Source organism: Pseudogracilibacillus sp. SO30301A, from assembly GCF_037072025.1.
Classification (GTDB): domain Bacteria; phylum Bacillota; class Bacilli; order Bacillales; family Amphibacillaceae; genus Pseudogracilibacillus.
The window spans coordinates 1-57671 of sequence record NZ_JAXHDD010000016.1 but is presented as its reverse complement, the minus strand read 5'-3'; the positions used below and the strand labels follow the sequence as shown (position 1 = coordinate 57671).

The following is a 57671-nucleotide window of genomic DNA, read 5'->3' as shown; positions in this document are numbered from 1 at the left end:
ACGAGGTCAAAATAAAAATCTTGAATGAACTTTTTGCTTATACCCCACAATTCAAATTGGTTAGAAATAAACACTAGATACTCATCATGTGGACGTACTTTTGTAATCAAATAATATCTCCCCATTTCGCAAAAAATAATGCCTTCAAATCTTCAAATCGATTGTTGGGGTGATATTTAAAAGTCAAGTAATATACCTACCTGATTTGCAATTTTGGGGAGAAGTAATACAAAAGACCTAGTCAAAAGACTAGAGCTGATGCGGAAATTTAAAATCCGAGAGACTATATAGTTCAAGAGGGGGTAATGGAAATAACTATGACAGATTGCGTATATTATACTAGCTTTCTATATAACGATTGGAATATTTTTATAGCGGCGACAAAAAAAGGGCTATGTTATATTAGTACCTGTCCTAATAAAGAAAGTGAAAACTATTTAAGAAAAACATATGGAAATATTAGATTAGAAGAAAATAAAAATAGTATGAAAGTTTATGAAGACCAGTTAATTGAATATATAAACGGAGAACGAAAGGCTTTTGATTTTTCGCTTTCGCCAAAAGGGACAGCATTTCAAAAATCTGTATGGGATGCATTAATTCAAATTCCATATGGAAAAACTTTCACCTATTCAAAAGTAGCTGAAATAATCGGCAAGCCAAGTGCAGTACGTGCAGTGGCAAATGCGATCGGAAAAAATCCAATTCTTATTGTCATTCCTTGTCACCGTGTCATTCGAAAAAACGGAGAATTATCTGGGTTTAGAGAAGGTGTTCAAGTAAAAGAAAAGTTATTAAAAATGGAAGGCGGTTTATCAATTAGTTAGTTTGCTTCTGTGAGGGGTGATGCTCAATTTTCTAATTGGAATTGTATGGAATGGGGAATTTCTAATTTATGATCATCGTTATTTCATTAAATCTCCAAGAAATTGAAAGACCGTATATTATGTCTTTTCGGGAATAGTGAGCAGTATTTGAGTGAATAAGAGATGTAATTCAAGATCGGATTATTACATTTTAAAAATAACCTTCTCTCAAAAAGGAGAAAAATGTAATTATGGTGTCTAATCCCAATTTGTAACTGTTTAATTTGACTTTTTGGGGGATAGGAATAGACAACAGGAAAGCAAAACCGCCGCTAAACTTAGAATACAGCACTACGAGGGGTGGTGTGAGAAAAACAAAAGTATAGCATTAGGGTATTAAACAAGTCTTTTAAGTTTTTCAGCTTCCTTCATATCCATATGGGTGACCTCTACCAAAAAGTGTATACTTGAGCCTTTTTTTAGCATTTCAAGGGCCACCGCCTTTATCCTTTCTTTTCTCCCTTTTTTCCTTCCTCTCGCAAAATATTTGCTAAAATCATTATGAGTTAGCTCCCTTCCGGATAAGTGTTTTCTATTTTCTTGACGATTTTATTCATATCTTCCCTCGTTAAATTTTTTGCCGCACTGAATATACAACGTATGACTGTTTTAAGGTACTCCATACCTGTCTGTCTTCCAATTCTCGCAAATAATGTACGGTCTTGGCAATTGTATCTAGCAATTCTTCAACGTTTTCCGCATTTTGGACATCTTGATACGTCTTTTATTTGTTCGTCTGTATAGTTTGATAAGTCGTAAATCAAATATTCATAATTGGGAATATACTTTTTCACATCATTAGGGAGTTCTTTATAGCCGCTGATCATGTCAGACAACGTTGTTTCAATGTTCTACTCGCTAGCTCCGTGATAGATGACTAGCGGTATGATAACCGGCAACAGTTCTGTTCTTTCCTTGAGCAATTTCGTATTCTAAATTTCTGTCATATATTTCAACAACTGAAAAATGACACTATTATAAGGATAGCTTTTGTGTTCAAACAGAAAATAAATATATCCTTCCCTTCCGTATATATTTGCACTAAATCGGAAAATCTTTTTTTAAGCTCTTTGTCGATGAAGCTGTCTTTTTCAGGGGATAATGTGTCTTCATCAACTATTTTCATGATTCCTGACGGTAAATAGTGAAGCAAAAAACTTTTAGCGACTTCTACACTCCCGAGTGTTTCTTTGAAAAATGTATCGTGAGGATTTTCAATTTTATTAGCTGACGACTGGGAATAGCTTGAAGTATCTTCTTTGACTGTATGTGTAATAGCCAATTTATCCCTTCCTTTGGGGGATAATTGGTGGAGTTTTATGTTGATGGCTAATTATAATATACTAGTACTTTATCCATCAGCCAAATTAATTGAATGTAAAAATACTTTATCATAAATGTGTGCAAGATAGTACATTTTAGTACCTTCTTAGGGAATGTATTTTAATGAGAATTCACTAACACCACCTGTTTTATCCTTTCAGTCCTATAAATAAAGAACAAACGATGCTTGATACATTGATAACAAATGCAAATGCATGCTGCAGATCCAGAAACAAGTACTTCGAGTACATTCGGAGACTTGGATGAATGTATATTAACGCTATCTGATTGTAACTATAAAAATCATAATTATCACAATCTAAGTAATTTTTCTCCAAAACACCCTTACACACCTTTTATTGTGAGATAATATAGATGAAAGGGGATGATTACTATGTTTCATCAATATGGTCCTCATCATATGATGGGAAACTCTGGGTATGGCATGGTTTGGATGATCCTTTTTATCCTATTATTATTAGTCCTTTTCTTTTTAGGGTATAAACTTCTTCAAGCTAGTAGAAAAGACGAGGACAAGGCATTAGCTATCTTACGCGAGCGTTATGCAAAAGGTGAATTGACTGATGAAGAATTTGAGCAAAAAAAGAAAACATTACAGAATTAATTTAAACTAAGAATACCGATGACGGTACCTTTTTTAGTTTTTTTTATGCTAAATGAACGCCAAGTTTTAATGGTTAGTTATACCTGCATAATCCTTTATATGGGAAAATACTATAAATAAAGTTGGGAAATGAATAACCTAATCATAGTATTTATGATTCATTTTGTACTTTTGCTATGTGAAGACAACAAATCTTAACGTATAATACGTTTAGTTATGTCAACACAAGCAAAGGGGACTTGAAAATTGAATAAAAATATTTTGTGTATCTTCATTATTTCTATATTTTTGTTAGGAGGATGTGCCGCTGCATTAGATAGTATCTTAACTGAATCTTCACCATCAGAAGTACTTAGAAAAGCAGAGGAAGCACATAGCGAATTAACAGGTGTAGAAGTGTCGTTTGTAGAGGATTATACAGATTTTACTGACACTGGATCAATGGTTATTGATATAGCAGGAAATGAAAGTTATGTTACTTTAGACGAAGATAATCTTTCTATTTATATAAATGATGATGATACACTTGTAGAAAATAGTAGTGGCGAAGTAGAATCTTGGGGAGATTCAGGAGTATTTGCTGAAGTAGAAAATATGGTAGCACTCGATAAAAACCCATTAACTTATTACAAAGATATTGATAACGATATCTATGATAAATTTGATTTGGAAAAAGAAAAAAATCAATATATTTTGACGTATACAGGTAGTAAAGATGATGCAAAGCATTTAGGGAAAGCCATTACTTTTTATCAATTAACCGGTTTTGATGATTTTGATGAAACAATTGATTTATTAGATATGGAAGTAAAGGAATTTGACTTAAAACTGGTCATCAATAGTGCTTCTTTTTTAGTAGAAAAAATTGAACAACAATTAACTTATAAATTCGAAGATGATCCTGAAGATACAGAAATTAACATTGTACATCAGTTCGATGAATATGATGATATTGGAGAAATAGTCAGATTAGAAGCAACGGTAGCGGATGGAGAAGGGTTAAATAAGAACGATAGTGGAGAGAAAAAAGATTTAAAAGAGGAAGATAAAGAACTTTATGAAAAAGAAGCAGCCGAATATGTAGAGGCATTAATTCAAGCGACCGTTTTCCAAGATGCTGATGAGTTTATTAAAAAAGCACCTAAATCAATGTCTGAAGAAGATAAAAAAGCAGAGGCTGAAGTCCAAAGAGATTTCTTTAAAGATATTTATGTCCAAAATACAAAAGATAATATGGAAGGTACAGGAGTTACAGACAAAGAAATTTCAGATCTGGCGGACGCCTTCTTAAAAGCTCTTTCTACTACAAAATATGAAATAGTTGATTCCGAAGCAATGTCCGATGAAGATTTCGTTGTAACAGTATCTATTCAAGGGATTGATGATTCAAAAGTATACCAAGATACAGAGGATCAATTGTATGATGCTGTTAAGAAAGAAAATTTTTCCGAAGATGAAATCTTTTCGAAAAATATGGAACTTTTAATTAAAAATTATAAAGAGGTAGACTCTCTCCTTGATCCAGTTGAAGTGAAAGTAGATGTAACGAAAGAAGGAGAAGGATCTTATCTTGTAATGATGCAAGATCAATTTTTAGTCGGGGGATTTGTTCAATAATCGAAAATAATCGGAGTTTTATAAAAGAGTAGCAGATGCTACTCTTTTATAAATAATTAGGTTGAAAGCAGTTCGTTTATGCTAAAAAGATTCTCTATAGTTAAGAAGGTATAACTCCTTTCTTGACTCGCATAAGTGCAACTACCCAAAAGCCTTGCACTCCAGAGCATAAGTGCAACATCACTCCGTCTTCGCCAGTACGGCTCTTTAGGATGTCCGACTAAGAACAGGCTTTGCGCCTGACGTCGGCATACCCTAGTGATGAGGGTATGTTTTCTTTAACGAATGCCAAGTTTTTCAAAAAGTACTTTTCTCATTATAACATATTTATATTTTATTCCCTAAACAGTTCCTTTTTGGGACGAAAGATGATACACTAGTTTTTGTTAAAATTTTTTGGACGGAAAAATTAGTATACTAGAATAGAAGGAGTACGGTAATGTGGTAGAGAGATTAAAAAGAGAATGGTTTTCAAATATAAAAGGAGATGTGCTTGCCGGGATTGTCGTTGCACTCGCATTAATTCCAGAGGCCATAGCCTTTTCTATTATAGCAGGAGTTGACCCGATGGTTGGGTTATATGCTTCGTTTTGTATTGCGGTTATCATCGCGTTTGTAGGCGGTAGACCGGGCATGATTTCAGCAGCAACAGGGGCGATGGCCTTACTCATGTTGCCATTAGTCCGCGATCATGGCCTAGAGTATTTGCTTGCGGCAACGATTTTAACAGGAGTTATTCAATTAGTCTTCGGTATTTTTAAAGTAGCTAAAGTAATGAAATTTATTCCAAGGGCAGTAATGATCGGTTTCGTAAATGCGCTTGCGATCTTAATATTTATGGCTCAAGTACCTCACTTTTTAGGAATATCGAATATGACGTATGTATTTGTTGCGATTACGCTATTAATTGTATATGTGGTGCCACGATTTTTTAAAGCAATCCCGGCACCATTAATTGCTATTATTATTCTAACTACTATTGCGATCTACGGAAATGTTGATTTAAGAACAGTTGGTGATTTGGGGGAAATTACTAAAGTTCTGCCTGTATTTTTAATCCCAGATATTCCGTTTTCGCTTGAGACGTTAATGATAATTCTGCCTTATTCCTTTGCCTTAGCAATCGTCGGTTTACTGGAGTCATTACTGACCGCTTCGATTGTTGATGATATGACAGATACCGAGAGTGATAAAAACAAAGAGTCGAGAGGGCAGGGGATCGCAAATATTATTAATGGATTTTTTGGTGGTATGGCTGGTTGTGCAATGATCGGGCAATCCGTCATCAATGTAAAATCAGGGGGAAGAGGAAGACTTTCTACATTTGTTGCTGGAGCTTTCTTAATGTTTTTAATCATTGTTTTAGGTGATTTGGTTGTTCAAATTCCGATGCCAGTACTAGTAGGAATTATGATCATGGTTTCAATCGGTACGTTTGATTGGTCATCCTTTTCTTATTTAGTAAAAGCACCAAGAACGGATGCAGCCGTAATGTTAGTAACTGTTGGTATTGTTGTTGCAACAAACGACCTTTCAAAAGGTGTCATTGCAGGCGTGATTTTAAGTGCCATTTTCTTTGTGGCAAAAATCTCTAAAATTAAAGTAACGGAAATTCGGCAGAAAGATAACCTCACTTTCCAGGTAAAGGGTCAGTTATTCTTTGCATCTGTGGAGGATTTCGTGGATGCTTTTGACTATACAGTCAAGGACAGTAATATAACAATCGACTTTACTGAAGCACATGTATGGGATGATTCTGCAGTTGGAGCGATTGATAAAGTGATCCTCAAATATAAAGAAAATAATAATTATATCGTTATTCGTGGCTTAAATGAGTCAAGTAAAAGAATGGTTGATAGATTGGCGGTAAATGATTTATGATAGCAAAAAAAGGTACGAATAAGGGGCGAGAAAATGTATAAAAAACTATTACTGGCAGTTGATGGTTCCGACCATTCACTGAGAGCAACCGATGAAGCAATTAAAATTGCCAGCCTTTCAAAAGATTGCTCGGTAAATGTTGTATTAGTTGCTGAATTTTCTAAAGCAAAACGAGACGTCATTCACGCTACTGGAAAAGAGGAGTTGGAAATCGTCAGACGAAAAAAGATTTCCTCTGCCACTGATAAGTTGGAGAAAAATAATCTAGACTATACGGTTGAAATATTACATGGAGAGCCAGGACCGACGATTGTCGAATACGCAAATAAGGATAATTATGATTTACTTATCATTGGCAGCCGAGGTCTAAATGTTTTTCAAGAAATGGTGCTCGGAAGTGTTAGTCATAAAGTCGTGAAAAGAGCTAATTGCCCAGTAATGGTGGTTAAATAAACGCACTTTTTAGCAGAAAATATAAAACTTTTCTTGACTCGCATAAGTGTAACTTTGGCATTGGCCATAAAGGCTTTGGGATAAACCAAGTTTTCTAATAAGTTGGATATGTTATGACAATTTTGTGAAAGTAAACGTAAGACTAACAAGACCAGATGATGGTTTTTGAGGACGAATCAGCAGTAACAAAAGTTGTCCATGAGTATAACAGGGCTGGCGGGCATTTTTAAAGCATTGTCGACGACAAAATATGAAATAGTAAACACTGAAGCAATCTCGAATGAAGATATTATTGTACCTGTGTCCATTCAAGGAATAGATGATGAGAAAGCGTGTGCAGATACGGAGGATCAACAGTATAATTCTTTTATGGAAGAAGACATAGTGGAAGATGAAATAATCTCAAAAAATATGGAAATTTTAATTCAGAACTATCATGATGTTGACTCTTTTCTAGATGCAGTAGAGGTGAACGTAGACGTAATTAGGGACAGGGATGGGTCTTATCTTGTGATGCTGCAAGAGGTGGGTTTGTCCAATAATAGTAAAAATATATGAAACAGTAATACTTGAAGCCAAGGATTTCTATTTATTTTGTATGAAAAACAAACCTTTTTCATGATAGATGGTGGCTTCCGCAAATACGGAGTCATGCTGGTTTCTTACTAAATCCTTATTTATGAAAGAATCCGCTTATCTTTCTCAGAAATTGTGCGGATTCTTTGTATTTTTAACAATAAAACACTATTTTATTAAATTACTATTTCATGCTTTCTTGCCAAATTCATACTTATGCTTCCATTACTTTTTTAATTTTATCAATTGCCCAATCCAAATCTTCTTTACTAATAATTAATGGAGGTGCAAAACGAATTACGAAGTCATGTGTTTCCTTACATAATAGGCCTTCTTTCATTAGTTGTTCACAGTAAGGACGAGCGGATTCCGTTAATTCCATACCAATAAATAACCCTTTTCCACGTACTTCTTTTATGATTGGATTATTTATTTTACGTAATTCCTCAACCATATAGTTTCCAAGGTCATTGGAACGTTCAGGAAGTTTTTCATCCACAATAACATCAAGGGCAGCCATAGATACTGCACATGCTAAAGGATTACCACCAAATGTAGATCCGTGAGAACCAGGTTCAAAGACACCAAGAATGTCTTTATTAGCAAGGACACACGAAATAGGGAACACACCGCCACCTAGTGCTTTTCCTAAAATAATGATGTCAGGGTCAACATCTTCCCACTCACATGCTAAAAATTTACCGCTTCTACCTAAACCTGCTTGGATTTCATCCGCAATGAATAGAACATTTTCTTCTTTACAAACTTCATAAGCTTCTTTTAAGAAACCTTCAGGAGGTAAATTGATACCAGCTTCCCCTTGAATTGGTTCAATTAAAAATCCAGCAGTATTTTCATTTATCGCAGCTTGTAAAGCCTCGATATCACCAAAAGGAATGACTTTAAAACCCGGTAACATTGGACCAAAACCACGTTGATTAGCGGGCTCTGATGAAAGGGAAACTGCAGCCATTGTACGGCCGTGGAAGTTATCCACACATGCAATAATTTCGGCTTGGTTTTCAGCAACACCTTTTACATCGTATGCCCAACGTCTAGCTGTTTTAATTGCTGTTTCAACCGCTTCAGCCCCCGTATTCATAGGAAGTGCCATGTCTTTATTTGTTAATTTACAAATTTTTTCATACCACGGACCGAGTTGATCATTATGAAAAGCACGTGAAGTTAACGTCACACGATCTGCTTGTTCTTTAAGAGCAGCAATAATTTTAGGATGTCGATGTCCTTGGTTAACCGCGGAATACGCACTTAATAGATCCATATAGCGGTTTCCTTCAGGATCTTCTACCCATACCCCATCACCTTTTGCAATAACAACAGGCAAAGGTAAATAATTATTTGCTCCATACTCTTCCGTAGTGTTAATGATTTCTGTACTTGATTGAACCATGTAATCCCTCCAATGTTTGATGAATGACACTTAGTATACTATAGTAAAAATAACTATTATTTTGCAAGTGTTTACAAATAGGATAACATAAATTATACTATTTGTATACAGTATACCTAAAACGTGAAAAGGTGATACGATTGAAGAAAATAAAACAAAGTGAGACGTTGGCAGATCAAGCATATCAAATGATAAAACAAGCAATAACAAATGGTAAATTAAAAGAAAATGAACAATTACCGGAAGAAAAATTGGCAACTAATTTAGGGATTAGTCGTACCCCATTACGAGATGCATTAAGTAGATTAGCTGCAGAAGGTTTAATTATTCAACAAAAAGGGCGCCCGGCAATTGTAGCTAGTTTTACAAAAAAAGATTCATTAGATTACATGGAATTAAGAAGTTTACTTGAAACATATAACATCGAAAAAATTATTTCGGATATTGATTCTTCGTTTATTACCTTATTAAAAACGAATGCTACTAAACAGTTAGATGCAATTAAACAAGATAATTATAATGAATTTATAGAATTGGATCGTGAATTTCATTTATTATTGGCTTCTCGCAATAATAATAATGAACTAAAAAACATTATCCATCGTATGAATACTGGAATAAATCGAGCATTTATTATACTTTCTAACACTGTTTCAACAAGTGCTGAAGCAGCTTATCAAGAACATGTAGAAATAATTGAAGCACTTGAAAAGCAAGATGTGGTACTTGCTAGAAATAAAATGATCGTTCATATGAATAATGTTGAAAAACGATTTTTAAGATATTATGCCGAAGAATCAAATAATTAAATTTGGAGGAATACACAATGAAACAATGGGATACACCGGAAAAATTAGAAGATTTAATTTGTGAACTTGTCAGTTGGGACAGCAGAACCAGCACACAGGGCGAAATTGATTTTTCCAATCGAATTAAAAATAAATTATTGGAACTTGATTATTTTAAGGAAAAAAGTTCCTATATCCAATTTCACGATGCTAAGAAAGGTCGAAATGCTGTAACTGCATTGTATAAAAGTGATCGTACAACTAGGACAATTGTGTTGATTAGTCATTTTGATACAGTGCATACGGAAGAGTTTGGTGCACTTGGAGATTTAGCATTCCAACCTCGGGCATTAACGGAAGAATTAAAGCAAATGATTGACGGATTACCTAAAGATGCACAAGTTGATTTAATGTCTGGAGATTATTTGTTTGGTCGTGGAACGATGGATATGAAAATGGGTCTTGCCCTTCATCTTCAGTTATTAGAGAAAGCGAGTATTGAGAATTGGCCAATAAACTTGTTATTACTTACTGTACCGGATGAAGAAGTAAATTCAGCTGGAATGCGTGCAGCAGTTGGAGGCCTAATTGAGATGCGAGAAAAATATGACCTTGAATTTATATTGTTTTTAAATAGTGAACCATCTTTTTCCCAAAGACCTCTAGATGAAAATTACTATATTTACTCAGGTACAATTGGAAAAATAATGCCTTCTGCTTTGTTTTATGGACGTGAAACACATGCGGGTGAGCCTTTAAGTGGTATGACTGGTCATTATATGGCTGCTTATTTAACAAAAGCGATGGAGTTTAATTCAGATTTTGTTGAAGAAGAATATGGTGAGAGAACACCACTTCCAATTTGTTTAAAAAAGAATGATCTAAAAGAAGATTATTCTACTCAAACATCTCATCATACAGCAGCATTGTATAATGTGTTTTTAATGCGTAAAAATGCCTCCGAAGTGATGGAAACGTTTAAAAGTATAGCTGTTAATGCGATGAAAGAGTGTCAGGATGATTATGAGAAAATTTGTAGACGTGAAAATGCAGCACCTATTGGGAAAATAAGAGTATTAGAATACGTAGAATTGCTATCTTATGCTGAAGAAAAACTTGGAATAGAAGCAGTAGATGCGATCAAAGCCGAAATTATGAACACCCCTGATTTAGATGAACGAGAAATGTCTATTCAAATATGTGACCAACTAATGGTAAATTGTCAGGAATTAGCACCAGCAACAATCGTATTTTTTGCACCGCCATATTATCCAGCTGTAAACTCAACGGAAGTTCCGTTGGTAAAAGAGCTAATTGAGTTTACCCAGCAAACACTATTAGAAGAATTTAAAGTGGAAGCAAAGCAAGTACATTATTTTAATGGTATCTCCGACTTAAGCTATGTAAATTATGAAAAACATGACAGAGGTTGGAAGGCATATATGAATAATACACCTATATGGGGAGATGTATACAGTATCCCGTTTGAAGGAATGCAAAAACTTCAAGCACCCGTATTAAATATTGGTCCATTTGGAAAAGATGCACATAAATTAACAGAACGGCTCCATAAAGAAAGTGCATTTGTTAATACGCCGTATGTATTACAAAAGGTGATAGAAAAATTATATTTAAAAACAGAATTAGTAGTATAATTTAAAACGAGCTTCTGTCGATTGGCAGCTGTTCGTTTTGATGACGCTTTTCGAAAAAATTCAGTACGTGCGACATACTTAGTGATTCCTATACTTAGTGGAATTAATGGAAAAATGAACAAAAAAAGTTAGTTATTAATGGTAATCTGCCTTTAGATGTTTTATTGTTATTGTAACGGATAGAAAAGAGGTGCCAGAATAATGATTTATGAATTTAGAATTACGTTAAAAGATGTAGGCGTACCAGTTTGGCGTGATGTGCAAATTTCAGGTGATGCCAGTTTGTATGATTTACACGAACTGATTCAAAACTCTTTTGAGTGGTTGGATATGCATTTATATACTTTTTTTGTAAAAAGGAGAGATGGTAAGCCAGTTAATGGAATTGAGATTGTATCAGATGATTCAGAAGAATTTGAGTCAATTTTTAATGTTGAAAAATACATAGATGATGAAGAAACTATTTCGGACTGGTTTTTAAAAGTAAAAGACAAGATGATTTATGTGTATGATTTTGGTGATAATTGGGAACATGAAATTGTGTTAACGAAAAAAATCGACCGAGAAGACGGAGTGTTTTATCCAAGATGTGTTGATGCTAAAAACCAGGCTCCTGATGAAGATAGCAGGGGTGAAATTATTATGGGTGAAGTGGATCTTGAGTATGATGATAGTGAAGAATTAATTGCTGATATAAATGATGAAATCCGTTATATGGAAATGTCAGATGAAGCACTGTCCGAGGATTATTGGCCAGAAACATTAGCGAAAGCAAAAGAGTTTCAACAACTAAAACCTTGGGAAGTTATGACAGATGAGCAGATATTTGCGATTGAAGATCCGATTACGGGTGAATATTTATTTTGTAGTGTCCTTGGACAAGCAGATGAAATGTATGGTTTAGCAGTATATATAGGGGCAGATGGATTTTATTCTTTACTTGACTCCTTTGCTGGAATAAAAGACTCGAGAGATATAGTTAAATTTCAACGCAGTTTACTCCTTAGTTTTGAAAATAGAAATGACTTAGAAGAAGCGGAGTATGAATTAATCAAAGCCTATGACATGACTTTTCGTGGTAAAAAAGCTTGGCCATCCTTTGTGAGTTTTGAACCTGGCTCTTATCCCTGGATGATGAATCACGATGAAGCAAGGCAAATGTACCTTGCGTTAACTGAATCAATCAAGATGTTTGAAAGAATTAAAGATGGATTCCGTCTCCCTCATATACCAACAGATGAAAAAATATTAGTGAGATATACAAAGAGTGACTATGAGAATTTTAATGAAATGGTATTGGATATGGAAGAGATAATGGAAGAAATGTCGTTTGAGAATTTTTTGGATTTTTATATACCTTCAGAATTTGAAATAAAGCAAGCAATGAAAAAAGCAAAAAAGCCACTAAATATAACAGTAGAGTTTAAAGCAACATATTTAGAAGTTCCAATTCGGGAGAAACCAGAAGAACGACCATTATTCCCGTCTGCAATCCTTGCTGCGGATTATGATAAGGGGATAGTCTATTCACATAAAATATATGCGGAAGAAATTAATCCATTTCATGTACAGAAAGAGTTTTTAAATATGTTTGATCAGCTAGGTGGAACTCCAAAGAAAATATTAACGGATCATCGAACCTATACTTATCTAGCTCCATTAATCGAACATGTAAATGTAAATATTGAATTGGAAGAAAATCTATTAGCAATTCGCCATTTACTTGAAGAAATGCAAGCTTCTATCGCACAACAAATGGAAGACAAATAAACTGGTTAGAAAAGAATAAATGTAAAAAGCGAGCACCTGCATGGAAGTGGTGCTCGTCTTATATTTAAGTTGTATACAAACTTATTATCGTGTAAAACTTATCCTGTAAAACCGCGTTTAATAACAAGTATTTTATCCACTAATTTAAAGATTAATTTTCATATTATTTACTTACCTAGGAAGAATATCAATGGTAAATGGTTATTGTTCATAAACTGTGCCATCTTCATGCTTTAGAATTAAAAAATATTTTTTTGTCCGATCGTAGGGAATTGATTTAAAAATAATTCTTTCTTTCCACGTTCGCTCATATGCTTCATTTGCTTTGGAATCAGCGATAATACGACATTCATTTGAAATTTCATCACCATCATCCATGGTAAAGATTTTTCTTCATTGTATAGCCGTAATACTTCTCAACCAGTTCCCAAAACTTTTCCTCATTACCAAACTTCTTAATCATCTTCCATGCTTCCGAGAAAAGGTCATTTAAAATGTTTTGTACATCGATAATATAAATTTACCATCTTGCTTTTGTTCAATGTGATATGCTAATTTATAAGTTGTTTTTTTATGTCTAAAATTATACTCCAGCTATCACCTTTATTTTCTTTCCTTTCTCGCTTAAGATTTTCCATCATTAATTTAAATGTAAGTAGTAAGGACTGATTCTTTTTTAAAGACTTAAGTTATTTGCGAGCACCAGGAAGTAAACTAATTTGAAGATCACTCATCTTCATCTTCATCCTCATCATCTAAAGAATGTTCATCAACCGATGAATATGTTTTATAATCATAATTCTTAGCATCTTCAACCTTTTTGTGTAGTGCTTCATTTATTTGTGACTCCCGATACTAAATTCTTTAACTAATTCTTCACCTTCATCGCCTACTTTAACTAAATCGTTTAAAATAAATTCACTAAAATCTAAACTCATGTTCAACCCAACTATCGTGAAAGTCCCCGTTGTGGTGGAACTTTCATAAAAAAGTTCTACACTACATCGGGGACTTCCACTTTTCTAATTTTAAATGCTTGAAATATTTTTTTAGTTCTTTGTCTATTGCGGTCGCTGAATATTTACTTTTTCCATCCGGTAATTCAAAAAGTCATTGTTATGGAATGACAAAACACCCACTAAAGCCAAGCAGTACTGCGAGCGGGTGTTATGAGAAAAACATTATTATAGCACTTGGTTATTGAACTTGTCTTTTAAGTTTTTCGACCTCCTTTATATCCATATGGGTGACCTCTGCAACAAAGTGTATACTTGATCCTTTTCTCAACATTTCAAGAGCTACCGCCTTTATTCCTTCTCTTTTACCTTCTTTCATTCCTTCCTTTTTACCTTCTTCTTTTCCTTCCTCCCGCAAAATATCTGCTAAAGTCATCACGAGTTCGCTCCCTTCCGGATAAGTATTTCCTATTATCCTGACAATTTCATTCACATCTTCTCGTGTTAGATTTTTTGCCGCACTGAATATATAACGCATGACTGTTTCAAAGTACTCCATACCCGTCTGTTTATCTTCCAGTTCACGCAAATAATGCACTGCTTTGGCAATTGTATCTAGTAGTTCTTCAACATTTTCCGCCTTCTGGACATCCCGATACAGAGTAATCATTATTTTGACCCGAGCTTCGCCTTTTAATTGTTCATCTGTATAGTTTGATAAATCGTAAATCAAATATTCATAATCGGGAATATACTTTTTCACGTTATCAGAGAATATCTTATAGCCGCTGATCAGGAGCACGATTAGCCCTAAATCGCTATCTTTCTAGCGCCTCTCTCCTGAGAAGGGTCAAGATTATATTTATTTTTTTAAAAATTAGGAATTAGAAATACCGAGTGTCTTATTTATTTTTCGGTATTTTTAATCTGTTAATTTTCCAAGTAACGATATAACGTTGATTTGCTTATCCCTGTTTCTTCTCTAATTTCTTTTAATGTGTATTTTTTACTCTTATACATGAGAATGGCTCGCTGCACCTTTTCATCCGGTTTTCTCGGCCGACCTGTTGAAATCCCTTTTTGTTTCGCTTTATTCATTCCTTTTTTCGTTTTTTCACTTATTACTTCGCTTTGAAAGTTGGCTACATGTTTTACGATATAGCTGAAAGGATAGCCTTCTTTTTTACTCGTATCAATTTTTTCATCGACAGAAATAAAAAAGGCTCTTTTTCTTTCTATTTCCTCCATTAATTCAACCAAATGGTGAGTGGAATCCGCTAATACATACAACTTAGTCACAACAATTGTATCTTGTTCAGTAATCATCCCCATCAGACGTTCTAATTCAGTTCTTATTTTAGCTGAGGCATGTGATTCCTGAATAATTTTCTCGCAGTTATTTTTCAGTAATTGATTTTTTTGTTCTTCGCATTCCAGGTCATCCTGTAATGGCCTTATATACCCGATTAACATGTTAAACTCCTTTTTAAAAATACTTAAATTATTATAGCATATTTATGATTTATTCCCTAAACAGTTCCTTTTTGGGGCAAATGTTGATACACTAGTTTTTGTTGAAAAATTTCTGTACGAAAAAATAAAAAGACGTTTAGTAAAAACGAGCATCTCCATAAGAGGTGCTCGTTTAAAATTTTTATACTATAGGGATTATATCGATCGTAAATGGATAGCGTTCATAAATAGCTCCATTTTCATCCTCTAGAATTAGGTAATAATTTTTAGTCCGATCGTAGGAAATGGATTTAAAGATAAACCTCTCTTTCCACGTTCTTTCATATGCTTCATCCGCTTTTGAATCTGCAATGATCCGACATTCGTTTGAAATATCATCTCCATCTTCATCAACAAAATATGCACGTAAATGTAAAGGCAATGTCTTTTCTTCAATTGCTGACGTTTGGAAAAACTCTACATACATTTCCTCACTAGTAATCTTTCTAGTTGGACTAGTTAGTTTCACATCTACATGGCGTACGACATGCCTGTTCGATTTACTTCGATCATTTTTAAACGTAATTACGGGAATAACGATTTCCTGTAACATCGCTCCTCCATGAACAAAATTAGCTCCAGAACCTTGAACTTGGAATCTATTTGCTCCTTTAGGAACTGTTACGTATTTTATTTGTTCGTCTTGCAGCATCTCATCCATGCGGTAGGAGAGAGTTCCCTCCATTTGGTTATTTTTCTCAGACAAAATAAAACGTCGGTTCGTTATGATACTATCTTCCGTTTGCTTGGAAGTAAGCTGGCTTATATTTAACTTATCCCGTTGATAAACAAATCCGTGATCTGCTGTTATTAATATATTTGAAGCGCTGAGATTATTTACAAGTCGGTTGATTAGTACACTGATATCATTCATTGCATTTTCAGTACTTGAAAAAACATCTCTTTCTGTTGCCGGGTTATCTCCAATAGCATCGATCGCATTATGATAAATATAGACAACTTTTAACCCTGAGCAAGCTTCACGTAACGACGCCCGACCCATTGCACTTAGTTCCTCAAATGTAAAAGCGACTGATTCGGTTTCGTACTTTTGTAATATTGTATTGCGATTTTTTGTACTAGATGCTCTTATTCCATCAACAAAAACTTCTCCATCATTTGAAATTGTTAAGGATTTATGTGGCAGTAAACTAGCCATGCCAAGTGCTGTGTATGAAGGGAGAACACCTTGTACAGCTGTTAACTCAGTCGAAGCTTTTCGCTCACTGTTTAACGTCTCCATTAATTCCTTTGCTACCTCAAAACGGAGTGCATCAGAGATAATGACAAAAACACGTTGATCATTATCAACATAGGATTTTACCCATTCATCATAAAAATCAGATTGCTTTTTAATTTGTGGTAAAAACCAAGAATCGCCTGCACGCTCTAAACCACTCACCCATTTGATCGCCAATTCTTGAACGAACCAATTCGTGTAGGTAGATTCTAGTAATTCTCGTACATTTCTGAGTGGTTCTTTTGCCGTTAAATTATCATAAGCGATATAAAATTTCCGGTAATACGTGTCTAATTTATAGTACGTGTTCACATAGGAATGGAAAATAGTTGTGGCTTGCTCTTCTGGAATAAATTGATCGAGCTTGTCCACTAGTTCAAAAAATATTGCTGCTTGCATTAATGCTTCATATTCATCTTTATATTCTGGATACCAATGTTTTTTTCGCCGTTTCATGATTAACTCTTCATAATCTTCATAATGCCCAACTTTATTCGTTAGTTGATCTGCAATAAATTCGATGATTCGCTCATCAAAAATTCGAAAAGCATCAAAAGCAGATAACTCATGGATGTCCCATTCTTTAATATGCATTTCTATTTTTGAAAGATGAGAAATTTGGTCAGATAAAGCATTAAAAATCAACCGGTCTTTTCGGTGATTCATCCACTGATTCATGAATACAATCGCATTAGTCGGACGAGGACTTACGAATTCTGTCCAAGTTTTTGGGTAATTGATATCGACATTTTGTTCTGTCACATAGGTCATCATAAAAAAGGTTAGTAAGGATTGCAAAGATTTTTCTTCAAGTGTGTACCCATAATATTTCTCAACCAAAGCCCAAAACTTTTCTTCATTACCAAACTTTTTAATCATCTTCCATGCTTCATATTCACCCGATTGTTCAGAAGCAAATAGTGCTTTTAAAATTTCGTCCATTGTATTTATACGACTTCGTGTTAAGACACTTAGTACATTTAGGTCTATTGATTCTTCCGTGTATACGTCTACTGGATATTTTCTAAAACTCTCAAATCTAGCATTGCTATTAAAAAACTGCCCATATTCCATAAATACCGGTCTTAGTCTATCATCTTCCAATCCCAATTTTCGCATAAAAATAGTAATCTTATCTGCGGTAAATTCAGAACCTAATTTATATAAATTAAATAGCCAATCTTCACGGGGAGCTGGCTTTTGACTATTTGTGTACAAAAGAAAATGGGAGGTAAGATCATTTACTTCTAGTTCATATTTCGTTGCAAATAAATTATGGGCTGAAAATTTCAAGATGCGAACACCATCGAGTTCCAACTTATCCACTTCATCTATAAATTCAGCTGCTTCATCGTACCAGAATATAATATGACGATCACGATCATTCGTTAACTCTTCTTCAAATAATTCATTTAAAATACTTTGTACATCAATAACATTCATATACCGTTGCAAAATACGGTTGCAACTTTCACCTCGCTATGACAATGATTTAAGATACCGCTTTAATTCTTTATAAAAGCTTATCTCTTGTACCTGCTAAAATAACAAAGATATATTGTCCGTCTTGCTTTTGAACAATAAAATAAGCTAATTCATAAACTGTTTTATTGTACGTAAAGTCAATAGTAAAAACTCCAGCTAAATCTCCTTTCTTTTCTTCTCCTAGAAAAGGGTTTTTCCGGAGTTCATCTATAACTATTTGAAATTTATTACGTAAGTGCTTATTCTTTTTTAATGATTTTAAATATTTCCGTGCCCCTGGAAGTAAATGAATTTGAAAATCACTCATCTTCGTCCTCATCGTCCAAAACATTAAAAAGCTCTTCAGCGCTAGCATATGATTTATAATCATAATTCTTGGCATCATCAATCATTTTAAGAAGGGCTCCATTTATTTGTGACTTCCGGTATTTAAATTCTTTAATCAACTCATCGCCTTCATATCCTTCCATAACTAAATCCTTCAAAATAAAGTCACTAAAATCTAACGTCTCTCGAACTGGTGTAATAACGAGGGTACCATCGACAATTTGACATGTTACTTCGCTACCTATCTGTAATTCATCATAAAATTGTTTGGGGATAGTCATTTGTCGTTTACCAGAAACAGATATTTTCTTAACATCCTTATTAGCCATCTCATTCTTCTCCTTTAAAGGAAATTTGACCTCTAACGTAGTATATTTCTCCCTCTGTAATCCGACACCCATTTCTCATTTCTAGGAAATGGGTTTCTAGGATTTATTACAAACTATATTAGAGGTAAAAGGAAGGGACAATTCCAATAAAACCCAATATTTTTATGTCGCAAAGATATTGGCTTTTAAAGCTGGTTTTCCTTCTCCTTGTGGGACGGAGATTCCTTGAAATTTTGCATAGTTTACTTTTACACCATCATCTAAATCAAGTTCAATTTGTTGATGTGCCATATGGGCGATGACTTGATCGTAACTTTGACATTCAAAAATTTGTTTCTCAATTTTTTCTTTTGTTTTTCTTGCTCTTGTTTTTTCTGCCTGAGAAACATCTGACTCCATCGTTAAGTTCAACCGGCTGATTTCATCCTCATATTTTTTAACTTGCGGGTGTAAATACTGGGTACGAACTCGTGATAAGAGATCGGGTTTGTAACGATGTAAATAGACTAACGCTTTAAATCCATCTTGACGACCGCTATCAATGAGCCAATAAATCGGACGCTTCTGATAGGTTCGTACATGGTCTTTATAAAATTCTTTTAGAAAATATCTTCTAATCCGTTCTCTTGCAGTCTCGTTCCGTCTTCTTGTTAATGTATCGGCAATGAATTCTAAATTTTCTTCTATATGTTCCTCGCCAAAGATGAGTTTAACTAATTTGATTACCCGACCGACAATATCATCTTCAAAGTACATTTCATCTGTGATTGGGATAATATTATCTTTATCTGGTTTAAAAGTCTCGTAGTTATTTAAATCAAATTCTCCACCAGCAAAAACAAGACCTTCTTCGTCTAAACTATAACGACCGAACATAATGCCGACAAGATAGGAGAGAAATGACTTTACATCACGCTCTTGATCTGCCTTATTCACCGTTACATCTTTGTCCTCAATCTCTGGTGTTAACTCATCTTGCAATCCGTAAAGATCAATGAACATTCGGTTTAATTCTTCCTCATTCGCTTTAAGAGTTTCAAAACGATGCACTGCTTCTTGTTCCCAATTTTTATATGCGTCTTCCAGTTTCGTAGCATCTTGTTTGAACTCAACGAAAGGGTGCAACTTAAAATCCCAAGAAGTTTCGAATGAGTCCCAATCGGATTTAGAGAGGGAAATATTATGTTTTGCGATTTCCGAGATAAATTCTGTTTTTTCTGGTGATGTTGATACAAAAGCCATTTTCTCAACATCGCCTTTTTTAAAATGCATTGTACTCATTATTAAGGGAGTTAAATAATTAAAAACATTCGAGTTCATTAATGCTAATGCATAACTTACCTTGGAATCAATAAAATATGTCGGTCCCGTAGTTTCGAATAATTGATTAATCGATGAATATCTGGCGCCAAAATTTCCTGACGTAACATCGGACCAAGTTATACCTTCTTTAAAATAGAAGGCTTCGTTACTTAAAGAGGCTCTACTAAACTCTCGTAATTCCTTAGCGTCATTTGCTATGTTAACTACGTACTCATTATTTCCATACCATTTTCTATATGGTCCACCTTTATTAATAAAATGCCACTTCAGTCTATTTGATTTATCACCTATTTTTACCGACTCTACTTCATGCCAAAATCTTAAAAATCTATCATTTTTTCCTGTCTTCAAACCTTCTTTTGCAGTTCCAACCTCACCTAATTTTTTATTTTCACGAAAAAGCTTTCTAACTTTCTCACTTGCCCAATATGCAACAGGTGACCCGGGAATATCCGAAAAACCATCTTGTGTTCGATGATAATATAATTCCGTATTAAAAACCTCACGCGATTTTTCTTCAGCATTATCTACATCTGTTAATCTTACATATGTACCTACAAAATTTTTGATAACTTCTTTTCTCATAACAAATGAAGTTGTTTGAACAACTTCACCGCCAATTTCGGCAAATGCTCTTGTACCTAAGTGGACCATTGAATAGATTTGGTGATTTAACAACATGTGTTTTCGCAGCTTTTCATAGGAAGATAAAAACATCCATGCATGCTGGTTAATCATTCCAAGAAATCCATGATCTTTTGTAAAGCTACTTGCAGCCTCCATAAATACTGCAAATAGGTCTGCACTGGAGTCTTTATAATGTTTTCTTACATACTTTACTAACTCTGGATTCATCCCTTTTCTTCCCATATACGGTGGGTTTGTAACGACGATATCGTACTTTTTCTGCAGTAATTTTGCTTGATCTATTAACCGTTCAATAACAGGGAGGGTGTACTCCTTAAATTCGAGAGCGAATAAATCAGAGTCTACTTGTTCATGAAAAACGGCAACTCGCTCTCTTAATCTGTTAATATCAATGTCTGGAACTTCAATAATTGATCCAAAAAGTTTTGCATTTATAAATGTTTCTACTAGTGTTTCAATATCAGCGCGAAACGTTTCATCATCTCCAATAAATAAAGCCATATCCTCTGTTGTTATTTCATTACTTTCTGTAATCGCAAGGACATTCGATTTAACAGGAGTATCAAACATTCGTGAATTATATTGACGACCTTTCATCATTAGCGCAAAATAGGCAAGTTGTGTTGCTCGTTCATCGATCTCTAGTCCGTATAAATTTTTTTCTATAATCAGTTTTGGTATATCGCGATCCCGGTATCCTTGTGATAAGTAAATTTCATATAAAACTTCAAACGCATAGACGAGAATATGTCCTGAACCCATACTAGGATCTAAAAAGGTGATCGTTTCAGGATTGATGTTTTTATTTGTAATTCTATCTAACTCTTTTATTACTTCTTCGGGTTGTTCAGCACTTTCTAAGTAATAAGGCAACTTTTCTTGTAACTCGTCATCATTGTGAGATTCGATCCATAAGCGTCCAAGGGAATTGTCGACCATATATTGGACGATCCATCTTGGAGTAAACAATTGTGTAGCTGCGGGTATATTTTCTTTCGTTATTTTTATGTTTTTTCTTAAAGCCGCAAATACTTCATCTTTTTTCTCGGCATTGTAATATTGATAAAGCCATCCGACAATTTCAACTTCTCTTGTCCAGTCATCTTCTTTGATCATTGAAATTAAATCATGGATAACCGAACCTTCTGCTAACAAATAATCAGGTAGAAGCAGTTCTGTATAACCCATAATTTCTTCAAAAACAAGTGGCATCATTTTCCCAAGCTGATTACATTGTTGGATGAGAATATATTTAAATAATTCTTCATTATCACTTACATCTTGCAGTTCGTAAATATAATTTTTATCGAGATCTAATTCATCGATTAATAAATCAATTTCTGTTAAGGCATCTGGTTCTGTTTTACCTGCTTCAAGGGAGGAAAACATTCTGACTCCAGTTGGCAAATAATCATTTATTTCCATAAAGCGAATGGCAATGAAGCGGTTGAACCAAGTGTAGGCGACTTCATCGATGACATGTTCAAAACTTGTTTGGTTTATTTTTTTGATTAGATGATCCCGTTGCTCCATTTCATTTTTGTGAAAAAAAAGATCGTTAATCCGAAAGCCGTCTTCAAATATATCTGGTTCTTTTATTTCATCTTCAGTAATGCCAAGCTCAAAAGCGCGTTGCTTTACCGCCGCAAGTAGTTTTATCCGAGCGGTCGTGGCAAACTTTTTAATAGCCCCTTTATCCATATTTAATTCCTCCTGTATGTAGAAAGGTAGACAAATGTCTACCTAAAGCTGTTATACTAAATTTATCGTCGTATTTTCATCAAGTTCATCGATTAATTTATTTCGTAAATCATCTAAAAACAAATCAATGTCCGCTTCTGATTGGAAGGAATGTGTTCCTTTGATCATTTGATTTTTACTTAATGTTTTTGTTTTCCTTTTCGGTGTAACATATCTTTCTTTTTCATCTTCTCCAGTTGGTACCGGTGTTTTTTTACGTTCTCTCTCTTCAATAAATTGATCGATTATCTCCATGCAACGCACTTTTAGACGGTCACTTTCTGCTTCCATCGCAATCGCTTCTGAAATGTTTTGCACGGAATCAAGCCGCTCTTCTAGTGTGTAGAACTGTGCTTTAAATGTACCTGCAAATTCACGTGCTGCTTGCGCATCGGCTTGTAGTTCGTTTTGGATTAATTCACTATCTCGACGAATAGCTGCTTTTACTGGTTCACATTCCGCTTCAATAATCTCCATAAACAACTCATCAAACTGTTGGGATAAGGCAGGTAGTTTTTTAATTTGTCCATACGGTGACGCGTGTTTTACAATTTTTTCTATAATAGAATGATTTTCAGCAAGGGATGCATCTGTGATGAATGTTTGATTACGTTCAAAAATTAATAGTCTTTTATGTGCATCATCAAAAATAGTTCGCTGGTGTTTAAAGAAATGGTAAATTTCCTTCGAATCCTCGGCAAAATCACGTAAATCATGACGGTATTCACGGACTTTATTGTAAAAGGTAGTCGTGTCTTGAATGTTTAAAATCTCACTCATCATTTTTTGTCCATCTTGTAAAATACTTTCTCCAGGATAATAACGATGATGACGATAGTTGAGTAATAAATCTTTTATTTTTTCCAGTTCTAATTGTAAATGTTCTTTAAATTTTTCTTGTAAATTATCCTCATCTGTTGGCAGGGACGCGACATTAAATAACTCAGTACTTAAATCACGAACATTTTTAATAAGAATAGAAGAGATCCGTTCGCGCTTTTTCACAATCACTCGTTCAACATATTGTCTTTTCGTAAGATAGTCAATAAATTGAGGATCTTGCAGCTTTAAATCAGCACTATTAAAATGTAATTTTATTTCTTGCTCTTTAAATAATTCAATCAGTAATGCTTTAATATCAAGTTCCAACCAGCCAAATGGTTTTTGTTCAAAATGAGTGGTAATACTTTTTAACGTCATAGCTTGATTACGGTCGGAAAGGCGCGTAATATAATTGTTTACTTCATTTCGGGCTAATTTGTTTTCTTCTAACATTTCCATACTTAACTGATCCGATGTCAGCAGGTTTTCTAAGTCTGTCGGCTTCTGGACAAATTTCTCAATATAATCAATTTTGTGATACTCTGTTTTAATGAGAATATGAAAGGCATCATTGATTCGATCGATTGGATTTTTTTTCGCAATGTCAAGCTGTTGTGACTTCACGAAAATTTCCGCATCTTTTAACGCAGCTTTTAAATAGGTGGTTACACGTTCTTTCCGTTCATTTGATTCTCGTGTTTTTTTCATTTTAATATCTTCAATCGTTTGAGAGATTGCTGTTCCACTATTCATTCGTAAATAGGCATCAATTTTAAGAGCGGATTCCATTTCGTCTAGATAATCCGTCGTTTGTGATAATTTGACAATGACATTATTTTCTCTCATGGACATCATTTTTAGTTCCGCATCATTATAGTCAAGATGAACATCTGCATAAGCGGTAAGCACCCTAATGCCAATATCATGAGATTGTGTGCCGATTGGACGGTCATCGATAATCGTATTAAATGAAAAGTCATATTGCTTGGAATAACGGTATTTTTTGTCAGGATAAATTTCACTAAAAATTTTCTCACCAATTTTTTCAATGACATTTCCCGAATCAATATGTATGTTTTTAATTTCTTGGTTAACATCTTGTTCATCATTTGTTAAAAACGCATATTCATCTCCATGTTTTTCTATTAATGTTTGATCAATGAGACGAATAAGTGATTTTTCTATTTTTCCTTTTAATGCAAGTTTATCTGTATCGATATGGTCGACAAGTAATGTTGCGATATGTTCAAGAGTTGCTGGGATTTCTTTTACATATTTTATTAAAAATAAAAGTTTTAAAACTTTTACATCAAATGCTTCTAATTGTTCATTTTTACCTGCTCGAATAATGACAGTTCTGATGCTAGAATCTAAAAATTGTTCAATCGTTTCATAGAATGATGAGAAGGGGACGAGTGTACCGGCCTCTTTTTTCGAAAAAGCGATTGCTGATTCTTGGAAAGCACTTAAAAGAGATCGTTCTCCTTCTGCTAAATGTTTCCCTGATGCTCCGTGAATTCTTACCGCTGTAAAGACACTTTGTAGTAAATTAAATTGATAGGGAACAAATGGATATACGTCAATAAAGTCTGTTTTGTCTGTAAATTGTTTCATTTCCACTTTACTATCGGGAAAAGTTAGGACACTTTGTAATACAAATTGTTTTTCGTGAAAAACTTCTCCAAGTGTGTCAGCACCTGCTTTGTTTTTAGCTAAAATCCGTTTTCTAATTACTTCATCGACATAGGCGCTGGATAGACTTAGTTTTGTATCGAAGCGACCTTGAATTTTAGAAAAATCACTTCCTTTAACAGTTAACACGGAATCAATATCCTCTTGACTCGTAACAGCGATCCATGCTTTTCCTTTACATTGACGCCCAAGTTCGTGAACGATTGTTTGTAAATTGAGCATTGCTCGGGAATCATCGCCAATGTATTGACCAACCTCATCAATTAAGAAAACGACATGGTGGTTCGGGTGTTCCTGTGTTTCGATATATTCTTTTACTCGCGAAGCAAATCGCTCAATGCTGATGGAATACTCTTGTTCCGTTCGTTCAAACCAGTTTCGTGCAGCTTCCTCACTCATTTGGGTCGTTTCAATTAATGATGCGATGATTGCATCTTCTTCATAATAAAAATCTTCTCGTGCATCTTCCCAAGCACTTCCGGAATGTTTTTGAAAGGCGTTTTTAAAAGCTTCATATGTACCGTCTTTTTGCATTTTTCGTTCCATTTCAGCAATCCATGGAATCGCTCCGCAAAATCCTTGCATCTCATTGAATACTTTGTTCAACACGATAACGATGGAATCTTGTCCAGCCATAGAATCTGATTCACTTTTTGCATCGATATCAAATAGAATAACGTCAGATGGGACATTCCCTGCATGTTGTAAATTATTAAGTACGGTCTTATCTGTAATTTTATTTTCGAAGTAATCTATCGCATGTTTTCCAGCAATTTCTCTGTTTTCAATTAAGTACGATAAGATTTTAAGAAAATGTGATTTACCAGATCCGAAAAAGCCCGAAATCCATACACCAATTTTATCGGTCGGTTCTGTCAGACCTCGTCTGTATGCAGCGAAAAATTGTTCGATATGTTTATGTAATTCTTCAGTGACAACATATTCTTCGAGTTCTTGTTTTATATTTTGGTCATCGTCTTGCCCAACTTTTATAACTCCCTTTATTTCACGGTCAATTTTACGGTCAAACATGTTTTTAATCTGCATTTTACTTCCCCCTGTTTAAACTTCTAATCAATCAGTCTAAAGGCACGATAATAATTTCCATCTGAAATTTCACCAAATAACATGAGGTCTTGTCCGCTATATTTTCCCGGGTAAAACATAATAACCGGTTGGTCTTCGACTGCACGGTGGATATTATTTAAGATGACGTGTGAGCGAATAATTGGAAAGACTTCTCCCACCCCAGTGATGAATAGAATGTCATGGTTTTCGGCTTTAGTTTTAATATGGTTGATAACGAGATCATTCTCTAGTGTTAGTCTTAACGATTTTCTTGTCGCATTTAGTACAAAATTACTGCCACGTTTTTGTTCCATCGTAAAATTTTTCTCTAAGTAACCTTTTTCCTCTAATATTTGGAGGACGATTTGAAATAAGTTACATTCAATGATAGAAAGGGGTTGGTATTTTTCATTAATTTCTTTTTTGATATAAGGAATATGTTTCCGAACGGTCATTTCGTTTTTTGGGTCATAATCGAATATATGATAGCCAACTTCTTTTCCTAACCCTTTACTATCCTTAAAACTCGGATCAGTTATTTTTGGCACAATTTCGTCCAATCTATCATGGATGGTTCGCATTATTTACCTCCTCCTAAAACGATTTGGATAAAGGGTGTATCTTCAATTTGTTTGATATGTTCAATAATAGAAGGATCAATGATTGGGATAACGATTGCGTGATGTTGATTTTCATGTCGTAGAATCCCAGCCTCAAAAAGAACTCGTTTGTAAACTTGTTTTAATTTATAGATTGTATATTCTTTCCAAGAAGAAACAATTTTACTTTGCGTTTTCTTTGTTTCAAAATAATTTTCTAGATCGGAATCTTTTATTATAAAATTACCAATTAAAATTTTCTCATAGACTACTTCATGAATGAATTCATAAAATAAACGATCTGTTTTCATGATTGAGTAAAGAACAATAGCTTTACTTGTTTCGACAGAATTTTGTTTAATTTGTTTTAATAAGAACTCATCTAAAATATGTAGACGTTTTAAAATTGCTGCTGCAACTTCTTTTCTTCTCGTTAGATTATTTATTTGAAGGATGTTTTCCTCCGTTACTTTTTTACGAATTTCATAATCATTAAACCCTTGTAAAATAAGTTCTGCCAGCTTTTTCATTTCGATGTAAAAAAAAGGTCTTGATTTAATTGTAGATCGATATTGCCAGTTTTTTGTCAAAATTATCCATCCTCATGGTCCGTTTATTAACTAATAGTTTAGCATATTTATGTTTTTATCTGAAAAGTTTTATTGTGCAAAAAACCTTAAAAGGCATAGAGTGGCATAAAAATGTAAAACCTTCCAATAATATAGTAAAAAGTATTGACTTATGTAAAATAAGGTAATATAATAGTGCTAGCGACTTAGGGGAAGGTCGTTATATCATATCAGATCAAGGATCGCAGGGTTGTTATGATAAGGCAGAATGCCGTGGCGTTGGGGATCGCCTAACTCCACTTATATGTGGAGTTCCCCATTTATTATTTAAGACATAGACTACTAGGTTAGTCTTTTTTTTATAGATTTTTTAAAATTTGCTACATAAAAATACGAAAAAAGGATGATAGCTGTGCAATATTCAATCGGGTTAGATATTGGAATTACATCAATTGGATGGGCAGTTATTAATGAAGACAAAAACAGAATAGAAGCAATGAATGTACGTATGTTTGATGCTGCAGAAAATCCGAAAGATGGTTCTTCACTTGCAACCCCAAGACGTGAAGCAAGGTCTAGCAGGAGAACGATACGAAGAAGGCGTTATCGTGTCAGTAGAATCAGACATTTTTTTATTGAAAAAGGTTTGTTATCACGAGTAGAAGCCGAGAAATTATATGACTGGCAGGATGGGGATATTGATTTATGGATTTTGCGTGTGAATGGTATTGAACGAAAATTAACAGACCGCGAATTTGCTAGAATTTTAATCCATTACGGTAAAAATCGCGGCTTTAAATCAAATCGCAAAAGTGAAGCGAAAGAAACGGAAGGTGGAGCATTATTACAAGCCGTAAAAGCAAATGCAGAATTAATGAAAGAAAAAGGTTATCGTACAGTGGCAGAAATGCTTTGTATGGATGAAAAGTTTGAGGGTCGGAAACGAAACAAAGGTGGAGATTATTCACACGTTGTTGCTCGAAGTGAAATTGAAGAGGAAATTCGACTTGTATTTAAGACACAACGTGAATTAGGGCATCCTTTTGCGAGCAATGAGAATGAAGAAGAGTATTTGCGTATTTGGTCTTCCCAACGACCATTTTCCACAGCAGATGATATATTTAAAAAAATTGGAAATTGCACCTTTGAAAGAGATGAGAAGCGGGCACCTAAATCTTCCTATACGTTTGAGAGATTCCGAGCCCTAGATAAATTAAATCGGTTGAAGATTATTTCTAGTAACGCACCACAGAGGTCATTAACATCTGAAGAGCAAATAGCAGCACTGGAGTTAATGTTAGATAAAGAAGAAGTGAAATATAGTCAGTTAAGAAAAGCATTGAAGCTTCAAAAGGATGAACGATTTAATGAATTGTTTTATGATTTTAGTAAAACGAATGCACAAAATGAAAACAGGGTATTTTTATCTTTACAAGGAACATATCAAATTAGAAAAATAATTGAAGAAGTGGAAGGCAAGACAATGATGCATTCCTATCGCCCGATTGATTACGATACGATTGCTTATGCCGTAACGGTTTATAAAGATGATCAAGATGCTAGAGCGTATTTACAGAATGAATATGTTAGCGAGAATGGCAGAAAGATTAGAAATCTAGCAAATAGAGCGTATGATGATAAATTGATAGAAGAGCTGCTTTATTTGGACTTTTCTCAATTTGGACATTTGTCGTTGAAAGCGCTGAACCGTATATTACCTTTTGTTGAAGAGGGATATCAATATAATGAAGCTTGTAAAAAGGCGGGATACAATTTTAACCAGCGGATTGGCAAGGAAAAGAAGAAGTTACTCCCAGTTATTCCAGCTGATGAGATTGCTAATCCAGTTGTCATTCGTGCATTATCGCAAACTAGAAAAGTAGTTAACAGTATTATTAAAAGGTATGGATCGCCATCAGGAATTTATATAGAATTGGCAAGGGAAATGGGAAGACCTTATAGTGAACGTCGCGAGATTGAAAAACTGTTTTCAAAAAATAGAACAGTTAATGATCAAGCACGAAAGCATATTCGAGAACTCCATCCAGAGATAAGTAATCCACGAGGGCATGACATATTAAAATATAAATTATGGCAAGAGCAAGATGGTAAATGTGCATATTCATTGAAAGAGATTCCAATGGAAAGATTGTTTTCAACGGGATATGCAGAAGTTGACCATATTATCCCGTATAGCAGAAGTTTTGATGATAGTAATAATAATAAAGTTTTAGTACTTGTACAAGAAAACCAAAATAAGCAAAACCGTACTCCTTACGAATGGTTTGGGTCAGATGATGCTAGATGGAATGAATATATTTCTTATGTAAATGCACTTAAAGTCAGCAGAAAGAAAAAAAATTTATTATTGAAAGACAACTTTGATGGAGAACAGGAAGAAGAATTTAAGGCGCGACATTTGAATGATACAAGATATATTACTCGATTTTTAAAGAGTTTCATAGAAGATAACCTACAGTTTCGAAAAATAGAGGGTAGAAAGCAATATGTTTATCCTGTCAATGGTGCATATACTTCTTTAATGCGAAAAAGATGGGGATTTAATAAAAATAGATCTGAAAACGATTTGCACCATGCAGTGGATGCGGTCATCGTTGGAGTGAGTCATCCGTTCCGTCATCAAGTAAGTAATTATTTCAAGCGGAGAGAGGTTCATGTGGCTGAATTATTACGTAGGGAAGGCGAACATTTCCCAGAACCATGGGAAGGATTTAGACGCGAACTAGTAGCGCGATTGATTCAAGATCCAAATAAGTTAAAGTTGGCTTTAGAAAGTTTATCTTTGGATAGCTATGATGAGGAATTTATTAATGAAGTGAAGCCAATTTTTGTATCAAGAATGCCTAAACGGTCTGTAAAAGGACAGATTCATGCAGAAACTGTGAGAAGGCATCGTGGATATAACGAGCGAGGATTAATGAGAGTTGTTACAAAGACAAAACTGGAAAATATTTCATTTGACAAGAAAACCGGGGACTTTCCCATGTATGGAAAGGAGTCTGATCCGGGAGCGTATAATGCAATTAAGGAACGTTATTTAGAATATGGAGGAAATGCTAGTAAGGCATTTGCTGAGCCATTATATAAACCGGCGAAAAATCCGGAAAATGCTCCGATTATACGAAGTGTGAAAATAGAGGATTTTGTTAACCGTGCGATGCCATTAGGTGACAAGGCTATTGCAGCAAACGCTAGTATTGTGCGAACGGAAGTCTTCAGGCATAAGAAAACAGGGAAATATTATTTAGCTCCTGTTTATGTGAGTGATGTGTTGGCGGGGAGGATGCCAGAGAAGTTTATAACTGCTAATAAACCTTATAGTGAATGGGAAGTTATAAATAATGATTTTGAGTTTATATATAACTTATACCCAAATGATATAGTAAGGTTAAAGATGCCAAGAGAGAAAACATCAAAAAATTCTTTAGGAGAATCAATAGCTTGGAAAGAGGGAACTTTTTATTTCAGAATGGTTGATGTAAGAACAGGAGCGCTTACTATAATAAGCCATGAAAATAGCTTTCAAGACCGAATAGGATCGAGAAATTTAATTAGTCTTGTAAAATACCAAGTAGATCCTTTAGGAAACCTTTACAAAGTCAACAAGGAAAAGCGCCATGTCCTATAGGCATCTAGTTATCAGAAAACCAGCAAAACTTTCTACAAGAAATGAACAACTGGTTATTAAACAAGATGAAGAAGTAACAATACCGTTAGAAGATATATGTACAGTAACTTTAGAAGAGCCTTCAATTACAATTACCCACGCATTATTAAGTAAATGTACGGAATATCATGTAGAAATAATTGTTTGTGACCGAAAAAGAATGCCGAGTGGAATCGTTCAACCATTTCACAGGCATTCTAGACAACAGGAAGTATTAGAGATGCAGATGAATTTACACAAGCCGTTTAAGAAACGAATTTGGCAGCAAATTGTCATTCGGAAAATAGAAAATCAAGCCCGTTGTTTGGAGTTACTACATTTTGGAGAAGAAGCCGAGAAGTTGTATGCAATTAGCAGAAGTGTAGATTCAGGTGACCGTACAAACAGGGAAGCGTATGCTGCGAAGCTATATTTTGAATTGTTATTTGGCTTAGGATTTCAACGTAGAACTGACAATATATTTAATATTTCATTAAACTACGGGTACAGTATAATGCGTTCTTTAGTTTCGCGAGCATTGGTTCGATATGGATTTACTCCTAGTATGGGCATTTTTCACGACAGCAAATTAAATGCATTTAATTTAGCTGATGACTTTATTGAAGTATTACGTCCGTTTGTAGATGTAGTAGTACGTTATAATGTTGATGCAGAAACAGAATGGTCTGCTGAAGTTAGAAAGCATCTTTTCGAAATATTGGAAATTGAAGCGGGTTGGAGTAATGAAAGATTATCTGTAACACATGGAGTGGATCGTATGGTTAGTAGCTTTGTATCCGCATGCCGGCAGCGAGATGCAAAATTATTAATTTTACCTGAACTAGTAAATTTAGCAGCTCATACGTATGAGTAGATTCATGCGGATCATTGTTTTTTTCGATTTGCCGGTAACAACATCCAAAGAAAGAAGAGAGTATACGAGGTTTAGAAAGTTTTTATTAAAAGACGGCTATACGATGTTACAGTTTTCAGTTTATAGTCGCATTTGTAATGGACAAGATAATGTGCAAAAACATTTACGTCGTCTCAAGCAACATATTCCACCTGTTGAAGGTGCAATTCGTTCCATGGCAATTACTGAAAAACAGTATGAAAACATGGAAATATTATTAGGAACGAAAACAATTGAAGAAGAATTAGGCACAGATAAAGTTGATTTCTTTTAGGGACTTCTAAAAGCTTTATTTGTGCTTTTTTCAAGTGAAATGGAAGATATTCGGAAAGTGAGTGAGGGCGTGGGAACTATTAATAATCCACATGATAAATATTTCAAAGAAACCCTTGGCAATATAGAAATCGCAGAAGACTTTATAAAAAATTATTTACCAGATGAAATTTTGGGTATAATAGAATTAAGTACATTAAAACCAAAAAAGGACAGTTTTATTTCGAAGGATTTGGAAGAAACGTTTTCAGACTTATTATTTTCAGTAACAATCAATGGCTATAATGGATATATTTATTTCTTATTTGAACATAAAAGTTATCTTTCAACCAATGTATCATTTCAGCTTTTAAAATATATGATAGAAATATGGGAAAACAAGATAAAGAAGGAAAATTCATATGAGCTACCGATTGTGATCCCATTAGTCATTTATCATGGACAAAAGAGTTGGGATATTGCTAAAACACTTGGAGACGTTATTGTTGGATACAATGATTTAACACCAAATATACAAAAATATGTTCCAAATTACGAGTATCTTATTTATGACCTGAACAGTTTTGGTATGAAAGATATAAAGGGAAAAGTTGAACTTAGAATTTTTCTTGATATTATCAAACATATACAATCACCAGATGAAGAACAATTTATTGCATCATTTAAACGGGGTATTGAAGCATTTCTTAAACTTAAAGAGAAGCCAACAGTTATGGGTTATTTTAAACCTTTATAAAGTATGTATTAAATGCGAGGCAGAATTTTACTGCTAAACAAGCAGTCAATATAGCAAGAAAAATCTCTGCGAAAGGAGGTTCTATAGTAATGACAGCGGCTGAAGAACTTAGGAAAGAAGGAAGAAGAGAAGGTAAATTAGAAATAGCAGAAAAAATGATTCAGCTAAAAAAAGATATTTACGAAATTATTGAATTAACAGGATTATCTGAAGAAGATATAAATAAAATTAAACGAAATCTAAAATAATCATGCAGTCTATCTGCATGATTATTTTACTTACTTGTTATTATTCAAAAATACCTCCAAAACTATATACCTTAAATATGAAACCAGAAAATTTTCTTTGAAGGAAATTAAACTTAGAACTTTTTAACATTGCGGAATATCTTTGTGGAAAGGGTTCTATAGTAATGACGGCGACCGAAGAGTCTAGGATAGAAGGAATAAAAGAAGGTAAATTAGAAATAGCAGAAAAAATGATTCGGCAAAAAAAGGATATTTACGAAATCATACTTGCCAAATAGAAATCCAAAATCTATATTGAATGATATTGAATGAAAAACGATTATATATTTAAATTTCAATCAGAAAAAATTCATTTTTTTAAAAAAGAAAGCCCTTGAAACGGGGAAGTATCAAGGGCTTTCAAGGCTTGTATCATATCACATCAAGAAACGCAGGGGAATTATGACTACAAGAACATCATAGATAGTGTTCTCTATATCATATCACATCAAGAAACGCAGGGGAATTATGACCCATCATAAACGATAAAATGGTTTGAACCTATCATATCACATCAAGAAACGCAGGGGAATTATGACACTGCCCTTGATAGTTGCGACAGGAGCACCATCATATCACATCAAGAAACGCAGGGGAATTATGACCATGATATAGAGTTTATTAAATGCACGCTTATCATATCACATCAAGAAACGCAGGGGAATTATGACGTGTTTTGAAACTTCTGTATATAATAATGAATCATATCACATCAAGAAACGCAGGGGAATTATGACAATTCGTGACGTGTTAATTTACCAGTACCCATCATATCACATCAAGAAACGCAGGGGAATTATGACCTTATCTTTTCTAACTTATCTACACTCTGAATCATATCACATCAAGAAACGCAGGGGAATTATGACCTTTTCCCGAGCATTTGTTGCGCTAGACGCATCATATCACATCAAGAAACGCAGGGGAATTATGACTCATTATGATGCAACATATCACTACCAATCATCATATCACATCAAGAAACGCAGGGGAATTATGACTCTACAATCACATGTTAAATCGACGGTAACATCATATCACATCAAGAAACGCAGGGGAATTATGACGCTTGAATACTCTTCCTTGAATCAAATGTTATCATATCACATCAAGAAACGCAGGGGAATTATGACCCCTGTAATTATATCTAGTAACATAAGCAAATCATATCACATCAAGAAACGCAGGGGAATTATGACACAAAGTTGTCCAACTCTCTAAACGTTTGAATCATATCACATCAAGAAACGCAGGGGAATTATGACTTTTTATCCCGAACGCCGTCCATATAAACAATCATATCACATCAAGAAACGCAGGGGAATTATGACGTTCACAGTCATGAGTTCTTCTTCTGGTACATCATATCACATCAAGAAACGCAGGGGAATTATGACGTTTCTCTAATCAAGGTCATTTGAGTGCCGATCATATCACATCAAGAAACGCAGGGGAATTATGACCGTAGAAGCGACCTCGTCTAGTCGTGTAGGATCATATCACATCAAGAAACGCAGGGGAATTATGACTCTTCTCTATTTCAGCATTATTCTTATCGAATCATATCACATCAAGAAACGCAGGGGAATTATGACTTTATTTTCATTGTCCGTTTCGTGAATGAATCATATCACATCAAGAAACGCAGGGGAATTATGACATTACATTCGCAAGTATAATCACCACTAAAATCATATCACATCAAGAAACGCAGGGGAATTATGACAATTGCTCTTGATCTGCTTTAAATTGATTTATCATATCACATCAAGAAACGCAGGGGAATTATGACTAACCAAGGGGAACAGTATTGTGCACGTTTATCATATCACATCAAGAAACGCAGGGGAATTATGACCAGTTTTAAAGAATTCCACGACAATAGTTTATCATATCACATCAAGAAACGCAGGGGAATTATGACTTTCATTGAGGTTTAACATTATTTTTACAATCATATCACATCAAGAAACGCAGGGGAATTATGACTCAATACTTGATTTTTGTTCCTCTTTGTCAATCATATCACATCAAGAAACGCAGGGGAATTATGACTTCCCCATTTTATGAGGTTTTACTTGAATGATCATATCACATCAAGAAACGCAGGGGAATTATGACAATGAACCTGATGTCTTTTCCGCACGGAATGATGGAGCATTGATTTTTTTTCCTTGAGACCAGCCGCGAGCTTGTAATTGAATAGTTCTATTGTCTCGTCAGTGATATTTTTTGAATCTTGGATCCCCATTTCTTTCAATAAATCAATCTGTTCTTTCCTGACATACACTGCGCATGTAGTAATTGGTAATTGGACCGAAATAATCTCCGGTACCTGATTCATCTGAACCGATATGATTATTATAGAGTAGGGATTCAGGTGGTATATAGGTTGAATTTTGTTTCCCATTAGATGTTTTTGTTGTATACTCTAAAGGTTCTCCCCATTTTACAACTTCCACTTCTGGTCTAGCCCCTTGGAAAAGCACTTTACCAGATTTATAAGCTGTTATTACTGGTATCGCCAGTGCACGCCCGAAAAACTGCTCCAGGAGGTGAATTCTCAAGCGATTCTTTATATGCTTTTTTCATTTGGTCAATCGTTTCATTTGTAAAAATTTCGGTGATTTTTTCCCCAATTTTTACCCACCTTTCACGTAAAGCGTAAAAAAAATATATACCGTTTCCTAAATGTCGATTTTCATGTTAAAATTAATTGTACCACTTTATGCAGTAGTAGGCACGAAATGATGATGTTCTGCTATAATGGGAGGAACGTTAGTGTGACTCGAGAAAATAAAGAACGTAAAAAAATAGATGTTAAAATCAATCGAAGAAAGTATACGATTGTAGGTACTGAATCAAAAGAACATATGGAATTAGTTGCTAAATTAGTGAATGATAAAATGGGTGAAATCTATCAAGTTAATAAACATTTAGATACAACACAATTGGCAGTACTTACAGCAATTAATACAATGAATGATTACTTAAAATTAAAAGCAGATTATGAAGATCTAGTAACATTAATAGAAGAGGAAGAATAAATGATATCAATAATTATTTTACTTGTTTTGATTTTTGGTTTTTTTATGGGACTTAAACGTGGATTTATTTTACAATTAATGCATTTGGTTGGTTTTATTATTGCTTTTATTGTAGCGATTCTATACTTTCGTAAATTAGCAAGCCATTTGCCGTATTGGATACCGTATCCAGAGTTTAGCTCTGACCAAGTTTGGGCAGTCTTTTTAAACAGTATGCCGCTTGAAAATGCGTTTTATAATGCGATTGCTTTTGCCATTATCTTTTTTGCTACAAAAATTATTTTACAAATTATTGCGTCCATGCTCGACTTTCTAGCAAATTTACCTGTGCTTCGGCAACTTAATAAATTACTAGGCGCAATTTTAGGGTTTGTTGAAGTTTATTTTATTACGTTTCTTATTTTATTTGTTCTAGCACTCTTGCCGATGGAGGCAATTCAGGTAAGAATTAAGAGTTCTTTTCTTGCGACATTAATTGTGGAGCATACGCCGATTTTATCAAAAGCTATGGAAAAGTTATGGTTTACAGATGTATTAAGTATTTTATATAACTGATGAGAAAACGAAGACTGATTGCATATGAGATCAGTCTTTTTCCATGATTTGTAGGGAGAGATTAATAATGGGACTAAACAAAAAAGATATTGTACAATTTTTAGAAAAAATAGCAACCTATTTAGAGCTAAAAGGAGAGAACCCGTTTCGTATAGCCGCATATAGAAAAGCCGCTCAAGGTCTTGAACGTGATGTACGTTCATTAAATGAGATCGATGATTTTACTGAAATTCCTGGAATTGGTAAAGGCACTAATGATTTGATTCAAGAATTTCTTGAAACGGGGACTTCAGAAACTTTACTAACATTGGAAAAAGAAATACCGGATGGCCTCATTCCTTTATTGAAGTTACCAGGTTTAGGTGGAAAACGGTTAGCGGTTTTATATAAAGAATTAGATGTAGTTGATGCGGATACACTTAAGCTCGCATGTATGGATGGGCGAGTCGAAAAAGTAAAAGGCTTTGGAAAAAAGACAGCAGAAAATATTGTAGAGGCTCTAAATAATCAAGAGACAAGACCGGAACGTTTACCGGTTGCATATATGCTCGAGCTTGCTAGTGTGATTGAAAAGTATTTGGAAGGGATTCCGGAAATACAGCAATTCAGTATCGCGGGAAGTTTAAGACGGTTACAAGAGACGATAAAAGATATTGATTTTATTATTGCTACAGAGGAAGCTGAAAGAGTAAGGGAAGCAATTCTAAAAATGGATTTGATTCAAGATGTTATTGCAAGTGGGGATACAAAAGTTTCGGTGACGTTAGTGGATCAATATGAAGTAAATGTAGATTTCAGACTTGTGAAAAAAGAGGAGTTTTACACTACGCTACACCATTTTACCGGTTCAAAGGCTCATAATGTAAAAATGCGGCAACTTGCAAAACAACGTGGTGAAAAAATTAACGAATATGGTATCGAGGTGGAAGAAACAGGAGAAGTTCTACATGTTGATTCAGAGAAAGCCTTTTTCAATCACTTCGACATTCATTATATCCCACCTGAAATCCGTGAAGATAAAGGTGAGGTTGAGGCGTTTAAGGAGGAAGTTGAGTTATTAGAGCATGACGAAATCCGCGGTGATCTTCATATGCATACAACTTGGAGCGATGGTGCCGAATCACTAGAAGAAATGGTGAATCATGCACGGGGAAAAGGGTATGAATATATTGCCATTACCGATCACTCTAAATTTTTACGGGTTGCCAATGGATTAACTGAATCAAGACTTCGAAAACAACGGGAAGAAATAGCGTTGTTAAATGATAAGTATGATGATATTCATATATTTTCTGGTGTGGAAATGGACATTTTACCGAATGGGGAATTGGACTTTTCAACTGAGTTTTTAAAAGAAATGGACTTTGTTATTGCGGCAATTCATTCAAGTTTTGACCAATCTGAAGAAAAAATTATGAACAGACTATACAATGCACTAGAAAACCCATACGTTGATCTAATTGCCCATCCGACAGGGCGTATTATTGGACGTCGGTCAGGTTATAAGGTGAATGTTGGAAAATTGATAGAACGGGCAAAAGAAACGAATACATGTCTTGAACTAAATGCAAATCCGCAGCGTTTCGATCTTGCTACGGAATGGTTGGAAGCAGCACAAGATACCGGTGTAACAATAGCGATCAATACCGATGCACATCGTGGTGGAACACTCGCGCATATGGATTATGGTGTAAAAATGGCAAGAAAAGCTTGGTTAAAACCAGAAACTGTATTGAACACTTGGAAAAAAGAGAAACTAATGGAGTATATTAATCGCAATAAATAGTGTAGCTTTTAAGGAGAATGTTTTTTATGAATGAACGGACATTACATGTATTGGAATTTAATAAAGTGATTGATTTATTACTGGAAGAGACCGCTTCATCAGTTGGTAAGGAAGCGGTACAAAAACTTACGCCACAAACCGATATCGAAATTGTACAACGCCTTCAAAACGAAACAGATGAAGCGCTACATGTTTTAATGTTGGATAAGACTGTACCTTTTTCTCAAGTATACGATATTACGGAAAGTCTGAAACGAAGCCGAATTGGAAGCATGTTAGATACGACGGAGTGTTTACAAGTTGCGCAAACGATTTATACTGGGCGAAATTTGAAAAGTTTTATTGAAAATGTAGAAGAAAGTTTCCCTCTACTAGAGGAAATAGCAGAAGAAATTACGCCATTAAAATTTTTAGAAAAAGAAATTAAACGTAAAATTGATGATCATGGTGATATTGTTGATGATGCATCAGCAAAATTAAGAGGAATCCGTCAAACAATTCGTACGTATGAAACTCGTATTCGTGAGCGACTGCAACAATTAACAAGAACAAAAAGCAAAATGTTATCAGATGCGATCGTAACAATTCGAAATAATCGCTATGTTTTACCTGTAAAACATGAATATCGAAGTGCAATTGGAGGAATCGTTCACGATCAATCTTCCTCTGGACAAACTCTTTTTATGGAGCCGCGCGCTGTAATTGATTTGAATAACCAGCTGCAACAAGCAATTTTGCAAGAAAAACAAGAAATAGATGTAATTTTACAACAGTTAACGTCAGAAATAGCAACGCATGAAGAATCTTTACTTATTAATATAAAGGTTATCGCAAATTTAGACTGTATTTTTGCAAGAGCTAGGTTAGCCGTTAAAATGAAAGCTGCTAAGCCGACATTAAATGAACAGGGAATTATTGACATGAAACAGGCTAGACACCCACTTATTCCGATGGAGCATGTCGTTGCAAGCGATATTGCTATCGGTGATGATTACCATGCGATCGTAATTACTGGTCCGAATACCGGGGGAAAAACAGTCACATTAAAGACAATTGGGCTCTGTACATTAATGGCGCAGTCCGGCCTCCAAATACCAGCATTCGATGGTTGTAAACTAGCTGTCTTTAATAAAGTATTTGCAGATATTGGTGATGAGCAATCGATCGAACAAAATTTAAGTACATTTTCTTCGCATATGACGAATATAGTAAACATAATGGAACAAGTTGATGAAAAATCGCTAGTTTTATTCGATGAACTTGGTGCCGGTACAGACCCCCAAGAAGGAGCAGCACTGGCGATGGCAATATTAGATAAAGTAATTAACTGCGAAGCACGAGTAGTGGCTACAACGCATTATCCGGAATTAAAAGCATATGGGTATAATAGAGAGTTTGTCATGAATGCTTCTGTGGAATTTGATGTGGAAACATTACGCCCTACGTATCGTTTATTGATGGGAGTACCAGGTCGAAGTAATGCATTTGAAATTTCGGATCGTTTAGGGCTCCGAAAAGAAATTATTGAGCATGCAAAGAGTTATCTAGGTGTCGATTCCAAGAATGTCGAAAATATGATTGCAGCTTTAGAAAAGTCAAGAAATGAAGCTGAAAAGAAACTAGAGGAAGCGAATCGTATTTTAGAAGAAAGTGAACAGCTTCGTGCAGATTTGCAAAAAGAATGGAATACGTTTGAACAGAAAAAGATGGAGCTATATAAAAAAGCGGAAGAAAAAGCAGAAAAAGCGCTCCAAAAAGCAAGAGAAGAAGCTCAAATTATCGTCGATGAAGTTCGCCAAATGAAAGATAAAGCAATGTGGAAAGAGCATGAATGGATTGAAGCAAGAAAAATGTTGGATGAAGCCCAGCCCGAACTCGTTAAAGGTGAAAAAAGAGAAGATGTTCAAGCTGATCAACAAGAGCTCGAAGTAGGCGATGAAATTAAACATAAAACATTACAACAAACAGGTCAAGTTATTGAAAAGAAAAATAAAAATGAGTATGTGATCCAAGTTGGCGTGATGAAAATAACTGCGAAACGAAAAGATCTTGTTTTTGTAAAAAAAGCAAAAGACGAAAAAGCCGATTCCCCATCTCGCCCTGTATCACATATGATTTCTTCCCGCGGGGGGACAGTAAAAACAGAGCTTGATCTACGAGGAGAACGCTATGAAGATGCACTGTTAAAATTAGAAAAGTACATTGATGATGCGCTTGTCCAAGGGTACCCGCGAGTGACGATCATCCATGGTAAAGGTACTGGAGCACTTAGAAAAGGGGTAGAAAAATATATTCAATCACACCCCTTTATAAAATCACATCGTTTAGGTGGGCAAAATGAAGGAGGAAGTGGTGTTACAGTTATTGAATTTCAATAAAGGACTAAACATGACATATTAATACAAAATTGAACAAACATTCATTATTATATTGAATTACTATTCATTTTATGATAGACTTTGAGAAACGATTGTCTGATAAGGATCTTTCTCTATAATGGAGGATAACAATGGTACTCGATAAACTAGCAAAAATACTTATTTCGGTCGCAGTTGTTTTTATAATTGTTGGTGTCGCTTATTGGATTTTTTCGTAAAAAAATGGCAGAATTGTTGAAGGAACCTCATGAATGGATTAGCATCTAAGAACTTCGCTTCTGACAGTTTTATGTGTCATTTTAAATTTAGTATGGGGGGATAAAGATGGATAAAGAAAAGCCTTGGATAAGGCATTATCCAGAAGAAATTCCTACTACGCTTCAGTATGACGAAATCCCACTTTACCAGTTTTTATTGGAAAGTGGTAAACGTCATACGGCAAAGAAAGCGCTTCATTTTATGGGAAAAGAAATTTCTTTTGGTGAGTTATTGAAACAAGCAAAGCAAATGGCAAGTTTTCTACAGTCAATCGGATTAAAAAAAGGTGATCGAGTTGCTAGTATGTTACCTAACTGTCCACAAACTGTCATAACGTATTATGGGACATTGATGGCGGGTGGAGTAGTTGTTCAAGTAAACCCTTTATATACGGAAAGGGAGCTAGAGTATCAAGTAAAGGATTCAGGAGCAAAATACATCGTTTGTTTGGATATCCTATTACCACGGGTTTCCGGTGTGCGGGATAAAACGGATTTAGAGCATGCAATTGTCACACGGATAAGTGACTTTTTACCGTTTCCCAAAAATCTCATTTACCCATTTATTCAAAAGCGTCAGTATAATATGGTAGTTAAAGTAGAAGAATCTGCAGATACACATGTTTGGAAAAAGGTATTTGAAAGCGTTTCCGACTCGTATGAAGAAGTTGAAATTGATCCAAAGGAAGACTTAGCATTACTGCAATACACTGGTGGGACGACAGGAAAACCGAAAGGAGTTATGCTCACCCATTATAACTTAGTTACAAATGTACAGATGTGTAATGCTTGGCTTTATAAGTTGAGAAATAGTCAAGAGATAGTTCTTGGTGTTTTACCGTTTTTCCATGTATATGGAATGACAACCATAATGAATTTATCTATTATGTATGGTTCAAAAATGATTTTAATGCCAAAATTTGATGCAGAAGAAGTTTTGAAAACGATCGAAAAATTAAAACCAACCTTATTCCCTGGTGCTCCAACCATTTATATCGGACTGTTAAACCATCCGAATCTTGAAAAATATGATTTATCATCAATTGAAGCATGTATTAGTGGATCTGCTTCACTGCCACTTGATATACAACAGCGGTTTGAAAAAATAACAGGTGGACGGCTTGTGGAAGGGTATGGCTTAACTGAAACGTCACCTGTCACACATGCCAATTTCATTTGGGGTAACCGAGTTCATGGTAGTATAGGGGTGCCTTGGCCTGATACAGAAGCAATGATTGTTAAGGAAGGAACACTTGAAGAATTACCAGTTGGTGAAGTTGGAGAAATTGCTGTCAGAGGTCCTCAAATAATGAAAGGGTATTGGAACAGAGAAGAAGATACAAAGGAAGTATTGAAAGAAGATGGTTGGTTATTAACGGGCGACATGGGACGAATGGATGAAGAAGGATATTTCTATGTTGAAGATAGAAAGTCTGATATGATTATTGCTGGTGGTTTTAATATTTATCCAAGAGAAGTAGAAGAGGTATTGTTTGAGCATACGGGAATACAGGAAGCTGCGGTTATTGGAGTCCCTGATGCATATCGAGGAGAAACAGTTAAAGCAATCATTGTTCCTAAAAAAGGAGAAAAGTTAGACGAAAAGCAATTAAATCGATATTGTCGAAAAAATTTAGCACCTTATAAAGTACCGCGAATCTACGAGTTTCGTGATGAACTACCAAAAACAATCGTTGGAAAAGTTTTAAAAAGACAACTAATTGAAGAGTCGATTGATGCGATAGAAGAAGATAAAAAAGTAAATTAATTTATGGACATATACAATATAGAGCAAGGAATGAGGACTACTTTGTAATAGTTTTCTTTAAGTAGATATAGATAGAGAAAATAACTATGCGTTTTCATTCGGGTAGATATCTTTATTGACATAATGAAATGAAAACGCTACAATTACTTATGAATGACCAATCATTCATAAGTAATTTTTTATTAAAGTGAGGGGAGTTCTAATGAACAAAGAACGGCCAAAATATAAACAAATTATCGATGCTGCAGTAATAGTAATAGCTGAAAATGGATATCATGCTTCCCAAGTGTCAAAGATTGCTAAACAAGCAAATGTAGCGGATGGAACTATTTATTTATATTTTAAAAATAAAGAAGACATATTAATTTCAGTATTTAAAGAGAAGATGGGTCATTTTATAGAAATGATTGATAATGCAACAAGTGAGCAAAAATCAGCCAGTGATAAACTGTTAACATTAATTAACATGCATTATAAACTACTTTCAGAATCGCCACATTTAGCGATTGTAACACAACTAGAATTGAGACAATCAAAACCCGAATTACGAAAAGAGATTAATAAAGTACTTAAATCATATTTAACTGTTATGGATGAAATCATACAGCAAGGAATCGAGGAAAATGAAATAAGAAAAGATATGAATCCACAAATAATAAGGCAAATGATTTTTGGAACACTTGATGAAACGGTTACTACTTGGCTAATGAAATCTCAGCATTACTCACTTTTAGATCAAGCAGAAGAAGTTCACGAGCTTTTAACGAAAGGATTTTTCAAATAGTTTATGATCCCCTCAAAAACATGAAGTTTTGTTAAGGAATTATATATTTTGGTTATTACCTATGATTAAGGAGGAATAAGGTGAGTACATTATCGTTAGTTATTGAAGATCACATTGCAACTATTACGATCAACAGCCCACCTGCCAATGCACTTTCCACAACATTATTAAAAGACCTTAAGGTACAGTTAGATCAGATTGAAAAGGAGGATACAGTAAAAGCTGTTATTTTAACAGGGGAAGGCAGGTTTTTCTCGGCAGGAGCAGATATTAAGGAATTTACTTCTTTACAAGCAGCTTCTGATTATGAGTCTCTTGCAAAAATGGGGCAAGATTTATTTTCCCGAATGGAGAGATTTCATGTACCGATCATTGCTGCGATTCACGGTGCATCTTTGGGTGGTGGGTTAGAGCTCGCTTTAGCTTGCCATATTCGCTTAGTTACGAAAACTACCAAGCTTGGTTTACCAGAAATTACGCTTGGAATTATTCCAGGATTTGCAGGGACACAGCGGCTACCTCAATTTGTTGGAATCCCTAAAGCATATGAGATGATCTTAACAGGGGATACAGTAACAGGTGAAGAAGCGGTTCAACTTGGACTTGCAAATAAAGCTGTTGATGATGAACAGTTACAAAGTGAAGCAAGAAATTTAGCAGAAAAGATAGCGGCAAAAAGTAAACCGGCTATTACAAGAATAATGGAATTAATTCCATATGCAAAAGTTGCTTCTTTCCAAGCAGGAACAGATCAAGAAGCGAAAGCCTTTGGAGAAATTTTTGGCAGTGAAGATGCTACAGAAGGTATTCAAGCATTCATCGAAAAACGAAAGCCAAAATTTAAAGACAGATAAAAAAGTTTGAAAATTGGTCACAGCTTGTTTGACGTTGTCAGCTTATAATAAAGATAAGATAGGGAGGAATTAAATATGAATATCTACGTTTTATTAAAAAAGACATTTGATACCGAAGATAAGATTGTTGTTACCGATGGAGAAATTGAAGATGATAGCGCTGAATTTATCATTAACCCTTATGATGAATATGCGGTGGAAGAGGCAATTGTCCAGCGTGATGAGCACGGGGGTGAAGTAACCGTTGTGACAGTGGGAGATGAAGATTCCGAAAAACAATTGCGCACTGCGCTTGCGATGGGTGCGGATAAGGCAGTTTTAATTAATACGGAAGATGATCTTGAAGAAGGAGATCAATTTACTACGGTTAAAATCTTAGAAGCATTTTTTGAAGATAAAGAAGCTGACTTAATTTTAGCTGGAAATGTTGCAATTGATGAAGCGAGTGGACAAGTTGGGCCACGGTTAGCAGAAAGATTAGATATTCCATATATTACTACTATTGTTGGGCTCGATATAGAGGGAGAAACGGCTCATATTGAAAAGGACGTAGAAGGGGATGTCGAAAAGATCGATGTCAATTTACCGCTTCTTGTCACATGTCAACAAGGACTTAATGAACCAAGATACCCTTCTTTACCAGGAATTATGAAAGCGAAGAAAAAACCTTTAGAAGAATTAGAAATTGATGACTTAGATCTTGATGAAGATGATTTGGAACCAAAAACGGAAACGGTTGATATCTTTTTACCTCCTGAAAAACAGGCTGGTCGTATTTTAGAAGGGGACATCGAAGATCAAGTAAAAGAATTAGTATCTTTATTAAAAAATGAAGCGAAAGTACTGTAAATAAGGGTGAGAAGGGAGAAGTAAAGATGAGCGATAAAATATTAGTTATTGGTGAATCAAGAGAAGGTGTTTTACGAAATGTTAGCTTTGAAGCAATTGCAGCTGCTAGGAAAATGAACGATAATGCAGAAGTAGTAGCACTTCTGCTAAGTGATGGTGAGCTGGAAGACCAAGCTCAGGAAATGATTTATTACGGTGCGGATCGTGCAGTAACTGTGAAGCATGAAAATTTGAAAAATTATACGTCTGAAGGTTATGGACAAGTGGTTTTGGAAGTAGTTGACGAAGAGACTCCTGACGCAATCATTATGGGTCACACTGCCATTGGGAAAGATTTAACTCCAAAAATTGCAAGTAGACTAGAATTAGGTCTTGTCTCCGATGCAACAGAAATTGAAACAGACGGTGAGGATGTAATTTTTACAAGACCGATCTATTCTGGAAAAGCATTTGAGAAAAAGGTAATTAAAGAAGGTATAACTTTTGCTACAATTAGACCGAATAACATCGCTGCTCTTGAGAAAGATGAATCTCGCTCTGGAGAGATTCAGGCAAAAGACGTCGATGTAAAAGATTTGCGTACGGTTATTAAAGAAGTGATCCGTAAACAGTCTGAAGGTGTCGACATGTCTGAGGCAAGCGTTGTTATCGCTGGTGGACGTGGCGTCAAAAGTGCAGAAGGTTTTGAACCACTATATGAATTAGCAAATTTATTAGGCGGTGCAGTGGGAGCTTCTCGTGGGGCGTGTGATGCTGAGTACTGTGATTATTCCTTACAAATCGGGCAGACTGGAAAAGTTATTACACCTGATTTATATATTGCAGTTGGGATCTCTGGAGCTATCCAACATTTAGCCGGAATGTCTAACTCGAAAGTAATCGTTGCGATTAACAAAGATCCGGAAGCAAATATTTTTAACATTGCTGATTACGGAATTGTTGGCGATTTATTTGAAGTTATTCCTTTACTTACAGAAGAATTGAAGCAACAGATAGGGTAAGAGCAAAAAATCTGATCGCAATAAAATAGGCGATCAGATTTTTTAACAAAATGTTACGTTTTTTTACTGATGAATGATCTACTTAACATAATATAAAGTGAAGAAAGAAGATGCTTAGTGGCTCTCCGCATGAAAAGTGGGCAGAAAAGATGTTGATTGGCTCTCTCCGGATGCGTAGTGGCCGTAAAAGATGCAAAGTAAAGTGGCTCTTTTAGATATACTTAGTGGTCTAAAAGACGAGGAGACTCTTATGAGATGCGCTGGTTGGAAATGATACGAAATGGTTTTCTACAGTAGTATTCGTTTAAAGCCATACATGTATAAGCAAACTACTAGCAAGGTAAAACTAACGGTGATATAATCGAATGCAGAATCAATCAAGATTGAAATGGAGGAGTTTAAATGGCAATTGCAGAAGTAACTGATCAAAACTTTGCACAGGAAACTACGGATGGGCTAGTACTTGTCGATTTTTGGGCACCATGGTGTGGTCCTTGTAAAATGATTGCTCCGGTTCTTGAAGAACTTGATGGAGATATGGGTGAGAAAGTTAAAATTGTTAAATTAAATGTTGATGATAACCAAGAAACAGCTGGAAAATATGGTGTAATGAGTATTCCAACTTTACTTTTAATGAAGGATGGTAATGTTGTAGACCAAGTTGTAGGTTTCCAGCCGAAAGAAGCGCTAGCAGAACTAGTTAACAAACACGCATAAGACGTAAGTTAATTAAGATAAAATCCCTTGCTCCTCTAATGAGGCAAGGGATTATCTTTGTTGGCAGTAAGAAAGTATATACATATTTCTTTCTGCATAAGTGCAACTAAGGCATTTCGCCTAAAGGCTTGCACTCAAGAGCATAAGTGCAACATCACCTCTGTCTTTCGGCATTACGGCTCTAAGGAAGGCCGACTAAGAACCAGGCTTTGCGCCTGACGTCGGCATACCCTAGTGATAAGGGCATGATTTCTTTAACGAATGCCAAGTTTACTATAATCATTTATAAGTAAGGGGGGATCCCGATGGACGTTACCATTCACGAGAAATTGAAAGTCTTACCTGCAAAACCAGGCTGTTATTTAATGAAAGACAAACATGGCACTGTTATTTATGTAGGGAAATCAAAAATGTTACGAAACCGCGTCAGGTCTTACTTTATTGGGGCACACGACGAGAAGACACAGCGACTTGTGATGGAAATTGTAGACTTTGAGTATATTGTTACTTCCAGTGAAATTGATGCACTTATATTAGAAATGAATTTAATAAAAAAATATGATCCTAAATATAATGTCATGCTTAAAGATGACAAGAGTTATCCTTATTTAAAAATAACGAATGAACGGCATCCGCAATTATTAATTACACGAAAAATAAAAAAAGATGGTGGAAAATATTTCGGACCATATACAAATGTAATTGCTGCACGAGAAACAAAGAAATTATTAGACAGACTATATCCGCTTCGCAAATGTAATAACCCACCTGGTCGTTATTGTTTGTATTACCATATGGATCAATGTTTAGCATGTGGCGAAGAGGCTGTTCCAAAAGAAAAATACGATAAGATTATCCAGGAAATAAGTAGTTTTTTACATGGCGGATATAAGGAGATAAAAAAAGATTTACAAGAAAAAATGCTAACCGCAAGTAATGAACTCAATTTTGAAAGGGCACAAGAATTTAGGGATCAGATTACCCATATTGAAGCAGTGATGGAACAACAAAAAGTGACATTAAATGAAAAGGTAAACATTGATATATTTGGATATAGCTTTAATAAAGGCTGGATGTGTGTTCAAGTATTTTTTATTCGCCAAGGAAAATTATTAGAACGTGATGTAGCGATCTTTCCTTATTATACAGAAGCGAAAGATGCGTTTATTAGTTTCATTGGACAGTTTTATCTACATCAACGTAATTTAAAACCAAAACAAGTGTTAGTCCCGATTGGCACTGATGCAACTTTAATCAAGGAACTGTTAGAAATAGATGTGCATACACCTTTTAGAGGACAAAAGAAAGAACTTGTCGAATTGGCAGGTAGAAATGCGCAAATTGCTTTGGAAGAACGCTTTTCTTTAATCGAACTCGATGAAGAACGAACAATTAAATCTGTTGAAAGGTTGGGTGAGTTATTGAATATTGAAACACCACGAAGAATCGAAGCATTTGATAACTCAAACATCCAAGGTACCGATCCAGTTTCGGCAATGGTTGTTTTTATTGATGGGAGAGCAACTAAAAATGAATACCGAAAATATAAAATTAGACATGTCGAAGGACCAGACGATTATGAGACAATGCGAGAGGTTATTAGGCGCAGGTACAAAAGAGTTTTAATTGAAAATCTACCTTTCCCAGATTTAATTATTGTCGATGGGGGAAAAGGACAAATGTCAGCAGCAAGAGATGTACTTGAAAACGAACTTGGGTTATCTGTTCCACTATGTGGATTAGTCAAAGATGAAAGACATAAAACAGGTGAATTGCTATATGGAGATCCTCCAACAGTAGTTCCTCTTGAGAGAAGATCCAATGAATTTTATTTAGTACAACGAATTCAAGAAGAAGTGCATCGGTATGCTATAACATTTCACCGTCAATTACGTGGAAAGGGAGTTATGCAATCTGAATTGGACAAAATTCCTGGTGTTGGTGCAAAAAGACGAAACCTTCTTTTAACTCATTTTAAATCTATAAATGCAATCAAGGAAGCAACGATTGAAGACATCACTAAACTTGGGATTCCTATAAATGTTGCCGAAAATGTGTTGGAAAACTTAAATGAACAGCCCGATAATCGGTCGGACGAATAGGGGATAACGATTCATTTCTAAAGGTTAAATATTTAGGTGTAGAATTATAAAAGGTTATAGAGGATGTTCAAAAAGTCCGGTAAAAATGACACTGCGAATTTCGCACGAATGCTTGTTTCTCCGCTCCTTGAAAAAGGGAAATCACTTTTTCTGCGTGCTAGAAGCGTTTCCTTGGAAAAGAAGATCACTTTTTCTGCGTGCCAGATCTTTGCTCATGTATCTAAATGCATACATCCCGCTGCTCGAAACTGCGCCGCCTCGAACTTCTTGATCCTTTTTATCCTTCTTTTTATACGAAAATGGGAGTTTTCATACATCGCGGTGTCTGTAAAGACATAGGAGTTTTGAACGCACTTATACCTTTATTTGCTGAAAAAATGGAAAACGGTCACAAAACATGATATTCTGTGACCTTGATATTAGAGTAAAACAGATTTAATTCCTTTATCGTCTATTATTCCGATTGATTATTAATCAGTAAAATACAATTTATATTCCACTCGGAACAATCTTTCATTAACTGTTTCTGTGCATTCAGCTGGACGTCCAGTTACATTTTGCATTGCTTCTGCAATAAAACCAGCTTCTAAACGGAAATCTACTTCAATAGAAGCTTGCATGCGTTTTACAATATCATCAGACATTAAATGAAGAATCATATGATTTTTTTTATCTTTAATTAGTTCCAGGTTTCCCCAGCGGAACTTTTTAAATAAATAAATAACATCGTCGAAACTTCCAATATGTATTTTCCTAGCGAGATTACGACCGATAAAATATAATAATGTATCTCTTTCATGACCAAGAAAGCTAGGTAAACTAATGTACCTAAGAATATCTTGACCAATCGTTTCGGAATTAAACTCATCTAGCGTAGAGAGCGAGATTAAGTTTCTGTCCATCTAAGTCATCCTTTACATATATAATTTATTTGTAACGCTTATATTATATCATAGTTTCGTAGATTAATATTATGTTAATATATTGGGATAAAACGTCGATTAGCTGAGTCTTAAGTGCTAAAATGTTATACTCTTTTCGTTTATATGTAATACTATATGTGTAAAATTAATACCCCTTTTCTTGACGCTTTTTCTAGTTAGAAGTACAATAAAGAAGAATTCAATAAACACTGGTTTTCAATTAAGGATGGGTGATGAATTAACTTTAGAGGCATATTTTTATATTGACCACTATTTTAAAAAGAGTCGTAAATAATATTTATAAAACCTATTTATAAACCTGTTGTGCAATTTTTTAAAAAATTTATATAAAAAATAAGTTAAGGAGGGAGTAACACATGGTGGATCATCGAGAATATTTTTACCGAAGACTGCATTCACTTTTAGGTGTTGTTCCAATTGGTATCTTTGTTGTACAACACTTGATTGTGAACCATTTTGTTGTTTATGGAGAAAAGAGCTTTAATAAGGCAGCTGGATTTATGGGTTCACTTCCATTTGTACTTGTATTGGAGATTGTAGTTATTTATTTACCGATTTTATTTCATGCCATTTTAGGAGTATACATCGTACTTGTGACTCGTAATAATACAAGAAAATACGGTTATTTCCGTAACTGGATGTTCTTATTACAGCGTATATCGGGTGTTATTACACTTATTTTCATTGCATGGCATGTATGGCAAACAAGAATTCAAGTTGCACTAGGGAATGCTGAAGTGAACTATCAATTAATGGAAGGAATCTTAACTCAGCCATTCTATTTCTGGTTTTATATCATTTCTATTCTCGCTATCGTATTCCATTTAGCGAATGGATTATGGAGCTTCTGTGTTTCATGGGGAATTGCACAATCTCCACGTTCACAACAAATCATTACATACGCAACAGTTATTGTTTTCTTAGTAGTTAGTTATATTGGAATTAGAACGATCATTGAATTTGGAATGGGAGCATAATTACTTAGAGGAGGGAGTATAAACAATGAGTAACCGAAAAGTAGCAATAGTAGGTGGCGGACTTGCTGGATTAATGGCAACGATCAAAGCTGCTGAAGCTGGCGTTCAAGTAGATTTATTTTCTATCGTACCAGTAAAACGCTCTCACTCTGTTTGTGCCCAAGGTGGAATTAATGGTGCGGTAAATACAAAAGGGGAAGGTGATTCTCCTGATATTCACTTTGACGATACAGTTTATGGTGGGGACTTTTTAGCAAACCAACCACCTGTAAAAGCAATGTGTGACGCAGCACCAAGTATTATTCATATGCTTGACCGTATGGGTGTTATGTTTAACCGTACTCCTGAAGGTCTACTTGATTTTAGACGTTTTGGAGGTACACAGCACCATAGAACAGCATATGCTGGGGCAACAACAGGTCAGCAATTATTATATGCACTAGATGAACAGGTTCGTCGTTTTGAAGTAGAAGGACTTGTAACAAAATATGAAGGATGGGAATTTCTCGGTGCAGTCATCGATGATGAAGGCGTTGGTAGAGGAATTGTCGCACAAAATATTAAGAGTCATGAAATTAAATCATTCCCTTCTGATGCAACGATTTTAGCAACAGGCGGGCCGGGAATTATCTTTGGTAAATCAACGAACTCGATTATTAATACTGGGTCTGCAGCGAGCATTTTATATCAGCAAGGTGCGAAATATGCGAATGGTGAATTTATCCAAATCCACCCGACAGCAATTCCAGGAGATGACAAATTACGTCTCATGAGTGAATCTGCTCGTGGTGAAGGTGGTCGTGTATGGACATATAAAGATGGAGAACCTTGGTATTTCTTAGAGGAAAAATATCCTGCATATGGTAACCTAGTTCCTAGGGACATTGCTACTCGTGAAATTTTTGATGTCTGTGTGAATCAAAAGTTAGGAATTAACGGGGAAAACATGGTTTATCTCGATCTTTCCCATAAAGATCCAAAAGAGCTTGATATTAAATTAGGTGGAATCATCGAAATTTATGAGAAGTTCGTTGGAGAAGACCCTCGTAAAGTTCCAATGAAAATTTTCCCTGCCGTTCACTATTCTATGGGTGGATTATGGGTTGACTATGATCAAATGACCAATATTCCTGGTATTTTTGCAGCTGGTGAGTGTGATTATTCACAGCATGGTGGAAATAGACTTGGAGCAAACTCATTATTATCCGCTATTTTTGGTGGAATGGTTGCCGGTCCAAAGGCAATTGAATATATCGATGGGTTAGATAAACATGTGACGGACATGGGACCTGAATTATTTGATGCTCGTGAAAAAGAAGAGCAAGAGAAATTTGAAGCACTTCTCAAAATGGATGGAACAGAAAATGCCTATCAATTACACCAAGAGCTTGGTGAATGGATGACAGATAACGTAACAGTAGTTCGGGAAAATGATCGCCTAGAAAAAACAGATGAAAAACTTCAAGAATTACTAGAGCGTTGGGAAAATATTAATGTAACTGATACATCTCAGTGGAGTAACCAAGGTGTTATGTTTACTCGTCAGCTAAGAAATATGATTGAGTTAGCTCGTGTTATTACACTCGGTGCTTTAAAACGTGATGAAAGTCGTGGAGCTCATTATAAACCAGAATTCCCTGAGCGTGACGATGAGAATTTCTTAAAAACAACTATTGCATCATATAAAAATGGTGAACCAGAAATAACATATGAAGACGTAGATGTTTCATTAATTCCACCGAGAAAACGTGATTATTCTAAAAAAAGTGAAGGGAGCAAAAAATAATGGCTGAACAAAAAACTGTTACTTTTATTATAACAAGACAAGACAGCCCTGATTCCTCCCCTTACGAAGAGACTTTTAATGTACCTTATCGTAAAAATATGAACGTAATTTCTGGACTTATGGAAATCCAAAAAAATCCAGTTAATGCTAAAGGGGAAAAAACTACTCCAGTACAGTGGGACATGAACTGTTTAGAGGAGGTTTGTGGTGCTTGTTCCATGGTTATTAATGGAACAGCACGTCAATCTTGTGCGGCTCTAGTTGACAAACTAGAGCAACCAATACGCTTAGCACCGATGGATACATTTCCTGTTGTACGTGATTTAATCGTTGATCGGGAGCGTATGTTTGACGCCCTAAAACGAATTAAAGCATGGATTCCAATTGACGGTACGTACGATCTTGGACCTGGACCTCGTATGCCAGAGAAAAAGCGTCAGTGGGCTTATGAACTATCTAAATGTATGACATGTGGAGTATGTTTAGAGGCTTGCCCAAACGTTAACGCTAAATCAAACTTTATTGGACCAGCTGCATTATCCCAAGCACGATTATTTAATGCGCACCCAACAGGTGAAATGAATAAAAGTGAACGTTTGGATGGATTAATGGAAGATGGTGGGATTACAGGTTGTGGAAACGCACAAAACTGCGTCCAAGTTTGTCCAAAAGGTATTCCTTTAACAACCTCTATTGCAGCAATGAATAGAGCAACGGTTGCGCAATCATTTAAAAATTTCTTTGGTAGCGACAATGCTCACTAATTCATAATTGATGAAAGAACCCCTTATCTACTCGAGGTAAGGGGGTTCTTTCATCTTTATTGTTTCGCTATTTAGATAGCCACTTTACATGTTGGAATGTGATTAAATTAGCATCCATATGTTGGTACAACCTATTAGCGTCTATTGGCAGACTTAGTAAATTTTTTTCACTTATATTAATTTAATTGTAAAGTACGTTTCGCTTCCATTACTGCATCGATTACATAATCTGCAGTTATAACCTCAGCACCTTCAACTAGATCTTCTTTATTTACACCATTATGTTCCATACAGGATGAACATACTTTTAATTTGCCACCCTTATCAAGAAATGCCTTTAGTAGCTCATCAATTGGTGAAAAAGGAGCACCGATATCGATTTTTTCCGCATATCCTTTTTCTGCTACATGTACCGCATTTGAAAGTAGCATTATTTCTGTATGATGATTTTTCTCGAGCGCTTTAACTCCCATTGTAAATGCAATTGTTACATTGTTTTCATCATTCTCATGAGCTGTAAGTGTTATTAGTAAATCAGTTTCGCTCATTAAAATCCCTCCTTATATTTAATATACCCTTCCAGGTATGATTGTAACGTTACATATATTGTAAGTCAATATAATTGATTCATTAGGGTTGCGCTTTCATTTTAATTGTTTTCATATTATAATGGGTGAACAATCATTCATTTGAAAGGGCGAATATTATAATGGATTTAGATACGAAGTCATTAAGTGAAATTTGGGATGAAATTGAAAAAATAGCTAATGAACGACCTGAGTTAATTAAAGATTTAAATGCAAGTTATATTTTTGAAATCACAGGAGATGATGCTGGTACATATGGATTAATTTTTAAAGATGGAAGTGCATTAGTTGATACAGATAAAAATAATTCAGCTGATTGTACACTTACGATGAATGTAAAGAACTTTAAAAAATTATTGCAAGGAAATTTAAACTCAGCATCAGCATATATGACAGGCAGGCTGAAAGTTAAAGGTAATATTGGTTTAGCGTTAAAACTCGAAAATCTTTTAAAAAAATTTGATGTTTAGGAAGGGGGATATTCCATGCAACATATTTCATATATAAACGATTTTAAACAATGGAAAGAAGAGTTCTCATTTTATATTGATATTACTATTCGTTTTTCAGAAACTGACATGTTTGGACATGTAAATAACGTCTCACCGTTTATTTATTTTGAAGAAGCGCGAATTGAATATATGAAACATTTAGAATTATTTACGAATCTAATGAATCCAGAGTCTATTCCAGTTGTCGCTGATTTACAATGCGATTATCATAGACAAATATTTTTTGGAGAAACAATCAAACTCTTTGTAAAGACTGACTCGATTGGGAACAGTTCACTGGATCTACATTATTTAGCGATAAATGAGTCAGATGAAGTCTGTTTAACGGGAAGAGGGAGATTGGTGAATGTAAATCCCACAACAGGAAAATCACAAAATCTACCCGAATCTATAAAAGAAAAGTTAATGGTTAAGTAGATTTATAAATAGAATTTTGTATATGCTCACTGCTATAATGAAGAGGTAATATTGTTCTAACATATAGGAGTGAGCAACAATTTCAGAAGAAGAATTAACAGAAATAGCAAGTAATTTTTTACAAGAATGCTACGGAATAACTTTAACTATACCTATTAAGCGAAATAATCGACTTAGAACAACATTAGGTAGATTTGTTGTTTCTTATGATCAACGTCCACTACGTATTGAGATAGCGGGAAATACACTTGAATATGGTACAGATGATGTGATAATAGGAATTTTAAAACATGAATGCATCCATTATGCATTTCATATGATGAAGAACCCAAGCAGTGATGGCCATCCATTATTTGAATCGGAGTTAATAAAACACGGTGCACCAAGTACGAAATCAACAAAAATCGGAAAACATTTCGTTTTTAAGTGTAATGCTTGTGGTAAGGAAAGTGAAACGAGGCTGAAGCAGCTAAATCGTACGCCACATAGATATCGCACATCATGTTGTCAGTCAAGCCTTACGGTAGTAGGAGAAAGAATTTATGATGGAACTTAATCCATATTTAAATAGTAAGAGAAAGACTGATCAATGTATAACGATCAGTTTTTCTTATCGTGTATGGAGTACGGCAAATAGCAGATGCATTGGTGTATAATCCTTGTTTACTAACGTTGAGATAATCCTCCAAATGGTCAGTCAATCGAATTTTCTTTACATAATCAAGAAGAGACAAGATTCCTCCGTAGGATGTAGCGTGTTCCAAAGTTGGTTCAATAGAACTCTTCCAATACTAGTAATTTTGAAGCAACTTATAGCAGTTACAAAGATAGTGTAAAAAGTATGTCTCAAGCAAAGCATTAATAGGTTGAATACAATGCATTCTTTTTCAGGAAAAACTGCTAATGAAGCGAAGAACTATTTTAACGATTTTCATAAACACTTTTAAAATCGTTTGAGAATTTATTTACTGGCCTCGAAGAACATTTAAAAGACCATTTGAACAGCAAATAGTAGATTCATTGGTGTTAAAATACTTTCTGTTTTATAGCTTTAACTCTCCCATCCTAATAAGTTCAATTACTGCCTGGGCTCTTCCTTTAACACTAGCTTTTGGATTGCGTTTGTGATGGATAGTGATTGCGAACTGTTTCACTCTTATAATAAAAATAGTTAACTGTCGCAATAAAATAATCATTTTCTCTCTGAAATTTTACATCATGATAATTATCTAAGGTTAAATTCTTTAGTAAATCCTGTGATCTCACTTTAGATTCGTACATTTCTTCATAAATATTCTGTAATTCCGATGGTGCATTAACCATAATCCTCTATCCATTTTGAACGAGTAGCAACGATTTCTTTTGTGATAGTTGTAATAGCCGTAACTGTCTCCTAAAGGCTGTTGTATTTTTTTATTAATCTCATAGCTGTTTGTTTTGACATATGGTATCATGTCCTATTAAGATACTAATAATGCGGTCTGGTAAAAGAACGGAATAAAAAGCCTATTGCTTTTTATGACCTTTAAAGAAGCGACGGCATGCCCCACAAAGTAATTATAATTGCTTGTGTGAACCAAGATCGTACATAAAACGCTAGAAAGGAAGTCTTTGTAGATAAAGCATAGTTTTATCGTTATTAGCCAATTATTTTCTGTATTTTTGATTCTACTTTGAAAAGACGGTTGTTTAATACTACGATGTCTGCATCGTTGTCATTTGTTTTATTTTCTATTGTTTTTAAAATGGCTAAGACATCTTCATTTACTGCATGGTCAATGCGTTCAATACTATCTTTAATAGTAGTTACATCGCTTTGAATATAATCCGTTTTTGTATCTAGTTTTTTTAGATGATTTGTTACTGTTTCCATTTCATTCTTCATCGACTTCATATCATTTTCCATTGATTCTAACTTTTTTAAAACTAAATCTAGTTTTGCATCGCTCATTTAAATTCATCCTTTAATATATTTTTAAAACTTTATTGAATACTGTAAAAATGATGTAAATGGTTATATGATATCTCATACAGTTTATTTATAAAAATTTACAATAATTCCTTTACTCTTTTTATTCCTAACATAATTAGCAATTGAACTAACATTCATCATTATTTACCGAAATAATAGCACATTTGAACAATACGTGTTTAAAAATGAAGTATATTATTAATTATTGGTGTTTTAGCTTTAAAAAATAGTCTTGTTGCATAAGACGCCAATTCTTGATGGTTATTATAACATACTAATTATTGCAATCACTAGTCACTACATAAATTTGCTGTAAATTTATTATTTGCAAATTGTCGTTAAAATTATTACATTTTGTTGGGGGAATCAACAATTGATTATGAATTCATTGAACTTTTCAGTCTAAAGAAATTTACGCTAGATAAAAAAATTGATTAACATAAAATTAGCCCAAAAAAACTAA

47 protein-coding genes, 3 pseudogenes and 1 CRISPR repeat array (1 of these 51 running past the window's edge) are annotated in these 57671 nt (G+C 34.8%); of the genes and pseudogenes, 31 read left to right on the top strand and 19 right to left on the bottom strand.

What is annotated here, in order from left to right:
• On the bottom strand, positions 1–110 hold the 5' end (the start) of the coding sequence (locus SPD89_RS10015) for a transposase (protein WP_336261810.1). 469 nt of this gene lie to the left of the window's left edge; only the first 110 of its 579 coding nucleotides appear in the window; it begins with the start codon at positions 108–110; its stop codon lies beyond the left edge, outside the window.
• 207 nt (positions 111–317) lie between these two features.
• On the opposite strand from SPD89_RS10015, the gene SPD89_RS10010 reads away from it, so the two are divergent.
• A complete protein-coding gene (locus SPD89_RS10010) occupies positions 318–827 on the top strand; it encodes a methylated-DNA--[protein]-cysteine S-methyltransferase (protein ID WP_336261809.1) in 510 nt (169 codons plus the stop codon).
• Positions 828–1798: 971 nt separating this feature from the next.
• Here the strand turns inward: SPD89_RS10010 and SPD89_RS23030 are convergent.
• Positions 1799–2019 (bottom strand): annotated as a pseudogene (locus SPD89_RS23030) (Rpn family recombination-promoting nuclease/putative transposase).
• Between the two features lie 564 nt (positions 2020–2583).
• Here SPD89_RS23030 and SPD89_RS10000 point away from each other — a divergent pair.
• The 5 genes from SPD89_RS10000 to SPD89_RS09980 all read left to right on the top strand — a co-directional run bounded on the left by SPD89_RS10000 (position 2584) and on the right by SPD89_RS09980 (position 7323).
• On the top strand, positions 2584–2814 hold the full coding sequence (locus SPD89_RS10000) for an SHOCT domain-containing protein (protein ID WP_336261807.1): 231 nt from the start codon (positions 2584–2586) through the stop codon (positions 2812–2814).
• A 246-nt stretch (positions 2815–3060) separates the two neighbouring features.
• Positions 3061–4431: a DUF6612 family protein gene (locus SPD89_RS09995; RefSeq protein ID WP_336261806.1), complete on the top strand. Its 1371-nt coding sequence runs from the start codon at positions 3061–3063 to the stop codon at positions 4429–4431.
• Between the two features lie 441 nt (positions 4432–4872).
• Positions 4873–6312, top strand: a complete 1440-nt coding sequence (locus SPD89_RS09990; RefSeq protein ID WP_336261805.1) for a SulP family inorganic anion transporter — start codon at positions 4873–4875, stop codon at positions 6310–6312.
• A 33-nt stretch (positions 6313–6345) separates the two neighbouring features.
• Positions 6346–6765: a universal stress protein gene (locus SPD89_RS09985; protein WP_336261804.1), complete on the top strand. Its 420-nt coding sequence runs from the start codon at positions 6346–6348 to the stop codon at positions 6763–6765.
• Positions 6766–6957: 192 nt separating this feature from the next.
• Complete coding sequence (locus SPD89_RS09980; RefSeq protein ID WP_336261803.1) at positions 6958–7323, top strand: hypothetical protein; 366 nt, start codon at positions 6958–6960, stop codon at positions 7321–7323.
• A gap of 232 nt (positions 7324–7555) precedes the next feature.
• Here SPD89_RS09980 and SPD89_RS09975 read toward each other — a convergent pair whose 3' ends face one another.
• Entirely contained in the window at positions 7556–8752 is a 1197-nt protein-coding gene (locus SPD89_RS09975; protein WP_336261802.1) for an ornithine--oxo-acid transaminase, read from the bottom strand.
• A 140-nt stretch (positions 8753–8892) separates the two neighbouring features.
• On the opposite strand from SPD89_RS09975, the gene SPD89_RS09970 reads away from it, so the two are divergent.
• From SPD89_RS09970 to SPD89_RS09960, 3 genes are all read left to right on the top strand, one after another.
• A complete protein-coding gene (locus SPD89_RS09970) occupies positions 8893–9561 on the top strand; it encodes a GntR family transcriptional regulator (RefSeq protein ID WP_336261801.1) in 669 nt (222 codons plus the stop codon).
• A 17-nt stretch (positions 9562–9578) separates the two neighbouring features.
• Positions 9579–11195 carry a M20/M25/M40 family metallo-hydrolase gene (locus SPD89_RS09965; protein WP_336261800.1) on the top strand — a complete coding sequence of 539 codons (1617 nt, stop codon included), beginning with the start codon at positions 9579–9581 and terminating at the stop codon, positions 11193–11195.
• A 201-nt stretch (positions 11196–11396) separates the two neighbouring features.
• Complete coding sequence (locus tag SPD89_RS09960) at positions 11397–12965, top strand: plasmid pRiA4b ORF-3 family protein (RefSeq protein WP_336261799.1); 1569 nt, start codon at positions 11397–11399, stop codon at positions 12963–12965.
• A gap of 201 nt (positions 12966–13166) precedes the next feature.
• On the opposite strand, the gene SPD89_RS09955 is transcribed toward SPD89_RS09960, so the two are convergent.
• The 10 genes from SPD89_RS09955 to SPD89_RS09910 all read right to left on the bottom strand — a co-directional run bounded on the left by SPD89_RS09955 (position 13167) and on the right by SPD89_RS09910 (position 27296).
• Entirely contained in the window at positions 13167–13343 is a 177-nt protein-coding gene (locus SPD89_RS09955) for a hypothetical protein (protein ID WP_336261798.1), read from the bottom strand.
• Positions 13344–14162: 819 nt separating this feature from the next.
• Positions 14163–14684 carry an Rpn family recombination-promoting nuclease/putative transposase gene (locus tag SPD89_RS09950; RefSeq protein ID WP_336261797.1) on the bottom strand — a complete coding sequence of 174 codons (522 nt, stop codon included), beginning with the start codon at positions 14682–14684 and terminating at the stop codon, positions 14163–14165.
• Positions 14685–14851: 167 nt separating this feature from the next.
• Entirely contained in the window at positions 14852–15394 is a 543-nt protein-coding gene (locus tag SPD89_RS09945) for a recombinase family protein (protein WP_336261796.1), read from the bottom strand.
• A gap of 181 nt (positions 15395–15575) precedes the next feature.
• Entirely contained in the window at positions 15576–18128 is a 2553-nt protein-coding gene (gene pglZ, locus SPD89_RS09940; RefSeq protein ID WP_336261795.1) for a BREX-1 system phosphatase PglZ type A, read from the bottom strand.
• Between the two features lie 58 nt (positions 18129–18186).
• Entirely contained in the window at positions 18187–18465 is a 279-nt protein-coding gene (locus SPD89_RS09935) for a type II toxin-antitoxin system RelE/ParE family toxin (protein ID WP_336261794.1), read from the bottom strand.
• Positions 18458–18814 carry an AbrB/MazE/SpoVT family DNA-binding domain-containing protein gene (locus tag SPD89_RS09930; protein WP_336261793.1) on the bottom strand — a complete coding sequence of 119 codons (357 nt, stop codon included), beginning with the start codon at positions 18812–18814 and terminating at the stop codon, positions 18458–18460. The genes SPD89_RS09935 and SPD89_RS09930 overlap by 8 nt, the downstream gene beginning before the upstream one ends.
• Before the next feature lie 162 nt (positions 18815–18976).
• On the bottom strand, positions 18977–22486 hold the full coding sequence (gene pglX / locus SPD89_RS09925) for a BREX-1 system adenine-specific DNA-methyltransferase PglX (RefSeq protein ID WP_336261792.1): 3510 nt from the start codon (positions 22484–22486) through the stop codon (positions 18977–18979).
• A gap of 51 nt (positions 22487–22537) precedes the next feature.
• Positions 22538–26086, bottom strand: coding sequence for a BREX system P-loop protein BrxC (gene brxC / locus SPD89_RS09920; protein ID WP_336261791.1), 3549 nt, complete (start codon positions 26084–26086; stop codon positions 22538–22540).
• 23 nt (positions 26087–26109) lie between these two features.
• Entirely contained in the window at positions 26110–26688 is a 579-nt protein-coding gene (locus tag SPD89_RS09915; protein WP_336261790.1) for a DUF1788 domain-containing protein, read from the bottom strand.
• Positions 26688–27296 carry a DUF1819 family protein gene (locus SPD89_RS09910; protein WP_336261789.1) on the bottom strand — a complete coding sequence of 203 codons (609 nt, stop codon included), beginning with the start codon at positions 27294–27296 and terminating at the stop codon, positions 26688–26690. The genes SPD89_RS09915 and SPD89_RS09910 overlap by 1 nt, the downstream gene beginning before the upstream one ends.
• A gap of 391 nt (positions 27297–27687) precedes the next feature.
• Between SPD89_RS09910 and cas9 the strand changes: the two genes are divergently transcribed.
• The 5 genes from cas9 (at position 27688) to SPD89_RS09885 (ending at position 33112) form a co-directional block, all read left to right on the top strand.
• On the top strand, positions 27688–30924 hold the full coding sequence (gene cas9, locus SPD89_RS09905; protein WP_442961111.1) for a type II CRISPR RNA-guided endonuclease Cas9: 3237 nt from the start codon (positions 27688–27690) through the stop codon (positions 30922–30924).
• Positions 30914–31816, top strand: coding sequence for a type II CRISPR-associated endonuclease Cas1 (gene cas1 / locus SPD89_RS09900; protein ID WP_336261787.1), 903 nt, complete (start codon positions 30914–30916; stop codon positions 31814–31816). The genes cas9 and cas1 overlap by 11 nt, the downstream gene beginning before the upstream one ends.
• Entirely contained in the window at positions 31809–32129 is a 321-nt protein-coding gene (gene cas2 / locus SPD89_RS09895; protein ID WP_336261786.1) for a CRISPR-associated endonuclease Cas2, read from the top strand. The genes cas1 and cas2 overlap by 8 nt, the downstream gene beginning before the upstream one ends.
• A gap of 57 nt (positions 32130–32186) precedes the next feature.
• Positions 32187–32864, top strand: coding sequence for an Rpn family recombination-promoting nuclease/putative transposase (locus SPD89_RS09890; RefSeq protein ID WP_336261785.1), 678 nt, complete (start codon positions 32187–32189; stop codon positions 32862–32864).
• 89 nt (positions 32865–32953) lie between these two features.
• Positions 32954–33112, top strand: coding sequence for a hypothetical protein (locus SPD89_RS09885; RefSeq protein WP_336261784.1), 159 nt, complete (start codon positions 32954–32956; stop codon positions 33110–33112).
• Positions 33113–33522: 410 nt separating this feature from the next.
• A CRISPR array of direct repeats spans positions 33523–35272; the repeat unit is 36 nt; unit sequence ATCATATCACATCAAGAAACGCAGGGGAATTATGAC.
• 76 nt (positions 35273–35348) lie between these two features.
• Here the strand turns inward: SPD89_RS09885 and SPD89_RS23025 are convergent.
• Together SPD89_RS23025 and SPD89_RS09880 are read right to left on the bottom strand one after the other, a co-directional pair.
• Positions 35349–35402: pseudogene (locus tag SPD89_RS23025) on the bottom strand (hypothetical protein); the annotation flags it as partial.
• A 13-nt stretch (positions 35403–35415) separates the two neighbouring features.
• Positions 35416–35718 carry a DUF3378 domain-containing protein gene (locus SPD89_RS09880; RefSeq protein WP_336261783.1) on the bottom strand — a complete coding sequence of 101 codons (303 nt, stop codon included), beginning with the start codon at positions 35716–35718 and terminating at the stop codon, positions 35416–35418.
• A gap of 186 nt (positions 35719–35904) precedes the next feature.
• Here SPD89_RS09880 and zapA point away from each other — a divergent pair, with 186 nt between their 5' ends.
• The 11 genes from zapA to uvrC all read left to right on the top strand — a co-directional run bounded on the left by zapA (position 35905) and on the right by uvrC (position 49249).
• Positions 35905–36198 carry a cell division protein ZapA gene (zapA, locus tag SPD89_RS09875; RefSeq protein WP_442961115.1) on the top strand — a complete coding sequence of 98 codons (294 nt, stop codon included), beginning with the start codon at positions 35905–35907 and terminating at the stop codon, positions 36196–36198.
• Positions 36199–36753 carry a CvpA family protein gene (locus SPD89_RS09870; RefSeq protein WP_336261780.1) on the top strand — a complete coding sequence of 185 codons (555 nt, stop codon included), beginning with the start codon at positions 36199–36201 and terminating at the stop codon, positions 36751–36753. It begins immediately after the preceding gene.
• A gap of 67 nt (positions 36754–36820) precedes the next feature.
• A complete protein-coding gene (polX, locus tag SPD89_RS09865) occupies positions 36821–38539 on the top strand; it encodes a DNA polymerase/3'-5' exonuclease PolX (RefSeq protein ID WP_336261779.1) in 1719 nt (572 codons plus the stop codon).
• Positions 38540–38565: 26 nt separating this feature from the next.
• The gene (locus tag SPD89_RS09860; protein WP_336261778.1) at positions 38566–40917 is read left to right on the top strand and encodes an endonuclease MutS2; all 2352 of its coding nucleotides are present in this window, start codon (positions 38566–38568) and stop codon (positions 40915–40917) included.
• Between the two features lie 324 nt (positions 40918–41241).
• Positions 41242–42942 carry a long-chain-fatty-acid--CoA ligase gene (locus SPD89_RS09855; protein ID WP_336261777.1) on the top strand — a complete coding sequence of 567 codons (1701 nt, stop codon included), beginning with the start codon at positions 41242–41244 and terminating at the stop codon, positions 42940–42942.
• A gap of 202 nt (positions 42943–43144) precedes the next feature.
• Positions 43145–43726, top strand: coding sequence for a TetR/AcrR family transcriptional regulator (locus SPD89_RS09850; RefSeq protein WP_336261776.1), 582 nt, complete (start codon positions 43145–43147; stop codon positions 43724–43726).
• 80 nt (positions 43727–43806) lie between these two features.
• Entirely contained in the window at positions 43807–44580 is a 774-nt protein-coding gene (locus tag SPD89_RS09845; RefSeq protein ID WP_336261775.1) for an enoyl-CoA hydratase, read from the top strand.
• 75 nt (positions 44581–44655) lie between these two features.
• Complete coding sequence (locus SPD89_RS09840) at positions 44656–45429, top strand: electron transfer flavoprotein subunit beta/FixA family protein (RefSeq protein WP_336261774.1); 774 nt, start codon at positions 44656–44658, stop codon at positions 45427–45429.
• A 26-nt stretch (positions 45430–45455) separates the two neighbouring features.
• Entirely contained in the window at positions 45456–46430 is a 975-nt protein-coding gene (locus SPD89_RS09835) for an electron transfer flavoprotein subunit alpha/FixB family protein (protein WP_336261773.1), read from the top strand.
• Positions 46431–46832: 402 nt separating this feature from the next.
• Positions 46833–47147, top strand: coding sequence for a thioredoxin (gene trxA / locus SPD89_RS09830; RefSeq protein WP_336261772.1), 315 nt, complete (start codon positions 46833–46835; stop codon positions 47145–47147).
• A 305-nt stretch (positions 47148–47452) separates the two neighbouring features.
• Positions 47453–49249: an excinuclease ABC subunit UvrC gene (uvrC, locus tag SPD89_RS09825; RefSeq protein ID WP_336261771.1), complete on the top strand. Its 1797-nt coding sequence runs from the start codon at positions 47453–47455 to the stop codon at positions 49247–49249.
• Positions 49250–49719: 470 nt separating this feature from the next.
• Here the strand turns inward: uvrC and SPD89_RS09820 are convergent, their stop codons facing one another.
• Positions 49720–50151 carry a DUF2507 domain-containing protein gene (locus SPD89_RS09820; protein WP_336261770.1) on the bottom strand — a complete coding sequence of 144 codons (432 nt, stop codon included), beginning with the start codon at positions 50149–50151 and terminating at the stop codon, positions 49720–49722.
• A gap of 398 nt (positions 50152–50549) precedes the next feature.
• Between SPD89_RS09820 and SPD89_RS09815 the strand changes: the two genes are divergently transcribed.
• Genes SPD89_RS09815 through sdhB form a run of 3 tightly spaced genes read left to right on the top strand, consistent with a single transcriptional unit; the run spans position 50550 to position 53720 of the window.
• On the top strand, positions 50550–51170 hold the full coding sequence (locus SPD89_RS09815; protein WP_336261769.1) for a succinate dehydrogenase cytochrome b558 subunit: 621 nt from the start codon (positions 50550–50552) through the stop codon (positions 51168–51170).
• 25 nt (positions 51171–51195) lie between these two features.
• Complete coding sequence (gene sdhA / locus SPD89_RS09810) at positions 51196–52956, top strand: succinate dehydrogenase flavoprotein subunit (RefSeq protein ID WP_336261768.1); 1761 nt, start codon at positions 51196–51198, stop codon at positions 52954–52956.
• Complete coding sequence (gene sdhB, locus SPD89_RS09805; protein WP_336261767.1) at positions 52956–53720, top strand: succinate dehydrogenase iron-sulfur subunit; 765 nt, start codon at positions 52956–52958, stop codon at positions 53718–53720. Before sdhA ends, sdhB begins: the two co-directional genes overlap by 1 nt.
• Before the next feature lie 176 nt (positions 53721–53896).
• Here the strand turns inward: sdhB and SPD89_RS09800 are convergent, their stop codons facing one another.
• The gene (locus tag SPD89_RS09800; protein ID WP_336261766.1) at positions 53897–54268 is read right to left on the bottom strand and encodes a DsrE family protein; all 372 of its coding nucleotides are present in this window, start codon (positions 54266–54268) and stop codon (positions 53897–53899) included.
• 161 nt (positions 54269–54429) lie between these two features.
• Here SPD89_RS09800 and SPD89_RS09795 point away from each other — a divergent pair, with 161 nt between their 5' ends.
• The 3 genes from SPD89_RS09795 to SPD89_RS23020 all read left to right on the top strand — a co-directional run bounded on the left by SPD89_RS09795 (position 54430) and on the right by SPD89_RS23020 (position 55792).
• A complete protein-coding gene (locus SPD89_RS09795) occupies positions 54430–54777 on the top strand; it encodes an SCP2 sterol-binding domain-containing protein (RefSeq protein WP_336261765.1) in 348 nt (115 codons plus the stop codon).
• A 15-nt stretch (positions 54778–54792) separates the two neighbouring features.
• On the top strand, positions 54793–55236 hold the full coding sequence (locus tag SPD89_RS09790; protein ID WP_336261764.1) for an acyl-CoA thioesterase: 444 nt from the start codon (positions 54793–54795) through the stop codon (positions 55234–55236).
• Positions 55237–55315: 79 nt separating this feature from the next.
• Entirely contained in the window at positions 55316–55792 is a 477-nt protein-coding gene (locus tag SPD89_RS23020) for a SprT-like domain-containing protein (RefSeq protein WP_442961114.1), read from the top strand.
• A 487-nt stretch (positions 55793–56279) separates the two neighbouring features.
• On the opposite strand, the pseudogene SPD89_RS23015 reads toward SPD89_RS23020, so the two are convergent.
• Together SPD89_RS23015 and SPD89_RS09785 are read right to left on the bottom strand one after the other, a co-directional pair.
• Positions 56280–56365, bottom strand: a pseudogene (locus SPD89_RS23015) (helix-turn-helix transcriptional regulator); the annotation flags it as partial.
• Positions 56366–56875: 510 nt separating this feature from the next.
• Entirely contained in the window at positions 56876–57187 is a 312-nt protein-coding gene (locus SPD89_RS09785; protein WP_336261763.1) for a hypothetical protein, read from the bottom strand.
• Positions 57188–57671: the final 484 nt, after the last annotated feature.

Coding starts and splice junctions, on each gene's coding strand:
- sdhB (WP_336261767.1), top strand. CDS start 52,956: ATGGCTGAACAAAAAACTGTTACTTTTATTATAACAAGACAAGACAGC.
- sdhA (WP_336261768.1), top strand. CDS start 51,196: ATGAGTAACCGAAAAGTAGCAATAGTAGGTGGCGGACTTGCTGGATTA.
- brxC (WP_336261791.1), bottom strand. CDS start 26,086: ATGCAGATTAAAAACATGTTTGACCGTAAAATTGACCGTGAAATAAAG.
- SPD89_RS09795 (WP_336261765.1), top strand. CDS start 54,430: ATGGATTTAGATACGAAGTCATTAAGTGAAATTTGGGATGAAATTGAA.
- SPD89_RS09800 (WP_336261766.1), bottom strand. CDS start 54,268: ATGAGCGAAACTGATTTACTAATAACACTTACAGCTCATGAGAATGAT.
- polX (WP_336261779.1), top strand. CDS start 36,821: ATGGGACTAAACAAAAAAGATATTGTACAATTTTTAGAAAAAATAGCA.
- SPD89_RS09790 (WP_336261764.1), top strand. CDS start 54,793: ATGCAACATATTTCATATATAAACGATTTTAAACAATGGAAAGAAGAG.
- SPD89_RS09975 (WP_336261802.1), bottom strand. CDS start 8,752: ATGGTTCAATCAAGTACAGAAATCATTAACACTACGGAAGAGTATGGA.
- trxA (WP_336261772.1), top strand. CDS start 46,833: ATGGCAATTGCAGAAGTAACTGATCAAAACTTTGCACAGGAAACTACG.
- SPD89_RS09965 (WP_336261800.1), top strand. CDS start 9,579: ATGAAACAATGGGATACACCGGAAAAATTAGAAGATTTAATTTGTGAA.
- zapA (WP_442961115.1), top strand. CDS start 35,905: ATGTTCTGCTATAATGGGAGGAACGTTAGTGTGACTCGAGAAAATAAA.
- SPD89_RS09840 (WP_336261774.1), top strand. CDS start 44,656: ATGAATATCTACGTTTTATTAAAAAAGACATTTGATACCGAAGATAAG.
- SPD89_RS09915 (WP_336261790.1), bottom strand. CDS start 26,688: ATGCGAACCATCCATGATAGATTGGACGAAATTGTGCCAAAAATAACT.
- SPD89_RS09850 (WP_336261776.1), top strand. CDS start 43,145: ATGAACAAAGAACGGCCAAAATATAAACAAATTATCGATGCTGCAGTA.
- SPD89_RS10000 (WP_336261807.1), top strand. CDS start 2,584: ATGTTTCATCAATATGGTCCTCATCATATGATGGGAAACTCTGGGTAT.
- SPD89_RS09935 (WP_336261794.1), bottom strand. CDS start 18,465: ATGAGTGATTTTCAAATTCATTTACTTCCAGGGGCACGGAAATATTTA.
- SPD89_RS09945 (WP_336261796.1), bottom strand. CDS start 15,394: ATGTTAATCGGGTATATAAGGCCATTACAGGATGACCTGGAATGCGAA.
- SPD89_RS09835 (WP_336261773.1), top strand. CDS start 45,456: ATGAGCGATAAAATATTAGTTATTGGTGAATCAAGAGAAGGTGTTTTA.
- cas1 (WP_336261787.1), top strand. CDS start 30,914: ATGTCCTATAGGCATCTAGTTATCAGAAAACCAGCAAAACTTTCTACA.
- SPD89_RS09960 (WP_336261799.1), top strand. CDS start 11,397: ATGATTTATGAATTTAGAATTACGTTAAAAGATGTAGGCGTACCAGTT.
- SPD89_RS09870 (WP_336261780.1), top strand. CDS start 36,199: ATGATATCAATAATTATTTTACTTGTTTTGATTTTTGGTTTTTTTATG.
- uvrC (WP_336261771.1), top strand. CDS start 47,453: ATGGACGTTACCATTCACGAGAAATTGAAAGTCTTACCTGCAAAACCA.
- cas2 (WP_336261786.1), top strand. CDS start 31,809: ATGAGTAGATTCATGCGGATCATTGTTTTTTTCGATTTGCCGGTAACA.
- SPD89_RS09955 (WP_336261798.1), bottom strand. CDS start 13,343: ATGGATGATGGTGATGAAATTTCAAATGAATGTCGTATTATCGCTGAT.
- SPD89_RS09815 (WP_336261769.1), top strand. CDS start 50,550: ATGGTGGATCATCGAGAATATTTTTACCGAAGACTGCATTCACTTTTA.
- SPD89_RS09885 (WP_336261784.1), top strand. CDS start 32,954: ATGACAGCGGCTGAAGAACTTAGGAAAGAAGGAAGAAGAGAAGGTAAA.
- SPD89_RS09785 (WP_336261763.1), bottom strand. CDS start 57,187: ATGAGCGATGCAAAACTAGATTTAGTTTTAAAAAAGTTAGAATCAATG.
- pglX (WP_336261792.1), bottom strand. CDS start 22,486: ATGGATAAAGGGGCTATTAAAAAGTTTGCCACGACCGCTCGGATAAAA.
- SPD89_RS09820 (WP_336261770.1), bottom strand. CDS start 50,151: ATGGACAGAAACTTAATCTCGCTCTCTACGCTAGATGAGTTTAATTCC.
- SPD89_RS09930 (WP_336261793.1), bottom strand. CDS start 18,814: ATGGCTAATAAGGATGTTAAGAAAATATCTGTTTCTGGTAAACGACAA.
- SPD89_RS09855 (WP_336261777.1), top strand. CDS start 41,242: ATGGATAAAGAAAAGCCTTGGATAAGGCATTATCCAGAAGAAATTCCT.
- SPD89_RS10010 (WP_336261809.1), top strand. CDS start 318: ATGACAGATTGCGTATATTATACTAGCTTTCTATATAACGATTGGAAT.
- SPD89_RS09985 (WP_336261804.1), top strand. CDS start 6,346: ATGTATAAAAAACTATTACTGGCAGTTGATGGTTCCGACCATTCACTG.
- SPD89_RS09860 (WP_336261778.1), top strand. CDS start 38,566: ATGAATGAACGGACATTACATGTATTGGAATTTAATAAAGTGATTGAT.